This window comes from Streptomyces sp. NPDC015532 (assembly GCF_043078065.1).
Taxonomy (GTDB): Bacteria; Actinomycetota; Actinomycetes; order Streptomycetales; family Streptomycetaceae; genus Streptomyces.
Window position 1 is genome coordinate 113,406 of the sequence record NZ_JBIBSY010000016.1, and the last position, 57,671, is coordinate 171,076.

Consider the following 57,671-nt stretch of genomic DNA (forward strand, 5'->3'; position numbering starts at 1 on the left):
ACCACACCACCCGCCCGGCCGCGCGCCCCCCCCCCGCCCCCCCCCCCCGGCCCCCCCCGCCCCCCCCCCGGCGCCCCCCCCCCCCCCCCCCCCCCCCACCTCTCCTCTTCTCGTACGTGCGCGGGGCTCACCGCCCCTTACGAGGTGTGGACGTCCGTCGTGCTGATCAGCGTAAATGCCCGTAGGGGAATGCCCCGCCGCGGCGATCCGGCTCGTACGGCAAGAGCGATAACCGGAATTCCGAGTTCCCTGCTCTCCCCTGTCGAGCCCCGGGAAATGACCTTGTCCCGGCCCGTACGCCTGTGCCTATGGTGGGTCTTGTGCACGGTGGACCCTGACCAGTCCACCACGCACTTCAGTTCGCGACCGGGGGAACAATGTCGCCACAGGGGGAACGTTTCGTCATGCCGTACATCCGGCTCTTCCCGCGCACCGTGCTGTCCGCGCGCGCTCCGTTCCGTCGTACCCGTCGCTCCTGACCCGTCTGTACGACTTCGACATCGCTGTGGAGCGCACATCGTGATACGCAAACCACTGACCACCGCCCTGCTGGCCGCCGCCGCGACCGGCGCGCTGCTGCTGACCACCGGGCCCGCGGCGTTCGCCGACGAGGCGACCCCGGACCCGTCGGCCACGGCCACGCAGGACCCCTCGACGCAGGACCCCACGACTCCCGCGGCGGAGCCGGCGAACCCGGTGATCGCCGACTACGACGGGCGGAAGATCAACCTTGCCGAGTCGTGGGAAGGCGCCGACAGCTGCACCGAGCTCCCCGGTGGGGAGGTCCACTGCTACGACACGACGCGGGAGGCGCAGACCGATCCCGCGCTGCCCGCCTCGGTCCGCAAGGAGACCCGCGCGGCCCTGGCCACTCAGGCCGCCGCCTCTCCGCCCGACCGGTGCATCGCCGACTACTGGTGCCTGTACGCGGACGCCGACTACAAGGGCAAGATCATCCGCCTGAGCAGCAGCGGCAAGCACGACCTGAGCGAGTGGGGCTTCCGTGACAAGGTCAGCTCCGTCTACTACTGGGTCCTGCGCTGGAGCCTCAACTACGGGACCGCCACGATCTGGGACTACCGCTCGGGCGTCCTTCACGACCGGGAGCGCGACCTGATCCCGCCGCACGGCTGGGCCAACTTCAAGAACATGGACTACCCGGGCGGCGGCAACTGGAACGACAAGGTCGACAACTTCCAGGTCAAGCGCGCCTGAATGGGCCGCCGGCCCGTTCTCGACGGTCTGACGGTCTGACGGTCTGACGGTCTGACGGTCTGACGGTCTGACGGCCGGGCCGGCCGGTCCTCCCATCCGAGGACCGGCCGGCCTGACGGCGCCTCACCCTCCGTCGACACTCCGCGCGATGCGGTCGCCGGTCTCCTTGTCCACGTTGCGCCAGTACTGGAAGGCGCGCTCCAGCACCGGGCGGGTGACACCGGCCTTGAGATGCCCGCTGACATTGCCCACCAGCCGGTCCCGGGCCGCGTCGTCCAGTACCTCGCGGACCATCGTGCCCGCCTGGCCCCAGTCGTCGTCCTCGCGGTGCGGCTCGGTCGCCTCGCGGACCAGCTCACCGGCGGTCTGCCAGCTCGCGGGGTCGCCGAACCGGCCTTCGTAGTCGGCCGCGGGGCCGCCGTAGGAGTTCGGCGCGTACGGGCGGGACGCCTTCGACGGCTCGTAGCGCATCGGGCCGTCCTTGGCGTACGAGTTCACCGGGGAACGCGGCCGGTTGGGCGGCAGCTGGCTGTAGTTGGGGCCGATCCGGTAGCGGTGGGTGTCCGGGTACGAGAACAGCCGGCCCAGCAGCATCTTGTCCGGCGAGGGCCCGATGCCGGGCACCATGTTCGAGGGCTCGAAGGCGGCCTGCTCGATGTGGACGAAGTAGTCCTCGGGATTGCGGTCCAGGACCATGCGGCCCACGTCGATGAGCGGATAGTCCCCGTGCGGCCAGACCTTCGTCAGGTCGAACGGGTTGAACCGGTAGTCCGCCGCGTCCTCGAACGGCATGATCTGGACCTTCAGCGTCCAGCTCGGCGCGTTCCCGGACTCGATCGACCCGTACAGGTCCTGGCGGTGCAGGTCCGGGTCCGTCCCCGCCAGCTCGTCGGCCTCCGCCTGGGTGAGGAACTCGACGCCCTGGTCAGTCTTGAAGTGGTACTTCACCCAGAACCGCTCACCCGCGCCGTTGATCCACATGTAGGTGTGGGAGCTGTACCCGTTCATGTGGCGGTACGTCTTCGGGATGCCCCGGTCGCCCATCAGCCAGGTCACCTGGTGCGCCGACTCGGGGGAGAGGGTCCAGAAGTCCCACTGCATGTCGTGGTCGCGCAGCCCCGTCGCCGGGTGGCGCTTCTGCGAGCGGATGAAGTCCTGGAACTTGATCGTGTCACGGACGAAGAAGACCGGGGTGTTGTTGCCCACCATGTCGTAATTGCCGTGCTCGGTGTAGAACTTCAGCGCGAAGCCGCGGGGGTCGCGCCAGGTGTCGGGCGAGCCCTGCTCGCCGGCGACGGTCGAGAACCGCGCCAGCATGTCCGTGCGCCTGCCCGGCTGGAACAGATCCGCCCTGGTGAACTGACTGACGTCGTTGGTCACTTCGAAGAATCCGTACGCGCCACTGCCCTTGGCGTGCACCACCCGCTCGGGCACCCGCTCCCGGTTGAACTGCGCCATCTTCTCGATGAGGTAGTGGTCCTGGAGCAGGATCGGGCCGTCTGGGCCGACGGTGAGCGAGTGTTCGTCGCTCTCCACCGGAATCCCGACGTTGTTCGTGGTGTACGGAGCCTTCCGGGATGCCTGCGTCACGAGCGTCCTCCCGTCGGAGATGAGGTCGTCAGGTCGCTTCGCTCACCCCAGCAGTCAACGCCGCCGACATCATGTCGGCAACACGGGACGGGTGCCGGCACCGGTACAGGACGACCGGCACCGAGCACCGGTACGGCCCGACCGGCACCGACGCCCGCACAGACACCTTCGGGCACCGGCACGGGCGGCGCGGCATCGGCACAGGCGCCCTCAGGCACCCGCGCAGCCACCGTCCGCCACCCGCACCGGCGCGAGTCTGCGCCGGCCCACCGGGGCGAGACCGGACGAGTACCCGGTCAGCTCCGGTTCAACTCGAACCAGACGACCTTTCCCGTACTCAGCCGGGTCGCCCCCCACCGCCGCGCCAGCCGGTTCACCAGGAACAGCCCGCGACCGCCCTCGTCCGTGGCCCGCGCCTGCCGCAGCCGCGGAAGCTGGGGCACGTCGTCACCGACCTCGCAGCGCAGGACGTCCGTCCGCAGCAGCCGCAGCGTCACCGGCCGTGAGGCGTACCGCACCGCGTTCGTCACGACCTCGCTGACCAGCAGCTCCACGGAGTCGGTCATGTCCTCCATGCCCCAGCGGGCCAGGGCCCGCCGGGCCAGACGGCGGGCCCGGCCGGGCGCCGCGTCCTCCGGCTCCAGGAACCAGTACGCGACGTCGCTCGGCGCGATCCCGTCGAACCGCGCGGCGAGCAGCGCGATGTCGTCGTCCCGGTCTCCCGGGCCGAGCATGTCGAGCACCTCGTCGCACAGCGCTTCCAGCGGCGGCGGATGATCCGGCCCGGTCAGCGCCGCGACGGCCGCGAGCTTCTCCCGCAGCTGCTCTATCCCGGTCCAGACGTCACGCAGCCGCGACTCGACCAGACCGTCCGTGTACAGCAGCAGCGTCGCCCCGGCAGGCGCGTCCAGCTCCACCGCCTCGAAATCGACCCCGCCCACACCGATCGGAGCGCCCGGCGGCACCCGCAGCACCTCGGCCCGCCCGCCCAGATGCAGCAGCACCGGCGGCGGATGGCCCGCGTTGGCGATGGTGATCCGGTGCGACACCGGGTCGTAGACGGCGTACAGACAGGTCGCCATGCGGTCGGTGCCGAGCCGCTGCGCCTGTTCGTCCAGGTGGTGCAGCACCTCCTGCGGCGGCAGATCGAGCCCCGCGAGGGTCTGCGCCGTCGTCCGCAGCTGGCCCATGATCGCCGCCGACGTCATGGAATGGCCCATCACGTCACCGACGACCAGCGCGACCCTGCTGCCCGGCAGCGGGATCGCGTCGTACCAGTCACCGCCCACCCGGGCCGTCTCGGCGGCCGGCAGATACCGGGACGCGAGCCGGACCCCCGTGGGCCGCGGCAGCGTCTCGGGCAGCATCGTGCGCTGGAGCTCGTCGGCGATGTACGCCTCACGGCCGTACAGCACCGCCTTGTCGATACCGAGCGCGCTGTGCGTGGCGAGCTGCGCCGCGACCAGCAGGTCGTCCGCCTCGAAGGCGAGCCGCTCGGGCCGGCGCAGGAACAGCGCCGCCCCGATCACCCGGCGCCGGCCGCGCAGCGGCGCGAGGATCGCGCGCTGCCCGCTCGGCACCGGCAGATCGTCGCCGAGCAGCTCGGGCAGCGCGGCCCGCGCGGCGGGCGCGTCCGCGAACACCGGCCGCACCCCGCGCAGCACCTCGGCGAGGGCACCGCCCGGGCGTACCTCGCACAGCTCCGCCGTCATCGCAGACAGCTCACTGGGCTCCGGACGCAGCGCGGGCAGGAAACCGCTCTCGGTGTCCCGCTCCTCGGGAATCCGGTCCGTGCGCCGCAGCCGCAGCACCAGAGGACCCGTCGGCCGCTCGTCACCGACCGGCAGCGGGTCCCGCAGATAGACCAGGATCGCGTCGGAGAAGGTCGGCACGGTCGCCCGGCACAGCCCCATCACGATCTCGTCGAGGTCGATGCCCCGGGCGATCCGCCGGGTCGCGGCGCCCACGAAGCGCAGCCGGTCCCCGTCCCGCCGCATCGGCATCGGTCCGCCCTGCGGCACACCCTGCCCGGTACGGCGCTCCTTGCCGCCGGAGGTCCGCGAGACCCGTCCCTGCTCGGCGTCCGGCTGGATCGGGATGCCCTCCGGCGCGGGCCGGGGGCGGTGGGTGTCGGGCTCGGTGGCCGAGGGCTGCGAGTGCTCGGAGCCGGGACCGGAGGAGACCGGCGAGGACGACGGCACGTCCGTGCCCGAGGACGCGGACGCGCCGACGTCGGCGGACACCTGGCCGCCGGCCTTCCCGCGCTTGCCGCGAGGCTTCGACGCACCCGAACCACGCGGCGCGTCGCCCGTGCGGGCCTGTACCGGTAACGCGCCGGAACCCGGCAGCGGGGACGGCGGCTCGGAGGTACGCAGGAGCGCCCCGCGAGGGTCCGCGGGGGCGGGCGGCCGGCCGGCGCCGCTCTGCCGGCGCTCGTGCGAGGTGGGATGCTCCGTCACGCGTGTCGAGTCCATCCGTCCGGGGCTGCGCGCCGTGCGCACAGTTCTTCCCGCAGCCCCGATACCCGGAATGTGTGCCCCAGGAACGGATTCTGCGTGTCGTCAGGGCCGGGACCGACGGCGCGAACAGCCGTCGCCCGGCACGGTACGGCTCGCCGACGGCCGAAAACGGTCCGTGCCGACAGTGGGGCGACGGCCGAAGCCCTGGCCCCTGCGGTCGTCGTGGCGAGTCCGCGCGGTGCGACCGGTCCCTGGCCGGCCACGCCGCCGTACGCCTCGTACCCCTCGCTCACGTCCTGCCGCCCCTCGGTGACATATGGTCAAGCCCGGCTCATCCTGCGGGAGTTGTTGCTGCCGTGTGCCCTTGCGGAAGACGATCCTACGGTTGTACCACGGGGGCGCATCAAGGGTCTCATGAGGACACGTGCGCGGGCGTACGGTCCCAGTCATCCGGCAGAGCGGGAACCGGCCAGCCCGGATCCGGTCTCCAGTGTTGCCAGCCGTCCGAGAACGGCGCGCCCCAGGAACGGATCACGTCCACCGCCGACCACCCCGCTTCCCGCACCCGTGCCGCCAGTTGAGCATCCATCAGACCGGCCCGTTGCGCCATGGCGAATTCGTCCTCGTCGAGCCAGCGCCAACTGCGGTCCGGGTGGACCGAGATGTCGAGGAAGTGATCCACCGAGTCCACCCCGTCCGCCCAGCGGGTCAGCGGAGCCTCCAGGTTCACGTACCAGTTCTTGAAACGCCAGCCCTGTTCCCAGAACAGCCACACCGACCAGGCCTCGCCCGGCCGCGCCAGCTTCAGGACACCCGTGCCGAACCAGCGGTCGCGGCGCACCGCGCGAGGCTTCGTGTAGCGCGATTCCAGCGGTTCTCCATGCACCGGCGAACCGTCGGCGAGCACCGGCTTCACACATTCGGTACCCGGCGCCATCCACACCGCGAGCAGGTCGGCCTCGTCGCGTACGACCGTCACGGGACGGCAGATGTGGACCCGGTCACCCGCGTTCTCCCGGTACCGCCACAGGATCTGGCTCCCGGGCTCCCAGTGGGCCGCCGGCCCGCCCGCTTCCGCTCGTCTCACCGCTCCACCCTCTGCCATGACCAGATATTAGGTGCCCCGGGCATACGACGCTGCGGTTCGCGTCACGGTTCGGGCCCACGACGACCTGCTGTTACGGAGCTGTCATCAGGCGTTTCCTCCCGGACGCGGACCGTTACGGACGCGTCATCCGCAGGACATCCAAGGCCTCGTCCAACTGCTCCTCGGTCAGGTCCCCGCGTTCCACGTACCCCGACTCCAGCACCACCCGGCGAATCGTCTTGCGCTCCGCCAGCGCCTTCTTCGCGACCTTCGCGGCCTCCTCGTACCCGATGTACTTGTTCAGCGGTGTCACCACGGACGGCGAGGACTCCGCGTACTCACGGGCCCGCTCGCGGTGCGCGACGATCCCGTCGACCGTGCGGTCGGCGAGCAGCCGCGAGACGTTCGCGAGCAGCCGGACCGACTCCAGGACGTTCTTCGCGATCACCGGCAGCATCACGTTCAGCTCGAAGTTCCCGGCCGCGCCCGCGACGGCGACGGTCGTGTCGTTCCCCGTCACCTGCGCGGCGACCATCAGCACCGCCTCGGGAATCACCGGGTTCACCTTGCCCGGCATGATCGAGGACCCGGGCTGGAGGTCAGGGAGGCTGATCTCGGCCAGTCCGGTGCGCGGCCCGGAGGCCATCCACCGCAGATCGTTCGCGATCTTCGTCAGTCCGACGGCGATGGTCCGGAGCTGACCGCTCGCCTCCACGATCCCGTCGCGCGCCCCCTGCGCCTCGAAGTGGTCGCGGGCCTCGGTCAGCGGCAGCCCGGTCGCCCGCGCCACCTCCGCGATCACCGCGGCGGAGAACCCGGGCGGCGTGTTGATCCCCGTCCCCACGGCCGTGCCGCCGAGCGGCAGTTCGGCCAGCCGCGGCAGCGAGGCCTCCAGCCGCTCGACCCCGTACCGCACCTGGGCCGCGTAGCCCCCGAACTCCTGGCCGAGCGTCACCGGCGTCGCGTCCATGAGATGGGTGCGCCCCGACTTCACCACGTCGGCGAACTCCTCCGCCTTGCGGCCGAGGGCGGCGGCGAGGTGTTCCAGCGCGGGCACCAGATCGCGGGTCACGGCGGCCGTCGCGGCGATGTGGATCGAGGAGGGGAACACGTCGTTGCTCGACTGCGACGCGTTCACGTGGTCGTTGGGGTGGACGTCCCGGCCCAGCCGCTCGCCGGCTAGCGTGGCGATGACCTCGTTGGCGTTCATGTTGGAGGAGGTGCCCGAACCCGTCTGGAAGACGTCGACCGGGAAGTGCGCGTCCCAGCGCCCCTCGGCGACCTCCGCGGCCGCCTCCTGGATCGCCTCCGCGACATCCTTGGCGATCACGCCGAGCTCGCCGTTCACCTTCGCTGCGGCCCCCTTGATCCGGGCCAGGGCCTCGATGTGCGCGCGTTCCAGGCGCTGCCCGGAGACGGGGAAGTTCTCCACGGCGCGCTGCGTCTGCGCCCGCCACTTCGCCTCCGCGGGCACCCGCACCTCGCCCATGGAGTCGTGCTCGATCCGGTACGCGCCTTCGCCCTGGCCATCCGCCATTGGTGACACCTCCATGGGAGACAGCATCCCGGAGCCTGCCCGTGTTCCCGCCCGGCGCCGCGCGAAACGCCGCGACGCGCGAACGGCCGCCCTGTCGGCGGCCGTTCCCCGGCCCGTACGGCGTCACGCGCGCGGCACCCGTACGGGGTCACCCGCGGGGGTGACGCCGTACGGGTGGCCCGTACTAGGCCAGTCCCGGGCCCCGCACCGGGATCGTGGTGAACGTCGGGGCGGGGGCGGGGTTCTGGAAGAAGTCGTTGCCCTTGTCGTCGACGACGACGAAGGCCGGGAAGTCCTCGACCTCGATCTTCCAGACCGCCTCCATGCCGAGCTCCTCGTACTCGACGACCTCGACCTTCTTGATGCAGTCCTGGGCGAGCCGGGCGGCCGGTCCGCCGATGGAGCCGAGGTAGAAGCCGCCGTGCGCGTCACAGGCGTCCGTGACCTGCTTGCTGCGGTTGCCCTTGGCGAGCATCACCTTGGAGCCGCCCGCCGCCTGGAACTGCTCGACGTAGGAGTCCATGCGGCCCGCGGTCGTCGGGCCGAAGGAGCCGGACGCGTAGCCCTCGGGGGTCTTGGCCGGGCCCGCGTAGTACACCGGGTGGTCCTTCAGGTACTGCGGCATCTCCTCGCCCGCGTCCAGCCGCTCCTTGATCTTGGCGTGCGCGATGTCACGCGCCACGACGAGCGGGCCGGAGAGCGAGAGACGGGTCTTGACCGGGTACTTCGTCAGCTCGGCGAGGATGTCGTCCATCGGCTGGTTGAGGTCGATCTTCACGACGTCGCCGGCCTCGTCCAGATGCTCGTCCGTGGTCTCCGGCAGGAAGCGCGCGGGGTCGGTCTCCAGCTGCTCAAGGAAGACGCCCTCGGCGGTGATCTTCGCGACGGCCTGGCGGTCGGCCGAGCACGAGACCGCGATCGCGACCGGGCAGGACGCGCCGTGGCGGGGCAGGCGCACCACACGTACGTCGTGGCAGAAGTACTTGCCGCCGAACTGCGCGCCGATGCCGATCTTCTGGGTGAGCTCGAAGACCTTCTCCTCCAGCTCCTTGTCCCGGAAGCCGTGGCCGAGCTCGGAGCCCTCCGAGGGGATCTCGTCCAGGTAGTGCGCGGAGGCGTACTTCGCGGTCTTCAGCGCGTACTCGGCGCTCGTGCCGCCGACGACGATCGCCAGGTGGTACGGCGGGCACGCGGCCGTCCCGAGGGAGCGGATCTTCTCCTCCAGGAACTTCATCATGGAGCCCTCGTTGAGGACCGCCTTCGTCTCCTGGTAGAGGAACGACTTGTTCGCGGAGCCGCCGCCCTTGGCCATGAACAGGAACTTGTAGGCGCCGCCGTCGGTGGCGTACAGCTCGATCTGCGCCGGCAGGTTGGAGCCCGTGTTCTTCTCGTCCCACATGGTCAGCGGGGCCATCTGCGAGTAGCGCAGGTTCAGGTTCAGGTAGGCGTCGTAGATGCCGCGCGAGAGGGCCGCCTCGTCGCCGCCCTCGGTGAGCACGTTCTGGCCGCGCTTGCCCATGACGATCGCGGTGCCGGTGTCCTGGCACATGGGGAGGACGCCGGCCGCCGCGATGTTCGCGTTCTTCAGGAGATCCAGGGCGACGAACTTGTCGTTCGCCGAGGCCTCCGGGTCGTCGATGATGCGGCGCAGCTGGGCGAGGTGCGCCGGGCGCAGGTAGTGCTGGATGTCGTGGATGGCCTCCGTGGCGAGCTGGCGCAGCGCCTCCGGCTCCACCTTGAGGAACGTGCGCCCGTCGGCCTCGAAGGTGGAGACACCCTCGGAGGTCACCAGCCGGTACGGGGTGGTGTCCTCTCCCTGGGGGAGCAGATCGGTGTACGCAAACTCAGGCATCTCGCCTATTCCTCACTCGACAGTCAGCTTTTTCGGGGCTCGGTCGCCTCGGGCGCACCCCTTCGGCTCACTCGCCGGAGGCCGGCCGTCATCGGCAGCGTCCACCAGCGTAGAACCTGGCACGGACACCGAGGCTGTGAGGTAAGGCTCAGTTCGGACATCGGACCCCCGGTCCCGGGGGAGGGCGGGTTTCCGGCGGGTGGCGTTCCAGGGGTAGTCGCGATCTATCGCGTTTGGGTACGCTGTTGCCGTGGACCTTCAAAAAAGCCCCGACGCGAGTGCAGCCACGGCGGCGAAGCCGGCCGAGCTGCGTGCCTCCGACGCCGACCGCGACCGGATCACCGACATCCTGCGCGAGGCCGTCGCCGAGGGGCGCCTGACCGCGGAGGAGCATGCCGAGCGGGTCGAGGGCGTACTGGCCACCAAGACGGTCGGCGAGCTCGACCAGTTCGTCCGCGACCTGCCCGCCGCCCACACGGGCCGCGCGGCCTCCGCCTACGTCTCCGCGTCCAACCGCCCCACCCAGGGCGCGATCCCCGCGGAGGCCGACGACAACGTGGTGGCGGTCTTCAGCTCCGCCGTCCGCAAGGGCCGCTGGCGTGCGGGCCGGCGCATTCACGCGTACTCGGTCTTCGGCAACGTCGAGATCGACCTGAGCGAGGCGATCTTCGAGTACCAGCAGGTCGTGATCAAGGCGATCTCGGTGTTCGGCAACGTCGAGATCTTCGTTCCGGAGAACGTCTCGCTGCGCGGCAGCGGCGGCGGGGTGCTCGGCAACTTCGAGGTCGACACGCTGGACTCGGGCGACCCCGACGCGCCCGTGGTCTACATCGACGGCCTCGCCGTCCTGGGGAACGTCGAGGCGAGGCCCAAGCGCGGCAAGCTCATCGCGGACATCCTCGACCGGGTCACGAGCCGGGTGAACGAGCGGGTGGCGGACCGGCTGGACCGGAGTTTGCGCAAGCACCTCGACCGTTGACGCTTGTGAATATGCGGTTGGCGGATGCGGGCAGGTCCGGGGGCGGACGATCGATCACGCGTGAGAACGGCCGGGCTTCGGTACGCAGTGCATAGGCGCGCGCACAACGGGTAGGGCTTGCTGCATCGTCTCTTGGAGGGCGCTGCGGGACTTCCCCGGTGCCCGGCACGCTCGCGAAGCCGTCGTCAGGAGTAGACCGTGCTGCAACCGCCGCATCAGTCCCTGCAGGTAGCTGCCGTTCCGGCCCAGCGGGCGCCCGTGCGGGACAGGGATCAGGAAGCGCCATGGCACACGGAGGCGGTGTGCAGGCGCGACGAAGCCGGCCTGTTCTTCGCCCCCTCCAAGGAGCCGACCGCTTCACGGCTCTCCCGGGAGGAAGCGGCCAAGCGCGTCTGCGCCCGCTGTCCGGTCATGGTCGAGTGCCGCGAACACGCGTTGCTGCAACCCGAGCCGTACGGCGTCTGGGGCGGCCTGACCGCCGCCGAGCGCCGTGTCGTGCTCGCCCGGCGCCGCCGTCGCGACCTGGAACTCAACAAGGCCTCCCGCGGCCCGATAGCCGCGGCCGGCTGACCGCCCCTGCGCCGCCCGCCCCCGTCCCGCACACACGGGACCCGAGGGAGGCCGGGCCGGGACCGTCGCGTACCTACGGGGGCGGACGGGGAGCCGGGCCGGACCGTCCCGCACACACAGGGGCGGACGGGAAGCCGGGCCGGGACCGTCGCGTACCCACGGGAGCGGACGGGGAGCCGGGCAGGGCTGTCCCGTCCGCCCGGGAGCCGGTCCGTGCGCCCGGCTCGAAGCGGTGCCCGCGCGGCTGCCCGGAAGTCGGCCGGTGCCGGCGCCGGGAGGTGTCATCCGGTGTCGGCGTGGGGCCTCGATCGGGGTCGGCACAGGAGAAAGGGGCGCCCCTCCGCACAAGGGGCGCCCCTTTCGCGCCATGTCGGCGCCCGGCCCCGAGGGCCGGTGGTGTCCTACTTGGCGCGGTCGAAGTCGATCGCGCTGTACGCACGCAGCTTGCTCAGCCGGTGCTCCGACCGGATCTGGCGGACCGTGCCCGACTTGGACCGCATCACGATCGACTCGGTCGTCGCGGTCTCGGAGCGGTAGCGCACTCCGCGCAGCAGCTCACCGTCGGTGATGCCGGTCGCGACGAAGAAGACGTTCTCGCCGGAGACCAGGTCGTTCGTGGTCAGGACGCGGTCGAGGTCGTGCCCGGCGTCGATGGCCCGCTGCCGCTCCTCGTCGTCCTTCGGCCACAGCTTGCCCTGGATCGTGCCGCCGAGGCACTTGACGGCACAGGCCGAGATGATGCCCTCGGGCGTGCCGCCGATGCCGAGCAGCAGATCGATGCCGGTGCCCTCGCGCAGCGCGAGGATGGAGCCCGCGACATCGCCGTCGGAGATCAGCTTGATGCGGGCGCCGGTGTCCCGGATCTCCTTGATGATCCCGTCGTGGCGCGGCCGGTCGAGGATGACGACGGTGACGTCCTCGGGCGTGACCCGCTTGGCCTTGGCGACCCGGCGGATGTTCACCGACACGGGGGCGTTGATGTCGACGAAGTCGGCCGCTTCCGGGCCGGTGACCAGCTTGTCCATGTAGAAGACCGCGGACGGGTCGAACATGGTGCCGCGGTCGGCGGCGGCGAGCACGGCGATCGCGTTCGTCATGCCCTTGGCGGTGAGCGTCGTCCCGTCGATCGGGTCGACGGCGATGTCGCACTCGGGGCCGGTCCCGTCGCCCACGCGCTCCCCGTTGAAGAGCATCGGGGCCTCGTCCTTCTCCCCCTCGCCGATGACGACGACGCCGTTCATCGAGACGGTGGAGACGAGGGTGCGCATGGCCCGGACGGCGGCACCGTCGGCACCGTTCTTGTCGCCGCGGCCGACCCAGCGGCCCGCGGCCATCGCGGCGGCCTCGGTGACGCGGACGAGTTCGAGGGCGAGGTTGCGGTCGGGGGCTTCCGACGGGACTTCGAGTTCGGAGGGCAGATGATGCTCGGTCATCGACACGCACCTTTCTGATACGACGACGGCCGGATGAGGGTGATGTCCCGACTCTATCGTCAGGCTTACAAAATGAGCAGGGGGCCCCACGGATGAGCACGCCAGGGCACCTGCGACGATAGGGGCGTGGCAGGTACGAAAGGCAAGCAGTCGGTCCGGGACATGATTCTTTCCCTGGGCCTCATCGGGCTCATGGCGGGCGTCATCTACATCTTCATTCCGCATGACGACTCCAAGCCGGATCTCAAGCGTGTCGACTACCAGGTCGAGCTGCTGACGGCTCGCCGCGCGGCGAGTTATCCCGTGGCGGCGCCCGAAGGGCTGCCCTCGGCGTGGAAGGCGACCTCGGTGCGCTACGACGGCAGCGAGTTCGACGCCTGGCATCTGGGCTTCCAGGCCCCCGACGGTCAGTACGTGGCGGTCGAGCAGTCCACTCAGCGGCCGGCGGTGTTCATCGACACGGCGAGCCAGGGCGCCCGGCAGACGAAGGCGACCCAGCGCATCGGCGCGCGGACCTGGCAGCGCTACGAGGGCGACCACTACGACGCCCTCGTCCTGGAGGACAAGGGCGCCACGACGGTGGTGACCGGCACCGGGTCGTACGGCACGTTGGTGAAGATGGCGGAGGCCCTGAAGACCTCGTAGCACCCGTGAGGCATGCAGGAAGGGCCCCCGGCGGCAGCGCCGGGGGCCCTTCTTGTCGGGTGCGGGGGCGAACGGCGGTGCCGGCCGCCCCCGGGGTGCCGTCGGTCAGACGGTCGTGATGACCTGGTCGGCCTCCAGGCGCGGGGAGCGCGGGAACCACGCGTCCTCGCCCGGCTTGCCGATGTTCACGATCATCAGCGGGGTGTGGTCGTCGTCCAGGAACTCCTTCTGGACACCGGCGAGGTCGGCGCCGGTCATCGGGCCCGCGGCGAGGCCGGCGGCACGGACGCCGATGATGAAGTACGCGGCCTGGAGCGCGGCGTTCATCGCGGCGGCGCTCTCACGGACCGGGCGCTCGGAGAAGAAGAGGTCCTTGGCGGCGGGGAAGTGGGGGAGGAGCGCCGGCAGTTCCTCGTGGAACTCGTTGTCCGCGGAGAGGATCGCGACCAGCGGGGCGGCGGCGGTCTTCGCCTGGTTGCCCTCGGCCAGGTGCTGGACCAGACGCTCACGGGCCTCGGGGGAGCGGACCAGGGTGATGCGCAGCGGCGACTGGTTGAAGGCGGTCGGGCCGTACTTGACCAGGTCGTAGATCGCCTGCACCTGCTCGTCGGTCACCGGCTCGTCGGTGAACGTGTTGGCCGTGCGAGCTTCGCGGAACAGCAGGTCCTGAGCGGTGGGGTCAAGGACGAGAGACATGAAGAACCTTCTCGGTATGTGCGGTGGATCCCGGGGGATCTGTTGGCGAGTACGACAGTACGCCGAAGAGGTTTAAAATTCAATCAAAAGCGGGGCGTGGTGATCCGCTTCACAGGTGCGGAGATCGAAAAGATGGTCCCGCCGGCTCGGTCAGGTCCCGCCACCGGGTCTTGGCCGGTCCCGCCACACGACCGGTCCCCCCACGTGCCTGTGGCCGACCCCGTCGGGGCCGGCCACAGGTAGGTGCCGCTCGGTGTCGCTCAGCGCCGCCCGAGCCGCTCGGAGCCGTTCGTCACGCGGAGCCGTCGGTCACTCGGACGCGGAGCCGGTGCCCTGTTCCTGGGCCTGGGACTCCTCGGCCAGGGCCGCGTCCAGACGGGCCCGCGCGCCCTCCAGCCAGCGCCGGCACACCTTGGCCAGTTCTTCGCCGCGCTCCCAGAGCGCCAGGGACTCCTCCAGGGTCGTACCACCCGCCTCCAGGCGGCGTACGACCTCGATCAGCTCGTCCCGTGCCTGCTCGTAGCCGAGCGCCTCGTCCACCTTGCTGGTCATGTGCCCACCCTATGCATCGACTCGAACCGTGAATTCACCCTCGGCGACCCGCGCCCGCAGTGTCTCGTCCGCCGCCACCTCGGCCGGGTCCCGGACCACATGGCCGTCGGCCCGTTGCAGCACGGCGTACCCCCGCTGGAGGGTCGCCGCGGGGGAGAGGGCCACCACGCGCGCGTGGGTGTGCGTCAGCTCCGAGTCCGCGCGGTCCAGCAGATGCCCGAGGGTGCGCCGGCCCCGGTCGAGCAGGGCGGAGACCTGGTCCGCGCGCTCGTCGATCATCCGGTGCGGATCCTCCATCGAGGGCCGGGCCAGTGTGTGCGCGAGGCCGCGCTCCTCGCGCTCGATGAACGACCCCACGCAGCGCCGCGCGCGGTTCCGCAGCAACCGCACCCGTTCGTACTCCTCTCCGACGTCCGGCACGACCTTCTTGGCGGCGTCGGTCGGGGTGGAGGCCCTCAGGTCGGCCACGAGGTCGAGCAGCGGGCTGTCCGGCTCGTGCCCGATCGCCGACACCACCGGTGTGCGGCAGGCCGCGACCGCGCGGATGAGCTGCTCGTCGGAGAACGGCAGCAGGTCCTCCACGCTGCCGCCGCCGCGCGCCACCACGATCACGTCGACCTCGTCGAGCGCGTCCAGCTCCTTCACCGCCTGCACCACCTGCGGTACGGCGTGGACGCCCTGCACGGCGACATTGCGGACCTCGAAGCGGACGGCGGGCCAGCGGTGCCGCGCGTTCTCCAGCACGTCACGTTCGGCCGCCGACGCGCGCCCGCACACCAGCCCGATGAGCTGCGGAAGGAACGGCAGCGCCTTCTTGCGGTCGGCTGCGAACAGCCCCTCGGCCGCCAGCGACTTCTTCAGCTGTTCGAGGCGGGCGAGGAGTTCCCCCACGCCCACCGGCTTGATCTCGGTGGCCCGCAGGGAGAGCTGCCCGCGCGGCGCGTACCACTCCGGCTTCGCGTGGACGACCACCCGGGCGCCCTCGCTCACCACGTCGGCGACCGCGTCGAAGACCTGCCGGTAGCAGGTCACGCCCACCGAGATGTCGTGCGAAGGGTCGCGCAGTGTCAGGAAGACGACGCCCGCGCCGGGGCGCCGCGACAACTGGGTGATCTGCCCCTCGACCCACACCGCGCCGAGCCGGTCGATCCATCCCCCGATGAGCCGTGACACCTCGCCGACGGGCAGCGGAGCGTCCGCGGACGTGTTGAGAGCCATGCGCCCGAGCGTAGTGGCCACCACCGACAACGCCCCCGCGCCCGGCCCGAGCCGGCCCACCCCACCCGTACCCCGGACCGCCGGGCCCGTCCGTCCCGTACCCCGGACCACGGGCCCGTCCGTCCCGACCCGTACCCCGGCCGCCGGGACCGTCCCGACCGGGACACCGGAACGCGGTGGACGACCGTCGCGGGGCAGGGCGCGTCATCCGACCGTGGACCCGGCTCGCCCCCGCTGGGCGAGCAGCGTCACCAGGCCCGCCGCCAGCCACACGAGCCCCGCCACCTGAGCCGTTCCCGACGCCTCGGCGATCACCGCGACGGTGATCGCGGCCCCCAGGACGGGCAGCAGGACGTGCCGCCACCACACCACCGGCCCGCCCCGGCGCCGTACGGCGAACCAGCCCACCACCGACGCGTGCAGCAGCGTGAACGCCGTCAGCGCGCCGATGTCGACCACCGAGACCAGGTGGTCGAGGCCGTCGTCGCGGCGCGCCGCCCAGACCGCGGCGACCGTCGTGATCACCGCAGCGCACAACAGCGCCGCGCGCGGGGCCCCGGCGCCGGTCCGCGCGAGCGCCCTCGGCAGTCGCCGGTCGCGGGCCATCGCGAAGACGATCCGCCCGGCCGCGGCCTGCCCGGCCAGCGCCGCGAACGCCGCGCCGATCGCCTTGCCGACCGCCACCAGGTTGTGCAGCCACGAGCCGACGGACGCGTCCACGGCGTCGTAGAAGGCCGGACCCTGAAGGGCCGGGTCGGCCGCGAGCCGAGCCGACGGCAGCGGCTCCAGGAGGGCCGCCAGATAGGTCTGCGCGATGAACAGCACACCCGCCAGCGCCAGACAGAACAGCACCGCCCGAGCGACCTTCTCCGAACCGCCCGTGACCTCCTCGGCGAAGGAGGCGATCGCGTCGAAGCCCAGGAAGGACAGGACGGCGACCGAGACGGCGCCGACGACCGCCGACAGCGCGAACGCGCCCTGGGTGCCGTCACCCGACAGCGGGGACAGCCAGCCGCGCTGCGCGCCGTGGCGCGCGAGCACCACGGCCGCCGCCACGACGAAGACGACGAGGACCACGATCTCCATCGCGAGCACCAGAAGGCCGACCCGCGCCGCCGTGCGGACCCCCCGGAGGTTGAGGAACGTCGTGACGACGACGGCGAGCGTGGTCCACACCCACCGGGACACCTCCGGGACCAGCGCGTTCATGGCGATCCCGGAGAACAGATAGGCCACCGCCGGGATGAGCAGATAGTCCAGCATCACCATCCACCCCGCGATGAACCCGGCCTCCGGGCCGAGCCCCGCGCGCGCGTAGGCGAACACCGAACCCGCCTGGGGGACCACCCGGACCATCTGGGCGTAACTGAAGGCGGTGAACGCCATCGCCGCCGTCGCGACGAGATAGACCAGCGCCACCGCCCCGTGCGACCGCGCGTCCAGCGTTCCGAAGACCCCCACCGGCGCCATCGGGGCGATGAACAGCAGCCCGTAGACGACCAGGTCCCGGAAGCCGAGGCTGCGCCGCAGCCCCTGCTCCGACGGGTCCGCGCCGGCGGTGGTCCGCGCCTCGGACATCGTGCCTCCCGGGAATCGCCTGGTCCCACCCCCCAGCGGCTGCCCACAGTCTCTCCGAGGAGGCGATCCTCGACCCGCCGGGCGCGGCCTTACGATGGGGGCATGACCGCTTCGCCTGGCCGCCGTGTCCTGCTCGCCGCCCCCCGTGGCTACTGCGCGGGCGTGGACCGCGCCGTGATCGCCGTCGAGAAGGCCCTTGAGCAGTACGGGGCTCCGATCTACGTCCGTCACGAGATCGTCCACAACAAGTACGTCGTGCAGACCCTGGAGAAGAAGGGCGCGATCTTCGTCGAGCGGACGGCGGAGGTCCCCGAGGGGTCCATCGTCATGTTCTCGGCGCACGGCGTCTCCCCCGTCGTCCACGACGAGGCCGCCGCCGGCAAGCTCGCCACCATCGACGCGACGTGCCCGCTGGTCACCAAGGTCCACAAGGAAGCCGTCCGCTTCGCGAACGACGACTTCGACATCCTCCTCATCGGGCACGAGGGCCACGAAGAGGTCATCGGCACCTCCGGAGAGGCACCCGACCACATCACCCTGGTCGACGGCCCCGACGACGTCGCCAAGGTCGAGGTCCGCGACCCCTCCAGGGTCGTCTGGCTCTCCCAGACCACCCTCTCGGTCGACGAGACGATGGAGACGGTCGACGCCCTGAAGGAGAAGTTCCCCCTCCTCATCTCTCCGCCGAGCGACGACATCTGCTACGCCACGCAGAACCGTCAGCTCGCCGTGAAGCAGATGGGCGCGGAGGCCGAACTGGTCATCGTGGTCGGATCGCGCAACTCCTCCAATTCGGTCCGGCTGGTCGAGGTCGCCAAGCTCGCCGGCGCCCGCGCCGCGTACCTGGTGGACTTCGCCGAGGAGATCGACGAGGCCTGGCTGGAGGGCGTGACCACGGTCGGTGTCACCTCCGGCGCCTCCGTCCCCGAGGTCCTGGTCGAGCAGGTCCTGGAACGGCTGTCCGGACACGGCTTCGAGGACGTGGAGATCGTCAAGGCCGCCGAGGAGTCCATCACCTTCTCGCTCCCCAAGGAGCTGCGCCGCGACCTGCGCGCCGAGGCGGCCGCACTGGTGGAGGCGCGTACCGGTGGGCCGTCCGGGAAGTGACGGTCAGCCGTACGTCGTAACGTAGGGCCATGAAGATCTTCGGTGTGGACATTGGCGGATCCGGGATCAAGGGTGCCCCTGTGGACCTTGATCGCGGGGACCTCGCGGAGGAGCGCCACAAGGTGCTCACCCCGCATCCGGCGACGCCCGACGCGGTGGCCGACGGCGTCAAGGACGTCATCGACCACTTCGGGTGGACGGGCCCGGTGGGCATCACGTTCCCCGGTGTGGTGACCGGTGGTTCCACGATCCGTACAGCGGCCAACGTCGACAAGTCCTGGATCGACACCGACGCGGGCGCCTTGCTCGGCGAGCGGCTGGGCGGCCTGCCGGTGACCGTGCTGAACGACGCGGACGCGGCGGGTGTCGCCGAGATGGAGTTCGGCGCGGGGAAGGCCCGCCGGGGCACGGTCATCCTGCTCACCTTCGGCACCGGCATCGGCAGCGCCCTCTTCACCGACGGCGAGCTGGTCCCGAACACCGAGCTGGGCCACCTTGAACTGAACGGTCACGACGCCGAGAAGCGGGCCTCCACCAAGGCCAAGGACGACCACGAACTGACCTGGGAACACTGGTCGCGCCGCGTCACCAAGTACCTCGCCCATGTCGAGATGCTCTTCTCCCCCGAACTCTTCATCATCGGCGGAGGCGTCAGCCGCAAGGCCGACAAGTTCCTGCCCCTGATCGAGGGCATCAAGGCGGAGATCGTCCCCGCGCAGCTCCAGAACAACGCCGGGATCGTGGGCGCGGCGATGCGGGCGGCGCAGATCGGCCGGTAGCCGCGAGGCCGCCGGGCAACGCAGGCCGGGCGGCGACGCGGCCCCCGACCCCACGAGGGCCGGCGGGCCGGATCGCCGGGCCCGGTCAGCGGGCCTGTCTGCCGGGTGGCACGCCGTGCGCCCGGTCGCGCCGCTGGGCGGCCCGGCGGCGGGCCATCAGGCGGACCCGGCGGACGGTCACGACGAGGACCGCGGCCAGCGTTCCCCCGTACAGCCAGCCCGCCTGGAGGGCGAGGGCGGTGACCAGGCCCATGAGGTGGCCGCCGAAGCCGCCTCCGCCCTCGTCGGTGATCGGCGGCAGCCCGAAGGCGAAGGCGATCGGGACGACCACGGGGGCGGTCACCAGGTCGCCGGGCCGCACCCACAGCGCGGTCAGCACGCACACGGGCAGGAACAGCACCCCGTACACCGTCGCCGACCCGCCGAACAGCAGGTGGTCGAGGCAGGCCAGCGCGAACATCGTCGCGCCGCAGAACAGGCCGCCGCCGAGCCCGGTCAGCCTGGGAGGTGACGTCCGGCGCGGCGGCCGGACAGCCGCGGGCGCGGGCCGCCGCGCCAACGGGCCGTCCCGTCGGACACCGCCGCCCGCGGCCCGCCCGGACTGTGCCGGAACAGGTGCCCCGCGTCGCGGTCTGTACTGAGGGGGACGCGTCCTGTGTTGCTCCACTGGACCAACTTAGGTCGTTTTATGTGTGGAATGGCTCATCGGACACGCCGGGGACCAGCCGAAGGCGCGGCCGTGGAAAGTGCTTGGCCATGCGTTCGACACCTCGCGGGTGGGGGCCGGGCCACGCCGTAGACTGGTGGATCGGCCCGCTCTTCTGGAGGGCCCTTCGCCCATCCTCTCGTACGGGAAGTCGCCACGTGTCGCTCACGATCGGAATCGTCGGTCTGCCCAATGTCGGCAAGTCGACCATGTTCAACGCCCTGACCAAGAACGACGTGCTCGCGGCCAACTACCCGTTCGCCACGATCGAGCCGAACGTCGGTGTGGTCGGCGTCCCGGACGCCCGTCTCACCAAGCTGGCCGAGATCTTCTCCTCGCAGAAGATCCTCCCGGCGACCGTCGACTTCGTCGACATCGCGGGCATCGTGAAGGGTGCCTCGGAGGGCGAGGGCCTCGGCAACAAGTTCCTCGCGAACATCCGCGAGTCGGACGCGATCTGCCAGGTCATCCGCGCCTTCAAGGACGAGAACGTCGTGCACGTCGACGGCAAGGTCTCGCCCAAGGACGACATCGAGACGATCAACACCGAGCTGATCCTCGCGGACCTCCAGACGATCGAGAAGGTCCTGCCGCGCCTCCAGCGGGAGTCGCGCATCAAGAAGGACATCGGCCCGAAGGTCGCGGCGGTCGAGGCGGCGCAGGCGATCCTGGAGAAGGGCGACACCCTGTTCTCCGCGGGCATCGTCCAGGGCTCCGGCAACGAGGAGCTGCTGCACGACCTGCACCTGCTCACCACCAAGCCGTTCCTGTACGTCTTCAACGTCGACGAGGACGAGCTGGTCGACGACGACTTCAAGGCCGAGCAGCGCGCCCTGGTCGCTCCCGCCGAGGCGATCTTCCTCAACGCCAAGCTCGAGGCGGACCTCGCCGAGCTCGACGAGGAGGACGCGAAGGAACTCCTGGAGTCGGTCGGCGTCCAGGAGCCCGGCATGGCGACCCTCGCCCGCGTCGGCTTCAACACCCTGGGCCTTCAGACCTATCTGACGGCAGGCCCCAAGGAATCCCGCGCCTGGACCATCAAGAAGGGCGCCACCGCCCCCGAGGCCGCCGGTGTCATCCACACCGACTTCCAGAAGGGCTTCATCAAGGCCGAGGTCATCTCCTTCGCCGACCTGGTCGAGACCGGCTCGGTCGCCGAGGCCCGCGCCAAGGGCAAGGCCCGTATGGAGGGCAAGGACTACGTCATGCAGGACGGGGACGTGGTGGAGTTCCGCTTCAACGTCTGATTGGACGTGGACAAACGGCCTGACCTGCGAGAAAGCAGGTCAGGCCGTTGTGTGGTCCGCAGCTGTCCGCAGAACCTGGAGCAGCTACGTGTCGTAGACCTTGGAGCGGTGTCCGACGTGTACGACCCACACCACCAGCTCCCCGTTGTCGATCGTGTAGACGACACGGTAGTCGCCGACCCGAAGGCGGCGGCGCTCAGGCTGGGATACGAGTGGTGTGGTGTTGAAGCCGAAGGGATCGCTCTCCAGCTCTGTCAGTTTGGCCAGGATGCGAAGCGCCATGTCACGCGGGACCTTGCGCAGCTCGGCCTGGGCCTCGGGCCGGAACACCGTGCGGTAGTCACTCACTGCGTGCCAGCGTCTCCCTCATCACGTCCTCGATCGGGACGCCGACGGCCGGGCCCGCCATGCGCTCGTCGATGATGCGGTTGATCTCGCGCTCCTCCCACTCCTGGTACTTGCGCAGCACGTCGATCGAGACCACGGCGGCGACCTGCTTGCCGCGACGGGTGATGACAGTGGGCACGTCGTCACGGTCGGCCCGTTCGACGACTTCGGCCAAGTGAGCGCGTACGTCGCGGATGGACTCTATGGGCAGCGGCTGAGTCATGCTTCAAGGGTACCGAGTGTGCCATGTGTACACAATGTCGGCGGGCCCCGGCCGGTGCCGGGGGCAGCGGTGGCAGTATGCGGGGACATGGCGAGAGGGGTCGGGACCTCGACTACGTCGAGGCTGCGGGTTTCGCCAGGTACAGCCTCGTAACCGCAGATCCAGAATGCGAGCCACCGTTACCGCCGGCTGGCGTCCAGGCGCTGGAGGACCTCCTGGGCGCGGACCGGCGACAGGTCATCGCTCGGTACTGACGTCAAGCGGTGGCTTCACTATGCAGGGCCGCTCGGAAACAGTGGCGGCGTCCTCGATCAGGTGGCGGGCGAAGCGTTTGGCGTGCGGCCACCCCGGCCGCAGGACGCGCGCGCTGTTCAGTTCGAGGTAGCGCGGATGGTCGGAGTCCTCCTCGTCACATAGCGCTCGATTACGTAGCCGTAGCCGATCTCCTCGGGGTGCTGGAACGGCATCGGTCACCTCTCCGGGTATAGGTCGGTACGGTCGATCCAGGTGGGGGCGACGAAGATGTTGTCGCCAGCGGGGGCTTCGGAGGCTTCCAGCAGGGACCAGGTGCGGGATTCTTCGACCAGGTGCTCCCAGGGCGCGGTCCAGTCGAGTTCCCAGTCCAGGCCGGTGCCGGAGACGCCGTATGTGCCGTCGGCGCCCACCCGCCAGAACTGGGAGCAGAGGATCACCTGGGCGTGGTCGGCCAGGTCGTTGATGATCTCGGTGACATGGGTCGAGGGCCAGCCGGGGGCGTCGTCCTCAGCGGTGGCTCGTAGGCGCGCGGTGAGCGGCGGGACGACAGGGCTGCGTGCGCCGAGTTCGGTCAGGGCCCAGCGGATGCCGTCGGGCTCGCTCCAGTCCGGTGGCGTCGCCCGTTCCAGGCAGGCGCGATAGGCGCGGCGCAGGGGCTCGACTGCACCGTCGACATCCAGGCTTGCCAAGGCCATGGCCGCCCATTCCCGGACGGTCGGGTTGTCGCTTTTCAGCAGCCCGATGAGGGCGGGACCGCAGTGTGGATCGCCCACCTCCTCGAAGACCTCGATGGCGGTCAACTGCCCGAAGCCGCCGAGGGAGGGCAGTCCGTCGATGATGGCGGGGATGGCGTCGGAGCCGATGCCGATCAGTTCTGCGCGGGCGTCGTACGACGGGCCGGTTGAGTCGTTGAGCTGCTGGATGAGTCTCTCGATGTGAGTGGTCATGGGTGGTCCCGGCGCCAGAAAGTGGGCAGCCACCAGCAGAGCACCGAGCGGTCATCGGGCCACGGGGTGCGGTCCTCGGCTGCCCAGTCCTCGAAGGAGTCGCGCGTCAGATCGATGGGGCGCCAGGCGGGGTCGAGCGGCTCGTCCGCGGCCGGCGGGCGGACGTACTGCCGGCCGTGTCGGTCGCAGGCCCCGAAGTCCTGGTAGTTGCGCTGGGCCTCGATCAGGGAGACCTTGTTCGCGCCGCCGCCCATGGTCGGCCAGCGGAACTGGACCCCGTCGTCCTCCCAGAAGCAGACGGGGCAGATCTCGTACGAGCCGGGCATCGCGTCCAGCACGCGGTGCCCGCAGCAGGGACAGGGGTAGGAGTCGCTCACCCGCGCAGTCTCGTTGCAGTTCCCGCCGGTGTGCCATGGATTTCTCTGCCTCGGCGTACTCAGCCAGTCCGCAGCCAGTCCGCTGGACACCCGTAAGCGGCTGTCGGGTGCCAACGCCTGCCAACGAGGAAGTCCCAGTTCAGGGCCCTGCGCGGAGCTCCGCCGCAGGTCAGGATCGGGCGTCAAGCATTCCGCTTCAACGTGTAGCCGTGCACCCGCTGCGCGCCGGCCGACAGGCCGAACGGGGCGGTGCGGAGGGGGCCGGACTTCGTCGAGTCCGGCCCCTTCGCCGTTCTCCGGGGGCGGGCCGGCATCCCGCGCTCGCCACCGGCGCGCGATGGGAGGATGCGGGCAGGGCGAGGAGGGGCGGAGACGTGGGGCGTGGCGAGAGGGACACGGTCGCCGGGGGCGCGCGGCTGTACGAGGCGGCGCAGGCCGTGGTCGATGACCACGCACGGGCGGTGGAGGCCGTACGGGCGGCGCTGAAGCCGATCCACGACGAGGCGGTCGAGCGGGAGCTCGACGCCATCCCCGTCGCCCGGCTGCAGGACGTCACCGAGGGGCGGCTCCGGCTGGGGAACGTCGAGAAGAACAGACTGCGCACGGTGGGCAGCGTTCTCAAGGCGGGCCCCTACAGGCTGCGCCAGATTCCCGGTGTGGGGCAGCGGACCGTCGATCAGATGCTCGCCGCCGCCGGCCGGCTCGCCGAGGCCGTGCGGGAGAGCGTGGCCGTCCACATCGACGTGGACCGGCCTGATCCGGGCACCACCGCGCTCGTGATGGCCTTGCACGTACTGGTGGAGGCCGGCCCGGACGCCCGCCGCGCGGTCGACCGGGCCACCGTCCTGTCGGAGCGGCTCGGCCCGTCACTCGCCGACGCCAGACCGGCCACCGGACGGTTCCGGATGCTTCTGACGGGCCGGGAGAAGAAGAGCCGCGCGCTGGCCGCGGTCACCGAGATCCGGTCGCTGGTGGACGAGGCGGAGCGGGCGGGCCTGCCCGGGCTGCTCGCCCAGGCATCGGTGGACCTGCTCCGGGGGGCCTCGTCCGACCTGGCGGCCTGGGTGGACTTCGAGCTCCGCTCCGCCGAGTACTACAGCCTGCTGGCCGAGATCTCCCACCGGCTGCCGGACTCGGCCGCCGCCGAAGGGTTCCTGCCGGACGAGATCGCCGAGCGGGTACGGACCCAGCAGCTGGACGACGCGCACCGGCGCGTCTCCCTGCGCGGCTACCAGGCGTTCGGGGCGCGGTTCGCCCTCGCGCAGCGCAAGGTGATACTCGGCGACGAGATGGGCCTCGGGAAGACCGTCCAGGCGATCGCCGTGCTGGCGCACCTGGCCGCCCAGGGGCAGAACCACTTCATGGTCGTCTGTCCGGCGAGTGTCCTCGTGAACTGGACACGGGAGATCGAGGCCCGCAGCGCGCTCAGGGTCGCGGTGCTCCACGGCCCCGACCGGCACTACGCGCTGGCCGACTGGAAGGAACGGGGCGGGGTCGCGGTGACCACGTTCGACGCCCTGCGCGGCTTTCCCGCGCCGGGCGGCGGAGAGGTCGGGCTGCTCGTGGTCGACGAGGCGCACTTCGTGAAGAACCCGAAGGCCAAACGGTCCCAGGCGGTCGCCCTGTGGGCGGAGCGTTGCGGGCGTGCCCTGTTCATGACCGGAACCCCGATGGAGAACAGGGTCGCGGAGTTCCGCGACCTGGTCCGGATGCTCGACGGCGATGTCGCGGACTCCCTGGGCGAACGGCACGCGCTGGCCGGATCGGTCGCCTTCCGCAAGGCCGTGGCCCCGGTCTACCTGCGACGCAACCAGGAGGACGTGCTGACGGAACTCCCCAGTCTTCAGCAGACCGACGAGTGGGAGGAACTGAGCGCGTCGGACGAGGAGGCCTACCGGGAAGCCGTGCGCGCGGGCAACTTCATGGCGATGCGCAGGGCCGCGTACTCGCGCCCCGAGAAGTCGGCCAAGCTGGACCGGCTCCGGCAGATTGTCCAGGAGGCCGCCGAGAACGGGCAGAAGACGGTGGTCTTCTCCAACTTCAAGGACGTACTGAGCGTGGTGAAGGACGAGCTCACCGCGGGAGCCGCCGGCCGCACACCTCTGTTCGGTCCGCTCACGGGAAGCGTCCCGGCCGGGCGGCGGCAGCAGATCGTGGACGACTTCGCCGCCGTCCAGGGCCCCGCGGTGCTCCTGGCACAGATCCAGGCGGCGGGTATCGGCCTCAACATGCAGGCCGCCTCCGTCGTCGTCATCTGCGAACCCCAGATCAAGCCGACCATCGAACACCAGGCGGTGGCCCGGGCACACCGTATGGGCCAGGTCAGGCCGGTGCGTGTGCACCGTCTCCTCGCCACCGGGGGCGTGGACGAACGCATGGTCAAGATGCTGGAGAGCAAGACCCGCCTCTTCGACGCCTACGCCCGCCGCAGCGCCGTCGCGGAAGCCACACCGGACGCGGTCGACGTGTCGGACACCGAGCTGGCGCGCCGGATCGTCGAGGAGGAGCAGGCCCGTCTGGGCGTCGCCGTGTGAGGCCGCGCGGAGCCGCCCCCGCCGGGTCGCCGGCACGGGACGCCGGCGGGCGCGCGGCCCGGGATCAGGCGTGCGCCATGCCCGTCTTCGCGCCGGCACCGCACAGCGGCACGACGGCCTCCCGTCGGCCGAGGGCGCCCTCACGGACCGCCGCCCAGCAGGCCACGCCCGTCGACTCCACGTACAGCCCGCGCCCGGCGAGATCCGACTGCGCGTGGCGGATCTGGTCCTCCGTCACGGTCAGGAAGGCGCCCCCGGAGGCGCGGACCGCGCTCAGGATCTGGCGGGCCCGCAGCGGGTGCGGGATCGCGATGCCCTCGGCGAACGTGGGCGCCGTCGGCGTGACGCCGACGAGGTCGTCGGCCCCCTCGGACCACGCCCGGGCCAGCGGGGCGACCGCGGCGGCCTGGACGGCGTACAGGGCGGGCCTCCTGTCGATCAGCCCGGCCGCGTGCAGTTCGGCCACCGCGAGGGCGGCGCCCAGGAGCAGCGTGCCGTTGCCGACGGGCAGCACGAGGACGTCCGGCAGACGTCCGCCGAGGTCCTCCCAGAGTTCGTGGACGTACGTCTTCGTGCCGTGCAGGAAGTACGGGTTGAAGACGTGCGAGGCATAGAACACGCCGTCCTCGTCGGCCGCCTCGCGCGCCGCGCGTGCCGTCGCCTCGCGGTCGCCCTCGACCACCCGCAGCCGTGCCCCGTGGGCCTCGATCTGCTCCAGCTTCTTGGCGGAGGTGCCCTCGGGGACGTACACGGTGCACGGCAGTCCGGCCCGGGCGCAGTACGCGGCGACGGCCGTGCCCGCGTTGCCGCTGCTGTCCGCGAGCACCTGCCGGGGTCCGAGTCGCAGCGCCAGCTCGGCCAGCAGCACGGCCCCGCGGTCCTTGAACGACAGCGTCGGCATCAGGAAGTCGAGCTTGGCGAGGACGCCTTCGCCCAGGGGGACCAGGGGAGTGCGGCCCTCGCCGAGGCTGACCGTGGGCGCGGCCAGCGGCAGGCACTCCGCGTACCGCCACATCGAGTTCACCCGGCCGGTGAGGGACGCGAGGGGAGCCGGCGTCGGCGCGAAGTCCAGGTCGAGCGGACCCCGGCAGACCGGGCAGCACCAGGCGAGCGAGCCGGCGGGTACACGCGTGCCGTCCGTCGGGCAGAAGCAGTCCGGCAGTGCAGTCATGGGTGCAGGTTAGACGCGAGGCCGGGGGACTTGAGGCTCCGCGCCTTCCTGGGCGGGCGTGCCCCGGCGGCCGTCCGGGCAGCCCCCGTCCGGATTTCGTCCGTGCCGCGCTTACGATGCGCCCAGTCGTTCGACAGTCGTACGCGCGTTCCGTCGCGGATGGATGAGGAGCAAGGGAAACCGTGGCCATACCCCCGCCGCCCGGCCCGCAGCAGCCCGAGGGACCGTACCCGCCGCCGGGGACGCCTCCGTATCCGCACGCGCCGCTCCCCCAGGAACCCTTCCCGCAGGGGCCGTACCAGCAGGGGCCGTACCAGCAGGGACCGTACGCGGGCCCGTATCAGCCCTGGGGGCAGGGCTACTCGCCGTACAACCGGCCCGTTCCCTTCAACGGGCTCGCGATCGCGGCGCTGGTCCTCGGTGTCCTCTGCTTCCTGCCCGCCGTCGGGCTGGTCCTCGGGATCGTGGCGCTCGTCCAGATCAAGAAGCGCGGCGAGCGCGGCAAGGGCATGGCGGTGGCCGGAATGGTGCTGTCGTCGGTCGGTGTCGTGCTGCTCGCGCTCCTGGTCGCCACCGGGGGAGCGCGCGCCTTCTGGGAGGGCTTCAAGGAAGGGGCCCGCGACTCGGCGGACTCCGCGTTCTCGCTGGAGGTGGGCGAGTGCTTCGACACGCCGGGCGGATCGCTGAAGGGCCTGGCGACCGACGTCGACAAGGTGCCGTGTTCGGGCGGGCACGACGCCGAGGTGTTCGCCGACTTCACGATGGATGAGGGCGACTACCCCGGGGACGACACGCTCGCCGACGAGGCCGACGGGCGGTGCTACCTGCTCCGCAACACGTACGCGATGGACTCCTGGGCCGTCCCGGAGAACGTCGGCGTGTACTCCTTCACGCCGACGTCGCAGAGCTGGCGCCGCGGCGACCGCGAGGTGAGCTGCCTGTTCGGGGACGCCGACGAGAAGGGCGGCCTGACGGGCTCCCTGCGCAACGACCAGCTCACGCTCGGCCCCGACCAGTATTCCTATCTGAGCTCGGCGGCGGCCATCGACAACGCGCTGGCCGCGATGCCGGAAGCCGAGTACATCGAGGACGACCTGCCCGGCTACGAGGAGTGGGCGGACCACGTCTCGGAGGCGCTGGCGTGGGAGGCGGACGGGCTGCCCGCCCACCGGTTCGCGTCGGGCGCGGCCAAGCCGGTCGCCGCCCTGGCCAAGGACCTGGAGCGCTCGGCGAAGGAGTGGGCGAAGGCCGCGGACGCGCCGGACGCGGACACCTTCTCCGCGCACTACGAAAAGGCGCTGAAGCTCATCGACCCCAAGAAGGCGGTCACCACCCGCAAGGCTCTGGGGCTCGCCACCACCCCGCCGAAGTACGACGACGGCGGGGATACCGGTAGCGGTGGCGAAGACGGTGCCGGAATCGAGGTGTGACGACAGCCACAGTGGGGAGAAAGCGCCTGCGTAATGCCCTCAAGGGCTCACGTCATCACATCGAGTGATTCTCTGGCCTTTGCTTGCATGGCACAACCCACGGTTGCCACGCTGTTGCTGTCTGTACAACCTGATGGGAGCGGCTAAGTGACTTTCGGTGAGCAGCCGGCGTACCTGCGTGTCGCGGGTGATCTCCGCAAGAAGATCGTCGACGGCTCGCTGCCCCCGCACACCCGGCTTCCCTCGCAGGCCAGGATCCGCGAGGAGTACGGAGTCTCGGACACGGTCGCCCTGGAGGCGCGCAAGGTGCTCATGGCCGAGGGACTGGTCGAGGGCCGCTCCGGTTCGGGCACCTACGTCCGCGAGCGGCCGGTGCCGCGCCGCGTCGCCCGCACCGGATACCGGCCGGACAGCGGCGCCACCCCCTTCCGTCAGGAGCAGGCCGACTTCGCGGTGCGCGGCACCTGGGAGTCCCACAGCCGGCAGGTCGAGGCGAGCGGAGCGATCGCCGAGCGGCTGGCCATCCAGCCCGGCGACCGCGTGATGTGCACGAACTACGTCTACCGCGACGGCGGTGAGGCGATGATGCTCTCCACCTCCTGGGAGCCGCTCGCCGTGACCGGGCGAACGCCGGTGATGCTCCCCGAGGAGGGCCCGCTCGGCGGCATGGGCGTCGTCGAGCGCATGGCGGCCATCGACGTGATCGTGGACAACGTCACCGAGGAGGTGGGCGCGCGCCCCGGCCTCGCCGAGGAACTCCTGGCGCTGGGCGGCGTGCCCGGACATGTGGTCGTCGTCATCCAGCGCACGTTCTACGCCTCGGGCCGGCCGGTGGAGACGGCGGACGTGGTGGTCCCGGCGGACCGCTACCGGATCGCCTACCACCTGCCGGTGAAGTGACCGCGCGTCACTCCGGTACGGCATGTCGTCCGGCGTCGCGTCCGGCGTCGCTCGCGGGTCTGGTGCGGCCTGGTGGGCTCGCGTGTCGGCGTGAGGGCCCGCGCCTCAACGGGGGCGCCCGCGGACCCGGTTGGAATCTGGCCTTTCTCAACGGCCGGACCGGGGAACGACTTCGCCCTGTTCGAGGGCGCGCGAGGAGTCGTGAGCGGCGCGTTCGGTGACGTGCGCCCCCCGGGTCACCGTTCCTTACTGGCCGGTTGCGTACCTCTTTGTGTAAACCCGTGTTCGCTGCGTGAAGGTAAGGCGTACGCTCGGGCATATGCGTATTGCGGTTTCGATGGAATGCGGGGTTCGACGGGGGCCCGGGGCGGGAAGTGGAGGGGCTCTATGAACGACAGCACGATCACACTTCCCTGGCTCGTCATACGGCAGGACGACAACGGCAATCGCTATCGCGTGGGCAGGTACGCGACCCGCGCCGAGGCCGAGAAGATCGCGGACAGCCTCGACGACCGCGGGCACAAGCAGCTCTACTGGGTCGAGCGGATCGGGCCGAACGGAACCCGGTGATCGACCGGGAGCCCGGCCCCCTCGCGCTCCCGTAGGCTCCGGCGCATGACGGAACGGATCCTGGTGGTCGCGGGCGCCCTGGTGCGCGGCGGGCGCCTGCTCGCCGCCCGCCGCAGTGCGCCCCCCGACCTCGCCGGGCGCTGGGAGCTGCCGGGCGGCAAGGTCGAGCCCGGCGAGACCCCCGAGCACGCCCTCGTACGCGAACTGCGCGAGGAGCTCGGCGTGGACACGCTGGCGTTGGAGCGCGTCCCCGGCGAGTGGCCGCTGAAGCCGGGATACGTCCTGGTGGTGTGGGCCGTCCGGCTGCTGCCCGGTTCGGCCGAACCCGAGCCCCTCCAGGACCACGACGAACTGCGCTGGCTGACCCCAGAGGAGATCTGGGACGTGGACTGGCTGGACCAGGACGTGCCGGCGGTCAAGGGCGCACTGCCGTGGCTCGATCCGGACGTGTGACGACCGGGTGCCCGCTTGTGCGCCGTTCGCGCCATAGTGTGCCCTCGGCGCGGTAAAGCTCCACCGATACCGGGTATGTGCCCCTTAACCACCCGAAACCGGGCATGGGTGGGTTTCTGGTCTGGGAAGTGATCGGCTTGATCGACACTGACGGCTACTGCGCCGAGTGGACCTTTCCCGCGGAGCCCGGTGCCGTCCGCACAGCCCGCTCCGTCGTCCGGGGACAGCTCCGCGAATGGGATCTCGAATCCCTCGGCGACATCACCGCACTCCTGGTCAGCGAACTGGTGACGAACTCCCTCCGGCACGCCACGGGCCCGATCGGCGTCCGTCTCGTCCGTCCCGAGGACGTGCCGGGCGCTCTGCGCGTCGAGGTCTCCGACCCGCTGCCCGACCCGCCCCGCGAACGGGCCGCCGACACCTCCGACGAGAGCGGTCGCGGCCTCCAGCTCCTGGCCGGCTCGTGCAGACGCTGGGGCACCTGGCCCGCGGACACCGGCAAGACGGTCTGGTTCGAGCTGACCGTGCCGGACTGAGACACACGGGGCGGGACGCCCGCGCGGCATACGGCCGGATCATGCTCCCGACCGGTGTCGCGTTGTGTGGTTCGACGGGGGGCCACCTGGTTAGAAGACTGGGAGTATGTCGCGGCCGGTCCAAAAACCATCGGGACCGTGCTGTGATCGTGAACACCGTGTCGTGCGGCGCCGTAGTGCTGGATACTGCGGGCAGCCGCCCCCGGTGACCGGTGCCGGACGCGGTGAGCTGGAGGGGACGGTTCGCGTGAGCGAGATACCAGCGAAGGCCACGGAGTCCGAGGACCCGTCGGACGGCGCGAGGGCTGATGCGGCGGGCGATGGCGCGCGCACGGTTCCCGGCGAGGCCGCGGACGGCGCCACGGACCGCACCACGGGCGACGCGTCGGACGCCGCGGCGGCCGGTCCGTCCACGGACGGGAGCGGCGAGACCGGCGAGGTGCCGGGGGACGCGATGTGGCAGAGCAGTCCGCCCGGTTCGATCTACGACTACATCAAGGCCGCCTCCTTCTCCATCGGCGCGGACGGGCTCGTCGACCAGTGGAGTCTGCGCGCCGAGCAGCTCTTCGGCATCCCGGCGGAACGGGCTGTCGGCATGGATCCCATCGAGGCGTTCGTCAGCGCCGACCGCCGGGAGTTCGGTCAGCGGAAGATGGCGGAGATCCTGGACGGCCGCGAGTGGACCGGGCTGGTGCCCTTCCGCACGCCCCCCTCCGGGGAAACCGGCGACGGCGCCGAGGACTTCGGCGGCAGGGAGGGCCTCGCCGAGGTCTACGTGATGCCGACGACCACCGAGCACGGTGAGCGGGCCGCCGTATGCATCGTGGTGGACGTCCGTACCCTGCGGACGATCGAGACGGACCTCGCCGCCTCGCAGGCGATTTTCGGTCAATCTCCCTTCGGGTTCCTGCTGATCGACACGGACCTCCAGGTCCGCCGCGCCAACCAGCGCTTCGCCTCGATCTTCGGCGGCAGCGTCGACGACCACCGCGGCAAGGGCGTCCACGACTATCTTCCGCACGCGGAGGCGGAGCGGGTGACGGCGGTACTGCGCCGGGTGCTGGAGACCGGCGACTCCATCACGGACATGCACGTCACCGGGCAGGTCCCGGGCTCCGACGAGCGCCGCCACTGGTCCATCAACCTCTACCGGGTGCACAGCGGCAGCGGCCGGCCCATCGGCATCGCCTGGCTCGGAACCGACATCACCTCCCGCCGCGCCGCCGCCCGCGAAGCGGCCGCCGCCCGACGCAATCTCGCCCTGCTGAACGAGGCGGGCGCCCGCATAGGCAACTCCCTCGACCTGGAGACCACCGCACGCGAACTCCTCGACGTCGTGGTCCCCGGCTTCTGCGACCTCGCGACGGTCGACCTGTACCAGGGACTGCTGGCCGGCGACGAGGCCCCGCCTGGACTCGTGGACGGCAGCGCCGAACTCCGCCGGGTGGCCTTCGCCAGCGCCGTCTCCGACGCGCCCTTCGCCGGCGGCCCGGCGCCCGTCGCCGTCGGCGCGGTCCACCACTACCCGTTCAACTCGCCCTGCGCGGACGCCCTGCGCACCACGCGGCCGCAGCACGTGCCCGCCGAGGACGGCGGCCTCATCCATTCCACGCTCGCGGTCCCGATGGTCGCCCACGACACGGTCGTGGGACTCGCCCAGTTCTCCCGTACGAAGGGCAGCGAGCCGTTCGGGGAACGCGACCGCGCCCTGGCCGTGGAGCTGGCGGCCCGCGCGGCCGTCTGTATCGACAACGCGCGCCTGTACCGCCGCGAGCACGAACGCGCCCTCATCCTGCAACGGTCCCTGCTGCCTCCGGGGGACCCCGAGGCCTCCGGACTCGACATCGCGTGCCGCTATCTGCCGGGCAACGCGGCGACGGAGGTCGGCGGCGACTGGTTCGACGTCATCGAACTCCCGGGGCACCGCACGGCCCTCGTGGTGGGCGACGTGATGGGCCGCGGGCTGCGCGCCGCGGTGGCGATGGGTGAACTGCGCACCGCGGTACGCACCTTGGCCCTGCTCGACCTCGAACCCGCCGAGGTCCTCTCGGCGCTGGACGAGATCGCGCGCGGCCTCGGCACCCCCGGCGGGGTCCAGCAGGCCACCCGCACGGCCCGTCAGCCCCGCGACGCCGACCTCTCCGAGGTGTACCTCGCGACCTGCGTGTACGCCGTCTACGACTCCGTGACCCGCCGGTGCACCTTCGCCAACGCCGGCCATCTGCCCCCCGTGCTGGTCGAGCCCGGTGAGACCGCGCTGATGCTCGACGTGCCGCCCGGGATGCCGCTCGGGGTGGGCGGCGAGCCCTTCGAGGAGGTGGAGGTCGAACTACCCGAAGGCGCCCTGTTGGCGCTCTACACGGATGGACTGGTCGAATCGCGCGACCACCCCCTCGACGAGGGCCTCCAGGCGTTCGTCGGCGCCCTCACCGATCCCTCCAGGCCGCTGGAGGACGTCTGCGACCACGTCCTCAACACCCTCGACACCCACCACGGCGAGGACGACATCGCCCTGCTGATGGCACGTGTCCAGGGACTGCCCGCCGAGTCCGTCGGCGACTGGACCCTGCCGCGCGAGCCGCGCAGCGTGGGGCGGGCCCGTGAGTACACCCGCACCCAGCTGGTCGCCTGGGACCTGGAGCCGCTCGTCGACACGACGGAACTGCTGGTCAGTGAGCTGGTGACGAACGCCCTGCGCTACGGCGAGGGCGAGATCAGGCTGCGGCTGCTCCTCGACCGCACCCTCGTCTGCGAGGTCTGGGACGCCGGACTCGTCCAGCCGCGCCGCCGCCGTGCCCGCGACACCGACGAGGGCGGGCGGGGCCTGCAACTCGTCGGCCTCCTCTCCGCCGGGTGGGGCTCCCGCCGGACCCCGCGCGGGAAGACCGTGTGGTTCGAACTCCCCCTGCCGGACGGCCAGACGACCCTCACCGACCCGGCGGAAGCCCTGCTGAGCCTGTTCTGAGGGCTGAGGGCTGAGGGCTGAAGGCTGGGGGCACAGGGCTGAGTGCCCGGGAGCCGGGAGCCCGGGAGCCGTGAGGCTGCAAGCGGGGCGGCGCTGCTCTCGGCTCTGCCCCCTCTGTCCTCGGCTCAGGTGAAGAAGGCCCCCCGGCGGCCCCGTGTGCGCGGGCCGCCGTAGCTCATCGGGCCGCCCTCGCCGTCGCTCAGGAGGATCCCGCCGAGCACCGCGCCGCCCGCTCCGGCGCCCCCGCGGCCGCCCGAGGGATTGCCGTACGCCCGTACATCCCGCTCGGCGAGCCGTCGCGCCTCCCGGGCCAGACCGTCGGCCCGCAGCACCTCGGCGAGGGGAACGGACCCCGGACCGAGCAGCCGCCGCGCCTCTGCCAGCCGGGTCCGCGCCTCGCTGCCCACCGCCCCGCGGTGCGTACCGACGAAGCACGTGGCCCCGGCGAGCGCGCTGCGGGCGGGAACCAGGGCGTGGCCGGTCCCCTCGGGAACATCACCGCCCACCGCCCCCGCCAGGCTCGCGGCCGCCTCCGTCACCCGGCGCAGCGCGTCCAGTGGGTCGTGAGGCCCCGCCGCCGTCTCGTGACGCACCGCGGAGAGCAGCGCCTCGGCGTGCCCCAGGCGGCCGACGAGCCCGGCGCGGGCGTCCGGCGGCAGACTCCGGGCCGCGTTCCACTCGGACTGCGCCGCCGTGACGGCCGCGGGCAGCCCGGCCGCGGCCGAGTCCAGGTCCCGGGCCAGCCGGTCGACGCCGTCCGCCAGCGCGGAGGCCTGCGCCAACGCGCCTTCCGCCGCCCGCAGATGGGCCGCCGCCTTCGCGCCGTCGCCCCGGTCCGCGTACTGCCGTGCCTGGTTGAGGTGAGAGGTGGTGAACAGGATCCGGTCCTTGGCCTGTTCGGCGTCGCCGACGACGGACAGCGAGGCGGCGGGAGCGTATCGCTCGTGCAGATCGGTGATCGTCGCCTCGGCGGCGCGGATGCGCGCGGCGACGTCCCGGAAGCGGGTCTCCGCGGCCTCCAGGGCGGCCACCGCGTTGCGCTCCAGCGCCCGGATCTGGTCGAACCCCGGCGCCGCCGCGTCCAGCCGCTGCCCGGCGTCCTGACAGCGGGCGACGATCTCCTCCAGGACGTCCCGGCGCTCGTCCTGGCCCTCGGCCGGGTCCGCACCGGCCGTGTCCTCCTCGTCGAGGCGCTGCCGCAGCCGGAAGGCCGCGGCGAGTCCGGTTTCCGCGTGCCTGAGTTCGTACACGTACGGTTCCACCGCGTCGCCCCGGTCCGCGGCGAGGGCGAGCTCCTCGGCGGCGACGCGTACGCAGTCGTCGGTCTCGACGAGCAACCGCCGTGCCCGCAGGTCGAGTTCGGGCAGCGGGGTGACCTCGGGGGTGCCGCCGGGTGTCGTGCGGGTCGCCGCCCGCCGTCTGCGGCGCCCGTACCCGTACGCCGCCAGCGCGCCCGCGGCGCCGACCGCGACCAGGGGTGGTACGAGATCGCCGGTCGTCGTCCCGTCCTGCGCGGTCGCGGCCCGGGGAGCGGCGACACCCGCGTCCCGCGCCGGGACGGCCGGGACCGCCGGGGCCTCCGCTCCCGCCCGCGCCAGCGGCAGCACCAGCCAGCCCATCGCGACCAGCCCCCCGAGCACGGCATGCGCCACCCGCACGGCTATGTGCGACGGGACCCGGCGCGACCGGCTACGGCTCAGGGGCGACGTCACATTTGGGAGCGTATGGCCGTTCGAGCGCCTCCGCGACCGGTATACGAGGAGTTGGTGGCAGTTGGGGTACGGGAGGTAGCGGGGTGCACGGGAGGGGCGCGGGGGTCGTGATCGGCAGCTCGCGCGGCACGCGCGGACCGGTGGGACGGGGTATCGCGGAGGGCGTCGCGAGGGGGGTGACCACCGCCGTTCCGCGTGTCATGATCAGGCCGCGTGTCCCTGTCGGCACGCGAAGGAGTGGGTTCTGTGCACGGGTATTTCGTCGGGGGCGTCGTGCTGATCGTCGCGGCGCAGGCGGGGATAGGGACAGCGGCCCTCACGCGGTACTGGATCCCGCCGTGGGTGCGCCCCCGGGTCGTCCGCCCGAAGCTGTGGGGATGGGGTGCGCTGACGGGCGCCGTGGGCTGGTCCCTGTTCATGTTCCTCGGACCGCTCCGCGGACCCGACGCCGCGATGATGCCGTACGCCCTGGGCGGGATGGCCCTGTTCATCGCGAGTCTGGTGGTCCAGATGGTGGCGCAGCGCCCGGGCCGGGGTCCTGTGGTCCCGCCGGACCCCGGGCGCCGGTGGCGCCGGGGCACGCATGGACGGTGACGCGGGACCCCGGACGACGGTGCCGCCGGACCCCGGACGACGGTGACGCCGGGCAGGGACGGAGACGGCGCGCCGCCTCGCCCATGCCCGGCCCGCGCCCCCGTCTACGTCCGCCGTCGGCCGATCTTCGATCCCAGCCACACGAGCGGGTCGTACTTGCGGTCGACCGCCCGCTCCTTCAAGGGGATCAGCGCGTTGTCCGTGATCTTGATGCCCTCCGGGCAGACCTCGGTGCAGCACTTGGTGATGTTGCAGTAGCCGAGACCGTGCTCCTCCTGGGCCGTGCGCTTGCGGTCCAGGCCGGAGTCCGCGGCCGCGTCCAGCGGGTGCATGTCCAGCTCCGCCACCCGCATCAGGAAGCGCGGTCCGGCGAACGCGGGCTTGTTCTCCTCGTGGTCACGGACCACATGGCAGGTGTCCTGGCACAGAAAGCACTCGATGCACTTGCGGAACTCCTGCGACCGGTCGACGTCCTCCTGCATCATCCGGTACTCGCCGGGGCCGACACCGGCGGGCGGAACGAAGGCGGGGACCTCCCGCGCCTTGTCGTAGTTGAAGCCGACGTCGGTCACCAGATCCCGGACGACCGGGAAGGCGCGCAGCGGGGTGACGGTGATCGTCTCCTCCCGGGTGAACACCGACATCCGCGTCATGCACAGCAGCCGCGGCCGGCCGTTGATCTCCGCCGAGCACGAACCGCACTTGCCCGCCTTGCAGTTCCAGCGGACGGCGAGGTCGGGAACCTGGGTCGCCTGGAGCCGGTGGATGATGTCGAGCACCACCTCGCCCTCGTTGACCTCGACCCCGAAGTCCTCCAGGCCGCCGCCCTTCACGTCTCCGCGCCACACCTTGAAGCGGGCCTCGTAGCTGCTCACTCGTAGAGCTCCTCTTCGGCGAGGTACTTGACCAGCTCCTCCTTCTCGAAGAGGGCGAGCAGGTCGGAACGGATGGGCCGGCTGGTCTCGTTCACCAGCTCGATCTGTCCGGCCACAGGGTCGGTGGTGGCCGGCCCGCCGGTGGGGTCGGTCAGCCGGCACAGCAGGTTGATCCGGCGCCAGGAACGCTCCATCGCCGGGTGGTCCTCGCGGGTGTGGCCGCCACGCGACTCCACGCGCTCCAGCGCCGCCCGGGCGACACACTCGCTGACCAGGAGCATGTTCCGCAGATCGAGGGAGAGATGCCAGCCCGGGTTGAACTGACGGTGGCCCTCCACCCCGGCCCGGCGCGCCCGTACCCGCAGTTCGGCGAGCTTCTCCAGGGCCCGCTCCATCTCGGCCTCGCGGCGGATGATCCCCACCAGGTCGTTCATGGCCTGCTGGAGCTCCTGGTGCAGGGTGTACGGGTTCTCCGGCGGCCGCGAGGCGGCGGCCGGCGCGCCGCCGCCCGGCGCGGCGGGGACGGACTCGGGTCCCTCGGCGGAGAAGGGCCGCAGCGCCTCCGCGGCGGCCTCGTCCACCTGGGTGTCGTCCACGGGCGGGCGGGTGCCCTCCCCGGTGAGGCCGGTCGCGTACTCGGCCGCGTGCCATCCGGCCCGCCGCCCGAACACCAGCAGGTCGGAGAGGGAGTTGCCGCCGAGCCGGTTGGAGCCGTGCATGCCGCCCGCGACCTCGCCGGCCGCGAACAGCCCGGGAACCCCGCGTGCCGCCGCCGTGTCCGAGTCGACCGCGACGCCGCCCATGACGTAGTGGCAGGTGGGCCCGACCTCCATCGCCTCGGCGGTGATGTCGACGTCGGCCAGCTCCTTGAACTGGTGGTACATGGACGGCAGCCGGCGTTTGATCACCTCGGCGGGCATCCGGGTCGACACGTCGAGGAAGACGCCGCCGTGCGGTGATCCGCGGCCCGCCTTCACCTCGGAGTTGATGGCCCGCGCCACCTCGTCGCGCGGCAGCAGCTCCGGTGGACGCCGGTTGTGGTCCGGGTCCTCGTACCAGCGGTCGCCCTCCTCCTCCGACTGCGCGTACTTCTCCTTGAAGACGTCGGGGATGTAGTCGAACATGAACCGCTTGCCCTCGGAGTTGCGCAGCACCCCGCCGTCACCGCGTACCGACTCGGTGACGAGGATGCCCTTGACCGACGGCGGCCAGACCATGCCCGTGGGATGGAACTGCACGAACTCCATGTTCAGCAGCGGTGCCCCGGCGAGCAGCGCCAGCGCGTGCCCGTCGCCCGTGTACTCCCACGAGTTGGAGGTCACCTTGAAGGACTTGCCGATGCCGCCGGTGGCGATCACCACGGAGGGGGCCTCCAGGACGAAGAAGCGCCCTGACTCCCGCTCGTAGCAGAAGGTGCCGGAGACCCGCTGCCCGTCCTTCAGGATCCGTGTGACGGTGCACTCCTGATAGATCTTCAGGCGGGACTCGTAGTCGCCGGTCTCCCTCTTGTCCTCCTGCTGGAGGGACACGATCTTCTGCTGGAGCGTGCGGATCAGTTCGAGTCCGGTGCGGTCGCCCACGTGGGCGAGCCGCGGATACTCGTGGCCGCCGAAGTTGCGCTGCGAGATCCGCCCGTCCTTCGTCCGGTCGAAGAGGGCGCCCCAGGTCTCCAGTTCCCAGACCCGGTCCGGCGCTTCGCGGGCGTGCAGTTCGGCCATCCGCCACTGGTTGAGGAACTTGCCGCCGCGCATGGTGTCGCGGAAGTGCACCTGCCAGTTGTCGCCGGAGTTCACGTTGCCCATGGCGGCGGCGATGCCGCCCTCGGCCATCACCGTGTGGGCCTTGCCGAACAACGACTTGCAGATCACCGCCGTACGGGCGCCACGCTCGCGTGCCTCGATCGCGGCACGCAGTCCGGCGCCACCGGCACCGACCACGACGACGTCCCACTCCTGTCGGTCGACCACGGACATCAGGGGGCTCCACCCAATCTAGAAGAAGCGCGGATCGTCGAAGGCGCCGGAAGCGACGAGGTACACGTAGAAGTCGGCCACCGCCACGCTGATCAACGAGGCCCAGGCCAGCAGCATGTGACGGGCGTTCAGTTTTCCGACCCACTGCCACATCCGGTAGCGCACGGGATGCTTGGAGAAGTGCTTCAGCTTCCCGCCGACGATGTGCCGGCAGGAGTGGCAGGACAGGGTGTACGCCCAGATCAGCGTGATGTTCACCAGGAACACCAGCGTGCCGAGGCCCATGTGCCCCCAGGCGTAGTGCTCGTCGCGGAAGGAGAGCACGGTGTCGTACGTGAGGATGCCGGCGACGACGAGGGCCGCGTAGAAGAAGTACCGGTGGATGTTCTGGAGGATCAGCGGGAAACGGGTCTCGCCGGTGTACTTCTTGTGCGGCTCGGCGACCGCGCAGGCCGGGGGGCTCGCCCAGAAGCCCCGGTAGTAGGCCTTGCGGTAGTAGTAGCAGGTCAGCCGGAAGCCGAGCGGGAAGATCAGGATGATGATCGCCGGGGAGATGGCCCACCAGCTCCCGAACAGATCCGCGTTCGGCCCGGCGCGCATGGTCCCGCACCGCTCGGCCAGACACGGCGAGTAGAACGGTGAGACGTAGGGCGCCGCGTAGTAGTGCGCGTCCGAGAAGGCCCGCCAGGTCGAGTACACGACGAAGGCCAGCAACCCGGCCGCGGTGGCGGCGGGCGCCAGCCACCAGCGGTCGGTCCGCAGATGCGGGGCGGCGATCGCGGCGCGCGTACCGGTTCGTACTCCGCCGCTGTTCAGATGAGGTTCCGTACCAGTGGCCAACTTCGCACTCCGGTCGGGTTCGGGGGCGCGCCGGTGTCGAGGGCGCTAGTGGGAGGGACCGTGGTGCGCGCCGAGACCCTCGTCGTCGGAATCGGTCCACAAGGAGCTGTCGTACGGGGTGTCGGGGACGGGCACCAGGTCGGGCAGCCGGCCGGACACGGCTCCCGCCGGTCCCGGCACGGCCGGGAGCCCGGGGGCGCGGCCCGCGGCGGACTCACGCAGCAGCGCGAGACTCTCGCGCAGGTGGTCGGCGTCGGCGCGCACACGGCGCATCTCCAGACCGGTGCCCATCTGCTGTTCCAGGCGCCGCACCGACCGCTGGAGATCGTCGAGGCAGCGCTGGACTGACGTCAGGTCGTCGTGCACGGACATGACTTGCCCTCACTTCCGTGGGCCCCGGGGCCTTCAGGCGGCAACGTTCATGCGCCTGCGAGTGTTGCGCGTCACCAGTACCTGTGTGAAGGCGTGTGCACGGATTGAAGGTCCTCGCGCTCCAGAACGAACCCCGTGCGCCGGGCTTTCGCCGCGCGCGCCGGTCGAGTTCTCCCCGCGTCCGGAAGTGAGCCCGAGGCCCGCGCGGCAGGCCGGACGGTGCGCGGGAGCGGGCGCAGGGGCCGCGCCCCCGTGTGCGCCGTGCCCGGGCGGGCGCCCGTGACGCGGCCCCGGGCGGGTTCCGGATTGGGCCGCACGAGTGGGTTCCGCGCGCCCGTCGCCGTGTCGCCGCCTCCCCTCCGCCGGACTGCTCTTCAGTTGGCCTGTAGATCAGATCAACTCCCTAATACCGCCGAACGGGATCAGAGCAGACCTGCCCCCGCGGCGGAGCGTCCCCCGGAGGTTGCAGTGATGTCCCACGAAGGCGTCGGACTGCGCGCGGTGATGCGCTCGGCCGCATTCCTCACCGCGGGCGTGCTCGCGGTACCCGCTCTCGCCGCGTGCAGCGCGGACGACGAGGCGGACAGGCCCGTGGCCGTGCAGGACATCGCGCCCGCGTCCCGTGACCTGATCGCCGACGGCGGCACCCTGCGCTGGGCCGTGGACGCCGTACCGGAGACGCTTAACGCGTTCCAGGCGGACGCCGACGCCGCGACCTCCCGTGTCGCCGGCGCCGTCCTGCCGTCCATGTACCGGCTCGACGCGAACGGGCGGCCGCAGATCAACTCCGACTACCTGGAGTCGGCGAAGGTCGTGGGCACGTCGCCCAAGCAGGTCGTGCTGTACAAGCTCAACCAGCAGGCCGTGTGGAGTGACGGACGCGAGATCGGCGCCGCCGACTTCGCCGCCCAGTGGCGCGCCCTGTCCGGCAAGGACTCCGCGTACTGGACGGCACGCAACGCCGGCTACGACCGTATCCAGAAGATCGAACGGGGCAAGAACAACCTGGAGGTCCGCGTCACCTTCAGCCGGCCCTACGCCGACTGGAAGGCGCTGTTCTCGCCGCTGTACCCGAAGGACGTCATGGGCACCGCGGATGCCTTCAACGACGGCGCCCGGCGCAAGCTCAAGGTCAGTGCGGGGCCCTTCGCCCTGAAGACCGTCGACCGCAAGGCCGGGAAGGTCCGCCTCACGCGCAACGCGCGCTGGTGGGGCCGCCCCAGCAAGCTCGACGAGATCGATCTGGTGGCCGTCGCCCGTGACAAGCGGGCCGAGGCGCTCGCCGACGACAGGCTCGACCTGGCCGAGATCGACCCCGCCGAGGCCGAGCGCGTCACGCTCGCGGCCCGGCACAAGGACGGCGCGCCGTTGCAGGGGGCCTCCGCGACGAGCGAGAAGGACCCGTCCGCGGAGAAGAGCGAGAAGAGCGAGAAGAGCAAGAAGAGCGACAAGAGCGACAAGAGCGAGAAGGAAACGTCCGGGAAGAAGGGCGAGAAGAGCGAGTCCGAGGAGGAGGAGGACGGCAAGAACGCGGCGGACGAGAGGAGCGACAAGGACGAGCGGAGCGACAAGGACGAGAGCGAGAAGGACGAGAGCGCCAAGCACGAGAAGAGCCAGAAAAGCCGGAAGAGCGAGAAGGACGAGGAGAGCGACAAGAGCGACAAGGAAGAGAGCGGCGGGAAGAGCGCCAAGCACAAGAAGAGCGACGACAGCGAGAAGAGCGACGACAGCGACAGCGAGAGCGACGACGAGAGCGAGCGGGGGGAACCGGGGACGAAGGGAAGCAGGGCGAAGGCGGAGGCCACGCGGTCGGCGCTGAGCGGCTTCGTGGTCCGCAAGTCCCTCGAACCCGCCTACACCCAGCTCGCCCTCAACGGTTCCGAGGGCCCGCTCGCCGACGAGCGCGTGCGCCGCGCCGTGGCCCGCGCCCTGGACCGCAAGGAACTCGCCCGGGTCGTCCTCCGGCCGCTCGGTCTGCCCGCCGAGCCGGTCGGCAGCCATCTCGCCCTGTCCGGACAGGCCGCGTACGCCGACAACAGCGGCGCCCTCGGCAACCAGGACGCCGCCGAGGCGCGGGCGCTGCTCGCGGACGCCGGGTGGGTGCCGGGCGGGCCGGTCACGGAGCAGAAGAAGACGGAGAAGGCGGCCGGGTCCAAGGGCAAGAAGGGGGACGACGGCGAGGACGGCAGGCCGGGTGAGGGCGGAACGTATCCCCTCGGCGATGACGACAAGCCCTCCGGGGTGGGCCGGGAGCCGGTCCAGGACCCCAAGGACCACGCGAGCAAGCAGGAGCAGCAGTCCGGCGTGCGGCAGGGCGCCCACACCGATGATCAGGCCGCCCGGCACCTGGACGGCCGGCAGTACGCCGGGCAGGGCGGGCTTCCGGGGGCGTACGCGCCCAAGGGGACGGCCGCTCCGGCGGGCGCCGCGTCCAACGTCCTCGCCAAGGACGGCAAACCGCTCGCGCTGCGCTTCGTCGTTCCCTCCGGCGCGGGCTCGGAGTCCCTGCGCCTCGTGGCCGACCGGATCGCGCGGATGCTCCAGCGGGTCGGTGTCCGTACGGACATCACGAAGGTCTCCGACGAGAGCTACTTCAAGGACCACATCGCCGCGGGCGACTACGACCTGGCGCTCTACTCGTGGCCAGCCTCCGCCTTCCCGGCCACCGACGCCCGTCCGATCTACGCCAAGCCCGTTCCGGCGGCGGACGGCTCGCTGAGCGTCGAGCAGAACTACACGCGCGTCGGCACCGACCAGGTCGATCAGCTCTTCGACCAGGCCCTCTCCACCCTGAACGAGGACGAGGAACGCTCCCTGGTCCGCAAGGCGGACGCCCGGATCTGGGCCGCGGCCGGCTCCATCCCGCTCTACCAGCGCCCGCAGCTCGCCGCCGCCCGCGTCGGCCTGGCGAACACCGGAGCCTTTGGCTTCCAGACTCCGGTGTACGAGGACATGGGCTTCCTGAAGAAGGGCGCGAAGGGGCCGCAGCAGTCCCCGACAGCGAGTCGTACCGGCAAGTAGCGTGTCCCCCGTGTCCCGTGACCATCGCGGGACACGGGGCATGGGACACAGGGGACGATCATGAACCGGCGCGCGCTCACGAACCCCGCGGCGGGACTCGCCGCGGTGGTCCTGCTGCTCGGCACCGCCGCCTGCACCGGAGGCACCGGGGGGCGGGACGAGAAGGACCACGGGGCCGCCGCGTGCGCGCACGGAACGTACGCCTGGTCCGGTGTCGTGCGCGAGCAGATGCTCTCTCCTGCGCGGACCGCATGATCGACGAAGGCCCGTCGAAGCTGGGGGCCGCCGGGCGTACGGCCGCCCGCAGGCTCTGTCCCGCCGGTTCACCTGCGGCGAAGAGCGCCTGATCACGGGGCCGGGAGCGCTCCCGGCCGGTCGGGCCTCCGGGCCCGCGGAGGCCGTCTCCGCCCGGGCCCCGTACGATGGGGTAAGGCCGTGGCGTGTTCAGCCCGGCAGGCCCCGCGACGCGGAGGCCGTCCACTCACTCCGGGAGAAGCGCCTCACTATGGCCACGCGCCACGACATCCGCAACGTCGCCATCGTCGCCCACGTCGACCACGGCAAGACCACCCTGGTCGACGCCATGCTCAAGCAGGCCGGTGCCTTCGCCGCGCACGCCGCAGAGTCGCTGGACGACCGCATGATGGACTCGAACGACCTGGAACGTGAGAAGGGCATCACGATCCTGGCGAAGAACACGGCGGTCAAGTACCACCCGAAGGATGGCGGCGACGTCATCACGATCAACATCATCGACACCCCCGGCCACGCCGACTTCGGTGGTGAGGTCGAGCGCGGTCTGTCGATGGTGGACGCGGTCGTCCTGCTGGTCGACGCCTCAGAGGGCCCGCTGCCCCAGACCCGCTTCGTGCTGCGCAAGGCGCTGCAGGCCCGCCTGCCCGTCATCCTGTGCATCAACAAGACGGACCGCCCGGACTCGCGCATCGAAGAGGTCGTGAACGAGGCGTACGACCTCTTCCTCGACCTGGACGCCGACGAGGAGCAGATCGAGTTCCCGATCGTCTACGCGTGTGCGCGTGACGGCGTGGCCTCGCTGACCAAGCCGGAGGACGGCACCGTCCCGGCCGACAGCGACAGCCTGGAGCCGTTCTTCACCACGATCCTGGAGTCCGTCCCGGCCCCGTCCTTCGACGAGTCCGCGCCGCTCCAGGCCCACGTGACCAACCTGGACGCCGACAACTTCCTCGGCCGTATCGCGCTGCTCCGCGTCGAGCAGGGCGAGCTGCGCAAGGGCCAGACCGTCACGTGGATCAAGCGCGACGGCACGATGTCCAACGTGCGCATCACCGAGCTGCTGATGACCGAGGCGCTCACCCGCAAGCCCGCCGAGGTGGCCGGCCCCGGTGACATCTGCGCCGTCGCCGGTATCCCGGACATCATGATCGGCGAGACCCTGGCCGACCCGGAGAACCCGGTCGCGCTGCCGCTGATCACGGTCGACGAGCCGGCGATCTCCATGACCATCGGCACGAACACCTCGCCGCTGGTCGGCCGTGGCGGCACGGGCAAGGGCGCGGACGCCAAGGCCGCGGTCAAGGACAAGGACCGCAAGGTCACCGCCCGCCAGGTCAAGGACCGCCTCGACCGCGAGCTGGTCGGTAACGTCTCCCTCCGTGTGCTCGACACCGAGCGCCCGGACGCCTGGGAGGTCCAGGGCCGCGGTGAGCTCGCGCTCGCCATCCTGGTCGAGCAGATGCGCCGCGAGGGCTTCGAGCTGACCATCGGCAAGCCGCAGGTCGTCACCCAGGTCATCGACGGCAAGGTCCACGAGCCGGTCGAGCGCATGACGATCGACGTCCCCGAGGAGCACATGGGCGCGGTCACGCAGCTCATGGGCGTCCGCAAGGGCCGCATGGACAACATGTCGAACCACGGCTCCGGCTGGGTCCGCCTGGAGTTCGTCGTCCCGTCCCGTGGCCTCATCGGCTTCCGGACCGAGTTCCTGACCGGCACGCGCGGCACGGGCATCGCCCACTCCATCCACGAGGGCCACGAGCCGTGGTTCGGCACCCTGACGACCCGTAACAACGGTTCGCTGGTCGCCGACCGCGCGGGCGCCGTCACCGCGTTCGCGATGACGAACCTCCAGGAGCGCGGTGTGCTGTTCACCGACCCCGGCACCGAGGTGTACGAGGGCATGATCGTCGGCGAGAACTCGCGCGCCGACGACATGGACGTGAACATCACCAAGGAGAAGAAGCTCACGAACATGCGGTCCGCCGCCGCCGACTCGTTCGAGGCGATCGTCCCGCCGCGCAAGCTCTCCCTGGAGCAGTCGCTGGAGTTCTGCCGCGACGACGAGTGCGTCGAGGTGACCCCGGAGTCCGTTCGCATCCGCAAGGTCGTCCTCGACCAGAAGGAGCGCGGTCGCAGCGCCAGCCGCGCCAAGCACGGCTGATCCACCGGCCCGACCGGCTGATCTATCGGCCGACCGGCTGATCCACCGGCAGTAGGAGCCCGGGTGTCCCCGCAGGGGGGCACCCGGGCTCTTTTTCTGCCACCCGTTTTCCGCCCTCTCGTGTCCGAAATCCGGTACGTCCAGACCGATACGCATGTAACACGTCCGTTTCGGGGGCTTCTCCCGCAGATCATTTTGTCCAGATTTTGGAAGATGTACGCAGCAGCTGTGATGGAACCGAGACCAAAAGGCTGTGGTCGGTTATCTGGCTCATGTCACATAGTTAGCCGCGTAACGCTCGGGTCAATGGGTCATGCGCTGTGGGGACAGCGCCGACTCACGAGCACAGTGGGGTGCTTGATCCTCCGTCAGGGGTGTCGGAGGTCAGCCAGTACCCCTCCTGTCCGTGCACCGGTTGAGTCATGAGGAGGTACCCATGTGCGGTGTCATCAGCGCCCTGTGGGTCACATCGTCCCCCGCGGTCCGCGACGACGGCGCGGAGTTCCGATCTCTGATCCGCGCTCGCGCGTACTGACGCGGGGGCCGGCTCCTGCGCCCGGCCCGGCGGATCGTGACGTGGTCTCACCTACGCGCGTCCCGCTGGGACTTCCGGGCGACCGCCGGCGATCGACGTCTCTTCTGAACCGAACGGTGGCCGGGCACGCCAGGTGACGGCCGCCGGCTCGGCACGGCCCGATCCGCTCCGGCGGACCGGCGGCGCCGGGTACGGCACACCCACACTTGCGGAATGGGCGAATTGTGACGAGTCCTATCGAGACTGAGGACGGCGCGGAACCGGTCGTCGTGCACGGCGGGCAGGCGGCGACCGCGAAACCCGAGGCCGAGCAGCTCGTCGGCCGGTCTCCCGGCCAGTTGATGTGGACCCGCTTCAAGCGGGACCGCTCGGGGGTCATCTCCGCCTACGTCGTGGGGTTCTTCTTCCTGATCGGGCTGATCGCCCCGCTGATCGCCAAGCTGTACGGCAAGAATCCGTACACGGTGTACGCGGACGAACGTCCGGAGCTCTTCGACAGCGCCGGCGTGCCGCTCCAGCCCAACGGCGGTATCAGCGGCGAGTTCTGGTTCGGTCTGGAGCCGGGCAACGGCTATGACGTCTTCACCAAGCTGATCTTCGGTATCCGGACCTCGCTGATGATCTCCGTCGCGGTGACGGTCACGGTCGTCATCACCGGCATCCTGCTGGGAGTCACCGCGGGCTACGTCGGCGGGAAGGCCGACTACGCCATCAGCCGCGTCATCGACTTCCTGCTCGCCTTCCCCTCGCAGCTCTTCTTCATCGCGAGCATGCCGGTCGTGGTCTCGCTCTTCGTGAGTCCGCGTGACGAGACCCCTACCTATGTACGCGTGGTCGCGCTGATCGTCGTCCAGTGGTTCCTCGGCTGGATGAGCCTCGCCCGCATCCTGCGCGGAACCTCGCTCTCCCTGCGCGAGCGGGAGTTCATCGAGGCGGCCAAGGTGAGCGGGGCGTCCCCCTGGCGGATCATCCGCAAGGAGGTGCTGCCCAACGTGGTGACACCGCTCCTGGTGCAGTCCACCTACCTGCTCCCGAACTTCGTGACGATCGAGGCGGGGCTGTCGTTCCTCGGCGTCGGAATCGTCGAACCGACGCCCGACTGGGGACAGATGTTCTCCAAGGCCTCGACGGAACTCGTCCTGCAGAACGACATCACCTACATGTTCTTCCCGGGCGTCTCGATGATCATTTTCGTCGTCGCGTTCAACCTGCTCGGGGATTCGGTCAGGGACGCCTTCGATCCCAAGACGGCTCGCTGACCAAAGAGTTGTGGGCGCCTTCGCCCCGAATCGAACGGCAATTCCACAGCACCTCAATGTCAGATCACTGGTTCGAAGACCGCAGAGCACAACTCACCGGCACCACAGGTGCACTTGTTCGCACCGGTGACAACAGATGGGTAGGAATCTGAGTGATGAGTAGGGGCGGACGCCACGCATACGCCGCAATCTCCGTGCTCGCGGCGGGAGCTCTCGTGCTCACCGGTTGCAGCAAGGGCGGCAGCGACGACGGGAAGGGCGACAACAAGGACAAGGAGAACGCGCAGCGGCAGCAGGCGTCGATCAAGTTCGGCAACGCCGCCGACTCCACCGGTCCCGCGGCCGAGGTACCGGGCGCGAAGAGCGGTGGCACGATGGAGGTCCTCCAGCGTGACAGCTACGCGCACCTGGACCCGGGCCAGATCTACGTCTCCGACGAGGGTTCCCTCGCGACGCTGATCCACCGCGGTCTGACCGGATACAAGGCCACGAGCGACGACGGCTCCAAGCACGAGATCGTCGGCGACCTCGCCACCGACTCCGGTACCACGACGGACGGCGGCAAGACCTGGAAGTACACGCTCAAGGACGGCATCAAGTTCGAGGACGGCTCGGCGATCACGTCCAAGGACGTCCGCCGGACCATCGAGCGTCTCTTCGCCCCGTTCATCAACCAGGGTCCGCCCTACGTCCAGCAGTGGCTCGCCGACGCCCCGGGTGCCGACTACCGCAAACTGCTGAAGGACGGCCCGTACAAGGGCAAGCACCTGCCGGACAGCGTCCTGCAGACGCCGGACGACAAAACCATCGTCTTCAAGTTCAAGACCTCGCACCCCGACCTGCCGTACGCCCTGGCCATGGCCGGTTACGCGATCGTCTCCGAGAAGGGCGACACCAAGACGAAGTACGACCGGGCGCCCGTGACGACCGGACCGTACAAGATCCAGTCGTTCAAGTCCGGCAAGTCGATGGTCCTCGTGAAGAACACCAACTGGGACCCGAAGACGGACCCGATCCGTCACCAGTACGTGGACCAGTTCAACATCACGTTCAACCAGCAGTACGAGACGTCCACCAAGACGCTGCTGGCTGACACCGGAGCCGACCAGGCCGGCATCAGCTTCAACAACCAGGTCGACGCGGGCAACCTCTCCAAGGTCCTCGCCGACCCGAAGATGAAGTCCCGTACGGTCTCGGGCTTCCAGCCCTACGTCGGCCAGATGAACATCAACCTGACCCACGCTCCCCTCAAGGACAAGAAGGTCCGCGAGGCCATCGCCTACGCCCTGCCGATCACGCCGTTCGTGCGTGCCTACGGCGGCACCGCGGCGATGGAGGTCGCCGGCGGCCTCATCAGCCCGACCGTCAGCGGCTACGACGCCTCCTTCGACCCGTTCGGCAAGAAGAAGAAGCCGGCCGGTGACCCCGTCAAGGCCAAGGCCCTGCTGAAGGAAGCCGGCAAGGTGGGCATGAAGCTGACCTTCGGCTACATCAACACCCCCGAGGGCCAGCAGTACTCCACCGCCATGGCGGAGGGCCTGAAGAAGGCCGGGTTCGACGTCCAGCGCCAGGAGATCCCGGCCGAGACCTACTACGACCAGGTCAGCAAGCTGGACAACAACTACGACATCTTCCACACCGCGTGGGGTGCCGACTGGCCGTCCGCCTCGACCGTGATCCCGCCGCTGTACGACGGTCGCGGCATCGCCGACGGAGCGCAGAACTACTCGCAGGTCAACGACCCCAAGGTGAACGCGGACATCGACCGCATCAACAAGATCACCGACCCGGTCAAGGCCGCCGCCGAGTGGGAGAAGGTCGACCAGTACCTGGTCAAGGACGTCGTCAACGAGGTCCCGACCGGCTACTACAAGCAGACCCAGATCGCCGGCTCCAAGGTCGGCGGCCTGGTCTACGACGACGTGATCGGTGGCGTCGACCCGCGTCGCCTGTTCGTCAAGTAACCGTCGCCCTGACGGGGCCCGGCGCGCTCACCGCCCAGCGAGGCGGACGCGCCGGGCCCCGCCGGGCCCGCTGACGTCTGAGAGCTGCCCCTGCCATGCTGCGCTTCCTCATTCGCCGGACACTCGGCGCCGCCGTCATTCTCTTCCTGCTGAGTATCGTCGCGTTCCTGCTGTTCTTCGGTATGCCGAGGGACCCGGGGCTGCTGATGTGCGGCAAGACATGCACGCCTGCCAACCTCGCGAACATCCATCACGTGCTCGGCCTCGACAAGTCGATCCCCGAGCAGTACTGGATCTTCCTGCACAACCTCGTGCTGGGCAGCAACGGCTTCGACCAGGGTCCGTGCCCCGCGCCCTGCTTCGGGTACTCGTACCACACCAACGAAGAGGTCTGGGGCACGCTGATGGACCGCCTGCCCACGACGGTGTCCCTGACGCTGGGTGCCGCGGTCTGCTTCCTGATCGTGGGCCTGGGCACGGGCATGCTCGCCGCGTGGAAGCGCGGCACGCTCGTGGACAAGACGGTGACCGCCGGCGCGATGGTGCTCAGCTCGATGCAGATCTACTTCCTCGGCCCGCTGGCGCTGGCCGCACTTGTCTACCAGAGCCACCTTTTCGACAAGCCCGCCTACAACGACTTCACCGCGAACCCGGTCAGCTGGTTCACCGGGCTGATCATCCCCTGGGTGATCCTGTCCACGATCTTCGCCTCGCAGTACACCCGTATGGCGCGCTCGTCGATGATCGAGCAGCTCCAGGAGGAACACGTCCGCACCGCGCGGGCCAAGGGCATGTCACGCAAGTACGTCTTCTTCCGCTACGCCTGGCGCGGATCCCTGATCCCCATCGTCACCATCTTCGGTATCGACCTGGGCTCGCTGCTGGGCGGCGCGATCATCACCGAGTACACCTTCGGCCTCCCCGGCCTCGGCAAGCTCGCCGTCGAATCGGTCTTCTTCAGCGACCTTCCGCTGCTGCTGGGCGTGATGCTCTTCTCCGCCGCCATGATCCTGCTGTTCAACATCGTCGTGGATGCCTGCTACGCCTTCATCGACCCGCGCGTGCGGCTGTCCTAGGAGTTACCCGTGACCACTCTGACCAAGGAATCGGGCGCCGGTGCCCCGGCGGACTCGGCCGCGTTCCTCTCGGTGCGTGACCTGTACGTCCGGTTCAAGACCGAGGACGGCGTCGTCAAGGCCGTCGACGGGCTCTCCTTCGACCTCGAACGGGGCAAGACCCTGGGCATCGTGGGCGAGTCGGGCTCCGGCAAGTCGGTGACCAACCTGACGGTCCTCGGCCTGCACAACCCGATGTTCACGACCATCGAGGGCGAGATCGTGCTCGACGGCCAGGAGCTGATCACCGCCCGCGAGTCGGAGCTGGAGAAGGTACGCGGCAACAAGGCCGCGATGATCTTCCAGGACCCGCTGACGGCGCTGTCCCCGTACTACACGGTGGGCCGCCAGATCGCCGAGCCGTTCTGGAAGCACACCGGGGCCTCGAAGAAGGCCGCCTGGGAGCGGGCGGTGGAGATGCTCGGCAAGGTCGGCATCCCCAACCCCCGGGAGCGGGCGAAGGACTATCCGCACCAGTTCTCCGGCGGTATGCGCCAGCGCGCGATGATCGCGATGGCGCTGGTCTGCGACCCCGACCTGCTGATCGCGGACGAGCCGACCACCGCGCTCGACGTCACCGTGCAGGCCCAGATCCTCGACCTCCTGAAGAACCTCCAGCAGGAGTTCGGCTCGGCCATCATCTTCATCACGCACGACCTGGGCGTCATCGCGGACATGGCCGACGACATCATGGTGATGTACGCGGGCGGGGCGGTGGAACGCGGCACGGTGAACGAGGTGCTCCGCTCACCCCAGCATCCCTACACCTGGGGCCTGTTGAACTCGATGCCGCGCCTGGACTCGGACCTCGGTACGCCGCTGGCCCCCATCCCCGGCGCGCCGCCCTCCCTGCTGAGGCCGCCCTCGGGCTGCCGGTTCCACCCCCGCTGCACCTTCCAGGGCGAGGTCGGGGGAGCGCGGTGCGTGGACGAGCTCCCGCTGCTGCCGGCGGGCCGGGGAGGCGCGTGTCACCTCACGGCCGAGCAGAAGCAGACCATTTTCATCGAGCAGATCAAGCCCCGGCTGCGGTAGGGAGAACAGCGTCATGAAGGAAGACGTCGTGAACGACGTGACGGCGGGCCCCACCACGCTGCCCGCCCCGCGCACCGCCGCCGGTGACAGCTCCGCCGAGCCGCTGCTGGTGGTCGAGAACCTGGTCAAGCACTTCCCGGTCAAGGGCGGCTTCCCGGTCCGGCGCACCATCGGCGCGGTCCAGGCCGTGGACGGCATCGACCTGACGGTGAACGTGGGCGAGAGCTTCGGCCTGGTCGGCGAGTCCGGCTGTGGCAAGTCCACGACCGGACGCCTGATCACCCGCCTGCTGGAGCCCACCGGCGGCAGCATCAAGTACCGCGGCCAGGACATCACGCACGCCGACCGCAAGCAGCTCGCGCCGGTCCGCTCCGAGATCCAGATGATCTTCCAGGACCCGTACTCGTCACTGAACCCGCGGCAGACCGTCGGCCGGATCATCTCCGCGCCGATGGAGGTCAACGGGATCGCCCCGGAGGGCGGCCGCGAGAAGCGGGTACGTGAGCTGCTGGAGATCGTCGGCCTGAACCCCGAGCACTACAACCGCTTCCCGCACGAGTTCTCCGGCGGCCAGCGCCAGCGCATCGGGGTGGCCCGCGCGCTGGCGTCCGAGCCGAAGCTGATCGTCGCGGACGAGCCGGTCTCCGCGCTGGACGTCTCCATCCAGGCGCAGGTCGTCAACCTTCTTCAGGACGTGCAGAAGGAACTGGGCATCGCGTTCCTGTTCATCGCCCACGACCTGGCGGTGGTACGGCACTTCTCGCAGCGCGTCGCGGTCATGTACCTCGGCAAGGTGATCGAGGTCGGCGACCGGAACTCCATCTACACCCGGCCCCGGCACCCCTACACCCACGCCCTGCTCTCCGCGGTCCCCGAGGTCGAGCTGGAGGAGACCGGCAAACCCCCGCGGGAGCGCATCCGGCTCGCGGGCGATGTGCCCTCGCCCATCTCCCCGCCCTCCGGCTGCCGCTTCCGCACCCGCTGCTGGAAGGCGCAGGACAAGTGCGCGGCCGAGGAGCCGCCGCTGGTCCGGATCCCGGGCAACCGCGAGGGGCACCTGACGGCGTGCCACTTCCCGGAGGAGCCGACCACCGAGGCGCGTGACGAGGACATCGTGCTGGACCCGGCCCTGGCGGCCCTGGAGGACACCTCCGAGGGTCACTAGGACACCCGGACCCGCCGTGGTGCGAAGGGGGCCCGCCGCTGCCGCGTGCGGGCCCCTTTCCGTCGTGAAGGGCGCCCCGGGTTCCGGGTGTTCAGGTCCGGTCGGCGGGCGTCGAGGCCGGGGTGGCGGGGGGTCAGGCCCGGCCGGCGACCGTGATGATCTCGGGCGCGGTGGGGGAGACCGGCCGACGCCCCCAGTCCCCGTACTGCTCGTGCACGACGAGCCCGGCCTCGCGGAGGAACTCCCGCAGGGCGTCCGCCCCCAGGAACCGCAGGGTGCTGCGGCTGACCCGCGGCCACCCCCAGCGCGCGTGCTCGAACGTCTCGCGGAACGTCACCCGGTCCCCGAGCACCGGCGTCTCGACCTCGTGCCGGACCCGTACGGCGTCTCCGTGCGCGTCGCTCACCTCGCGTGCCCGCTCGGGCCGCCACGTCTCCCACGCCCGGACGGCGGGATTGCGGGTCTCGAAGACGAACCGCCCGCCGTCGCCGAGAGCCCGCCGTACGGTGGCCAGCGCGGAGCGCACCTCCTCGTCGCCGACGAGCACCTGGAACGCGTGCCCCGTCATCACGACGAGGTCGAACTCCCGCTCCCAGCGCACCGATCCGAGGTCCCCGAGCACCCACTCGACATCCGCCTGCCCGCGCGCCTGCACCAGCATGGCCGCGGCGGGATCGAGCCCGCACAACCGCCCCGCGTGACCCTCCTCCCGGGCCCGCGCCAGCAGGCGTCCCGTTCCGCATCCGACATCGAGCACGGACCGCGCGGCCATCACCAGATCCAGGTAGAAGTCGTCGCTCGGACCCCAGGGATTGAGCACGTCGTACAGGGCGGCGAGTGAGACGTCACTGAACGAACGGTCAGTCATCGAAGCAGTCTCTCAGCCCGCGCGGCCATCCGAAACCACTGATCGACAAGGAATCGGGTGAGCAAGCGGGCGGGAATAATGGCAGGTTGAACGGTCTGGACAGGGGAGCCGGACCACGACGGACTCCGACACCGCTCGCGAGAATCGGGACGAGATGCTGCACCACATCGAGCTGTGGGTACCGGACCTGGAGCGGGCCGTACGCTCCTGGGGCTGGCTCCTGGAGCGGCTCGGGTACACGCCGTACCAGGACTGGCCGGACGGCCGGAGCTGGCGGCTGGGGGAGACCTACCTCGTCTTCGAGCGGTCGCCCGCCCTGACCGCGGACCGCCACGACCGGCTGCGCCCGGGACTGAACCACCTCGCCTTTCACGTCAGAAGCCGCGCCGAGCTCGACACCCTCGTCGCCGAGGCGCCGGCGTACGGCTGGACACTCCTGTTCCCCGACCGCCACCCCTACGCGGGCGGTCCCGCCCACCGCGCCGCCTACCTGGAGAACGAGGACGGCTTCGAGGCCGAACTCGTGGTCCGACCGGACGACGGGGAATCCGGCGACGTCAGCGGATGATCCGGCCGCGCAGCACGACGCGCCGCGGGTGGCGCAGGACGCCCGGTTCCTCCCGGGGGTCCGCGTCGTAGACGGTGATGTCCGCCGGGGCGCCCTCGGCCGGCAGGGGCAGCCCCAGGAACGCGCGGGCGGTCCAGCTCGCCGCGCCGACGGCGGCCTCGGGAGGCAGCCCGGCGTCGATCAGATGCCCGACCTCCGCGGCGACGTTGCCGTGCGGCGCCGAGTCCGTTCCGGCGAGGACGGTGACACCGGCGTCGTACGCCTCCCGGACCCGGCGGATCATCGTGGTGTGCCCCTCGTGCCAGAGCCGGCCCCGGGCGGTGTCCTTGACCCGGGGCGCGCTGTGCGCGAAGGCGGTGAGGGTCGGGACGTACGCGGTGCCGTGCCCGGCCATCAGGGCGACGCACTCCTGCGGCATCCCCATGCCGTGCTCGATCGAGTCGACCCCTGCGCGGGCCGCGCCCAGCACACCCGCCGCGGACTGGCAGTGCGCCGCCACCCGGCCGCCCGCCGCGTGCACGCCGTCGACCACCGCGCGCAGCAGCTCGTACGGCACCGGGGGCGCCTCGTAGTCCCAGTCGCCCATGAGCTTGCACCAGCCGTCATGGGCCTTCGCCTCGGCGACCGCGACGGCGACCAGGTCGTCCGTCACCGTGTGGAACGCCGCGCTGCGGGAGAGCCCCGCCCAGGCGAGCCAGCGGCCCGCTGTGATCATGCGGGGCGAACCGGGGGCCTCGCGCAGTTCCTCGGGGATCTCGCCCAGCAGACCCGGAAAGCGCAGGGCCGTGACTCCGGCGTCCCGGTGCGCGGCGATCTGTTCGGCGAAGACCCCGGGATCGAAGGCCGTCTCGTCGTCGTCGGCGCCGCCCGGGTGCGTGTGGACGTCCACGAGGCCCGGCAGCAGGAATCCGCCGTCGGCGACGGTGTCCGCGGGGACGGACGGGCGCTCGAAGGTGATCCGGTCGCCGAGCGTCCAGAGGTCGCGTACGACGCCGTCGGGCAGGACGGTCCCGCGCAGGTGGAAGGCCATGGGACGACAGTCTGGCGGTGACCGCGGCGCACGGCAACGCCCGCTCGCCGCCGTCTTGTTGACGTCGCGGCCGGCGACCCGCCGACCGCGTTTAATCGCTCGACTTCGAACGGGCGGCCCGGGATGCTTCACCCCGATGACTTCACAGACACGCACGGACATGCCCGGTACCTGGGACGAGCGGACCCAGCTGACCACCTTCCTCGACTACGCCCGCGCCACCGCCCGCGCCAAGTGCGAGGACGCGTCCCCCGAGGACGCCCGCAAGGCCCCGCTGCCCGGCTCGCCGCTGATGACCCTGAGCGGGCTGATCAACCATCTCCGCTGGGTCGAGTACTACTGGTTCCAGGTGGTCTTCCTGGGCGAGGAGGACAAGGGGCCCTGGACGGACGAGGATCCCGACCGCGAGATGCGCATCGCCGTCGACTTCCCGCTGCCGCAGCTGCTCGACGAGTATGAGGAACAGAGCGCCCGCTACCGCGCGTTGGTGGCCGAGCACGACCTCGACACCAAGGCCGAGCGGGCCGGGCGCGACGGCACCCACGTCGACCTCCGCTGGATCATCCTCCACCTCGTGGAGGAGACGGCCCGTCACAACGGCCACCTCGACATCCTGCGCGAACTGGCCGACGGCCGGACGGGAGACTAGACCATGGGAGAAGCACGGTTGTCGCACCCCACCATCCGCACGATCACCTTCGACTGCTCCGGTGATCCCTACGAGGTCGGGCTGTTCTGGAGCAGGCTGCTCGGCCGGCCGCTCGCCGACGACGACAAGCCCGGTGACCCGGAAGCGGTCATCGAGGACCCGTCCGGCGGCCCGACGCTCCTGTTCGTGCGGGTCCCCGAGGGCAAGACGGTCAAGAACCGTGTCCATCTCGACCTGACCCCGCACGGCCGCACCCGCGACGACGAGGTCGAGCACGCCATCTCCCTCGGCGCCCGCCGCGTCGCGGACCACATCCGCCCCGACGGCAGCGGCTGGGTCCTCCTCGCGGACCCGGAGGGCAACGAATTCTGCATGGAACGCGGGGACTTGGAGCTGAGCTAGCCGGCTCGGCACGAGAGAAGGCCCGCACTGGGAAGTGCGGGCCTTCGTTCCCCTGGAACCGGCGTTCATGGGCTCGGGTCAATGGGCCGGGAAAGTCGGTTCCTGAAGGGGGCGGCTGACGGAAAAGGGGTGTGTCAGACCGCCGCCTCGGGGCTCTTGGCGAGACGCTGGGCCGGGATGGTCTCCGTCGTCTCCGGGTAGTGGCAGGCCGTCAGGTGGCCGTCGTTGCTGCCCGAGATCTGCACCAGCGGCGGAGCCTCGGTCGCGCACTTCTCCGTCGCCTTCCAGCAGCGGGTGCGGAAGCGGCAGCCCGACGGCGGGTTGAGCGGCGAGGGGACGTCACCCTTGAGCAGGATGCGCTCACGGGCCGGGACGTCGTCCGCGGTCGCCTCGGGCACGGCGGACATCAGCGCGCGCGTGTACGGGTGGCGCGGGTTGTCGTACAGGTCCTCGCGGTTGGCGATCTCGACGATCTTGCCGAGGTACATCACCGCGACGCGCTGCGAGAAGTGCCGCACGATCGCGAGGTCGTGCGCGATGAACAGGAACGCGATGCCCAGGTCCCGCTGGAGGTCCTGGAGCAGGTTGACGACCTGCGCCTGGATGGAGACGTCGAGCGCCGAGACCGGCTCGTCCGCGACGATCAGCTTCGGCTCCAGGGCCAGCGCGCGGGCCACGCCGATGCGCTGGCGCTGGCCGCCGGAGAACTCGTGCGGGAAGCGGTTGTAGTGCTCGGGGTTGAGGCCCACCGTCTCCAGCAGCTCACGGACGCGCTTCTCGTGGCCGCCGGGCGCCTTGATCCCGTTGATCTCCATCGGACCCGAGATGATCTTGCCGACCGTCTGCCGCGGGTTCAGCGAGGCGTACGGGTCCTGGAAGATCATCTGGATCTCGGAGCGGACCGGCGCGAGCTGCTTGCGGTTCGCGTGCGTGATGTCCTGGCCGCGGTACTTGATGTTGCCGCCCGTGGGCTCCAGCAGACGCGTGACCAGCCGGCCCGTCGTCGACTTGCCACAGCCGGACTCGCCGACCAGACCGAGGCTCTCGCCCTCGGCGACCTGGAAGTCGAGACCGTCCACGGCCTGGACCGCGCCGATCTTCCGCTTGAAGGGGAAGCCGCCCATCACCGGGAAGTGCTTGGTCAGTCCGGTGACGTCCAGGAGGGGGTTCGTGTTGCTCATGATCGTGAAGTCCCGTCTCAGTTACGTCAGTGCGACCGGGTCGCGGCGTAGTCGGCGAAGAAGTCGCGGCGCTGGTCCGCCGTGAGGTGGCAGGCGGCC

The 57,671-nt window shown here is 70.7% G+C and carries 51 protein-coding genes (1 of these 51 only partly in view); 26 read left to right on the forward strand and 25 right to left on the reverse strand.

The genetic code is table 11. The features are described from left to right. Positions 1-519 precede the first annotated feature (519 nt). Complete coding sequence (locus tag ACF07B_RS35145) at positions 520-1,215, forward strand: peptidase inhibitor family I36 protein (protein ID WP_392181899.1); 696 nt, start codon at positions 520-522, stop codon at positions 1,213-1,215. Between the two features lie 123 nt (positions 1,216-1,338). Here ACF07B_RS35145 and ACF07B_RS35150 read toward each other — a convergent pair whose 3' ends face one another. The 5 genes from ACF07B_RS35150 to ACF07B_RS35170 all read right to left on the reverse strand — a co-directional run bounded on the left by ACF07B_RS35150 (position 1,339) and on the right by ACF07B_RS35170 (position 9,740). Continuing rightward, complete coding sequence (locus ACF07B_RS35150; RefSeq protein ID WP_369484980.1) at positions 1,339-2,805, reverse strand: catalase; 1,467 nt, start codon at positions 2,803-2,805, stop codon at positions 1,339-1,341. A 296-nt stretch (positions 2,806-3,101) separates the two neighbouring features. Next, positions 3,102-5,279 carry a SpoIIE family protein phosphatase gene (locus ACF07B_RS35155; RefSeq protein ID WP_369484979.1) on the reverse strand — a complete coding sequence of 726 codons (2,178 nt, stop codon included), beginning with the start codon at positions 5,277-5,279 and terminating at the stop codon, positions 3,102-3,104. Positions 5,280-5,676: 397 nt separating this feature from the next. Then, positions 5,677-6,369: a DUF402 domain-containing protein gene (locus tag ACF07B_RS35160; protein ID WP_369484978.1), complete on the reverse strand. Its 693-nt coding sequence runs from the start codon at positions 6,367-6,369 to the stop codon at positions 5,677-5,679. Positions 6,370-6,484: 115 nt separating this feature from the next. Continuing rightward, positions 6,485-7,888: a class II fumarate hydratase gene (locus ACF07B_RS35165; RefSeq protein ID WP_392181900.1), complete on the reverse strand. Its 1,404-nt coding sequence runs from the start codon at positions 7,886-7,888 to the stop codon at positions 6,485-6,487. Positions 7,889-8,072: 184 nt separating this feature from the next. Further along, positions 8,073-9,740, reverse strand: a complete 1,668-nt coding sequence (locus ACF07B_RS35170; RefSeq protein WP_362397075.1) for a fumarate hydratase — start codon at positions 9,738-9,740, stop codon at positions 8,073-8,075. 250 nt (positions 9,741-9,990) lie between these two features. Here ACF07B_RS35170 and ACF07B_RS35175 point away from each other — a divergent pair, with 250 nt between their 5' ends. Together ACF07B_RS35175 and ACF07B_RS35180 are read left to right on the forward strand one after the other, a co-directional pair. After that, entirely contained in the window at positions 9,991-10,719 is a 729-nt protein-coding gene (locus ACF07B_RS35175; RefSeq protein ID WP_362397072.1) for a DUF1707 domain-containing protein, read from the forward strand. Between the two features lie 198 nt (positions 10,720-10,917). Further along, positions 10,918-11,289, forward strand: a complete 372-nt coding sequence (locus tag ACF07B_RS35180; protein WP_369484973.1) for a WhiB family transcriptional regulator — start codon at positions 10,918-10,920, stop codon at positions 11,287-11,289. Positions 11,290-11,690: 401 nt separating this feature from the next. Here the strand turns inward: ACF07B_RS35180 and glpX are convergent, their stop codons facing one another. Then, a complete protein-coding gene (gene glpX, locus ACF07B_RS35185) occupies positions 11,691-12,722 on the reverse strand; it encodes a class II fructose-bisphosphatase (protein WP_392181901.1) in 1,032 nt (343 codons plus the stop codon). Positions 12,723-12,848: 126 nt separating this feature from the next. On the opposite strand from glpX, the gene ACF07B_RS35190 reads away from it, so the two are divergent. Next, positions 12,849-13,367, forward strand: coding sequence for a DUF4245 domain-containing protein (locus tag ACF07B_RS35190; RefSeq protein WP_392181902.1), 519 nt, complete (start codon positions 12,849-12,851; stop codon positions 13,365-13,367). A gap of 105 nt (positions 13,368-13,472) precedes the next feature. On the opposite strand, the gene ACF07B_RS35195 is transcribed toward ACF07B_RS35190, so the two are convergent. The 4 genes from ACF07B_RS35195 to ACF07B_RS35210 all read right to left on the reverse strand — a co-directional run bounded on the left by ACF07B_RS35195 (position 13,473) and on the right by ACF07B_RS35210 (position 17,411). Then, complete coding sequence (locus ACF07B_RS35195; RefSeq protein ID WP_362397061.1) at positions 13,473-14,063, reverse strand: malonic semialdehyde reductase; 591 nt, start codon at positions 14,061-14,063, stop codon at positions 13,473-13,475. A 309-nt stretch (positions 14,064-14,372) separates the two neighbouring features. Next, positions 14,373-14,615, reverse strand: a complete 243-nt coding sequence (locus ACF07B_RS35200) for an exodeoxyribonuclease VII small subunit (protein ID WP_369482804.1) — start codon at positions 14,613-14,615, stop codon at positions 14,373-14,375. A 9-nt stretch (positions 14,616-14,624) separates the two neighbouring features. Next, on the reverse strand, positions 14,625-15,833 hold the full coding sequence (xseA, locus tag ACF07B_RS35205) for an exodeoxyribonuclease VII large subunit (RefSeq protein WP_392181903.1): 1,209 nt from the start codon (positions 15,831-15,833) through the stop codon (positions 14,625-14,627). A gap of 204 nt (positions 15,834-16,037) precedes the next feature. Then, complete coding sequence (locus ACF07B_RS35210) at positions 16,038-17,411, reverse strand: APC family permease (RefSeq protein ID WP_392181904.1); 1,374 nt, start codon at positions 17,409-17,411, stop codon at positions 16,038-16,040. Positions 17,412-17,513: 102 nt separating this feature from the next. Here ACF07B_RS35210 and ACF07B_RS35215 point away from each other — a divergent pair, with 102 nt between their 5' ends. Next, a complete protein-coding gene (locus ACF07B_RS35215; RefSeq protein WP_369482807.1) occupies positions 17,514-18,518 on the forward strand; it encodes a 4-hydroxy-3-methylbut-2-enyl diphosphate reductase in 1,005 nt (334 codons plus the stop codon). A gap of 29 nt (positions 18,519-18,547) precedes the next feature. Next, complete coding sequence (gene ppgK / locus ACF07B_RS35220; protein WP_369482808.1) at positions 18,548-19,297, forward strand: polyphosphate--glucose phosphotransferase; 750 nt, start codon at positions 18,548-18,550, stop codon at positions 19,295-19,297. 85 nt (positions 19,298-19,382) lie between these two features. Here ppgK and ACF07B_RS35225 read toward each other — a convergent pair whose 3' ends face one another. After that, positions 19,383-19,856, reverse strand: coding sequence for a DUF6542 domain-containing protein (locus ACF07B_RS35225; RefSeq protein ID WP_392181905.1), 474 nt, complete (start codon positions 19,854-19,856; stop codon positions 19,383-19,385). Between the two features lie 305 nt (positions 19,857-20,161). Between ACF07B_RS35225 and ychF the strand changes: the two genes are divergently transcribed. Then, positions 20,162-21,250, forward strand: a complete 1,089-nt coding sequence (gene ychF / locus ACF07B_RS35230; protein ID WP_362397040.1) for a redox-regulated ATPase YchF — start codon at positions 20,162-20,164, stop codon at positions 21,248-21,250. Between the two features lie 84 nt (positions 21,251-21,334). On the opposite strand, the gene ACF07B_RS35235 is transcribed toward ychF, so the two are convergent. The 4 genes from ACF07B_RS35235 to ACF07B_RS35250 form a co-directional block, all read right to left on the reverse strand. Further along, on the reverse strand, positions 21,335-21,598 hold the full coding sequence (locus tag ACF07B_RS35235) for a type II toxin-antitoxin system RelE/ParE family toxin (RefSeq protein ID WP_356781123.1): 264 nt from the start codon (positions 21,596-21,598) through the stop codon (positions 21,335-21,337). After that, on the reverse strand, positions 21,591-21,860 hold the full coding sequence (locus ACF07B_RS35240) for a type II toxin-antitoxin system Phd/YefM family antitoxin (protein WP_392181906.1): 270 nt from the start codon (positions 21,858-21,860) through the stop codon (positions 21,591-21,593). The genes ACF07B_RS35235 and ACF07B_RS35240 overlap by 8 nt, the downstream gene beginning before the upstream one ends. Positions 21,861-22,330: 470 nt before the next feature. Next, positions 22,331-23,062 (reverse strand): HEAT repeat domain-containing protein, encoded by a 732-nt coding sequence (locus ACF07B_RS35245; protein ID WP_369482811.1) that lies wholly within the window; start codon positions 23,060-23,062, stop codon positions 22,331-22,333. After that, positions 23,059-23,439, reverse strand: a complete 381-nt coding sequence (locus ACF07B_RS35250; RefSeq protein WP_369482812.1) for a CPCC family cysteine-rich protein — start codon at positions 23,437-23,439, stop codon at positions 23,059-23,061. Before ACF07B_RS35250 ends, ACF07B_RS35245 begins: the two co-directional genes overlap by 4 nt. Before the next feature lie 374 nt (positions 23,440-23,813). Between ACF07B_RS35250 and ACF07B_RS35255 the strand changes: the two genes are divergently transcribed. After that, the gene (locus ACF07B_RS35255; protein ID WP_392181907.1) at positions 23,814-25,973 is read left to right on the forward strand and encodes a DEAD/DEAH box helicase; all 2,160 of its coding nucleotides are present in this window, start codon (positions 23,814-23,816) and stop codon (positions 25,971-25,973) included. A gap of 64 nt (positions 25,974-26,037) precedes the next feature. Here ACF07B_RS35255 and ACF07B_RS35260 read toward each other — a convergent pair whose 3' ends face one another. Next, positions 26,038-27,144 (reverse strand): threonine synthase, encoded by a 1,107-nt coding sequence (locus tag ACF07B_RS35260; RefSeq protein ID WP_392181908.1) that lies wholly within the window; start codon positions 27,142-27,144, stop codon positions 26,038-26,040. Positions 27,145-27,326: 182 nt separating this feature from the next. Between ACF07B_RS35260 and ACF07B_RS35265 the strand changes: the two genes are divergently transcribed. The 6 genes from ACF07B_RS35265 to ACF07B_RS35290 all read left to right on the forward strand — a co-directional run bounded on the left by ACF07B_RS35265 (position 27,327) and on the right by ACF07B_RS35290 (position 33,998). Further along, positions 27,327-28,574 (forward strand): DUF4190 domain-containing protein, encoded by a 1,248-nt coding sequence (locus tag ACF07B_RS35265; RefSeq protein WP_369482815.1) that lies wholly within the window; start codon positions 27,327-27,329, stop codon positions 28,572-28,574. Between the two features lie 147 nt (positions 28,575-28,721). After that, positions 28,722-29,474, forward strand: a complete 753-nt coding sequence (locus ACF07B_RS35270; protein ID WP_362397030.1) for a GntR family transcriptional regulator — start codon at positions 28,722-28,724, stop codon at positions 29,472-29,474. 387 nt (positions 29,475-29,861) lie between these two features. Next, a complete protein-coding gene (locus tag ACF07B_RS35275) occupies positions 29,862-30,044 on the forward strand; it encodes an SPOR domain-containing protein (protein WP_362397027.1) in 183 nt (60 codons plus the stop codon). 45 nt (positions 30,045-30,089) lie between these two features. Then, entirely contained in the window at positions 30,090-30,497 is a 408-nt protein-coding gene (locus tag ACF07B_RS35280) for a (deoxy)nucleoside triphosphate pyrophosphohydrolase (protein ID WP_369482817.1), read from the forward strand. A 104-nt stretch (positions 30,498-30,601) separates the two neighbouring features. Beyond that, complete coding sequence (locus tag ACF07B_RS35285) at positions 30,602-31,033, forward strand: ATP-binding protein (RefSeq protein ID WP_351859016.1); 432 nt, start codon at positions 30,602-30,604, stop codon at positions 31,031-31,033. A gap of 247 nt (positions 31,034-31,280) precedes the next feature. Beyond that, positions 31,281-33,998: a SpoIIE family protein phosphatase gene (locus tag ACF07B_RS35290; RefSeq protein WP_392181909.1), complete on the forward strand. Its 2,718-nt coding sequence runs from the start codon at positions 31,281-31,283 to the stop codon at positions 33,996-33,998. Between the two features lie 125 nt (positions 33,999-34,123). Here ACF07B_RS35290 and ACF07B_RS35295 read toward each other — a convergent pair whose 3' ends face one another. Then, a complete protein-coding gene (locus tag ACF07B_RS35295) occupies positions 34,124-35,710 on the reverse strand; it encodes a hypothetical protein (RefSeq protein WP_392181910.1) in 1,587 nt (528 codons plus the stop codon). Between the two features lie 246 nt (positions 35,711-35,956). Here ACF07B_RS35295 and ACF07B_RS35300 point away from each other — a divergent pair, with 246 nt between their 5' ends. Continuing rightward, entirely contained in the window at positions 35,957-36,304 is a 348-nt protein-coding gene (locus ACF07B_RS35300) for a hypothetical protein (RefSeq protein WP_392181911.1), read from the forward strand. Positions 36,305-36,408: 104 nt separating this feature from the next. Here the strand turns inward: ACF07B_RS35300 and ACF07B_RS35305 are convergent, their stop codons facing one another. From ACF07B_RS35305 to ACF07B_RS35320, 4 genes are read right to left on the reverse strand one after another with little or no spacing between them, the layout of a single operon-like run. After that, the gene (locus ACF07B_RS35305; protein WP_369482821.1) at positions 36,409-37,179 is read right to left on the reverse strand and encodes a succinate dehydrogenase/fumarate reductase iron-sulfur subunit; all 771 of its coding nucleotides are present in this window, start codon (positions 37,177-37,179) and stop codon (positions 36,409-36,411) included. Continuing rightward, a complete protein-coding gene (locus ACF07B_RS35310) occupies positions 37,176-39,152 on the reverse strand; it encodes a fumarate reductase/succinate dehydrogenase flavoprotein subunit (RefSeq protein WP_392181912.1) in 1,977 nt (658 codons plus the stop codon). Before ACF07B_RS35310 ends, ACF07B_RS35305 begins: the two co-directional genes overlap by 4 nt. An 18-nt stretch (positions 39,153-39,170) precedes the next feature. After that, positions 39,171-39,992, reverse strand: coding sequence for a hypothetical protein (locus ACF07B_RS35315; protein WP_392181913.1), 822 nt, complete (start codon positions 39,990-39,992; stop codon positions 39,171-39,173). Between the two features lie 45 nt (positions 39,993-40,037). Beyond that, positions 40,038-40,364 carry a hypothetical protein gene (locus ACF07B_RS35320; RefSeq protein ID WP_362397007.1) on the reverse strand — a complete coding sequence of 109 codons (327 nt, stop codon included), beginning with the start codon at positions 40,362-40,364 and terminating at the stop codon, positions 40,038-40,040. A gap of 471 nt (positions 40,365-40,835) precedes the next feature. Between ACF07B_RS35320 and ACF07B_RS35325 the strand changes: the two genes are divergently transcribed. The 8 genes from ACF07B_RS35325 (at position 40,836) to ACF07B_RS35360 (ending at position 52,874) form a co-directional block, all read left to right on the forward strand. Further along, the gene (locus ACF07B_RS35325) at positions 40,836-43,385 is read left to right on the forward strand and encodes an ABC transporter family substrate-binding protein (RefSeq protein WP_392181914.1); all 2,550 of its coding nucleotides are present in this window, start codon (positions 40,836-40,838) and stop codon (positions 43,383-43,385) included. A 60-nt stretch (positions 43,386-43,445) separates the two neighbouring features. Beyond that, positions 43,446-43,640, forward strand: a complete 195-nt coding sequence (locus ACF07B_RS35330) for a hypothetical protein (RefSeq protein ID WP_392181915.1) — start codon at positions 43,446-43,448, stop codon at positions 43,638-43,640. 250 nt (positions 43,641-43,890) lie between these two features. Further along, positions 43,891-45,804, forward strand: coding sequence for a translational GTPase TypA (gene typA, locus ACF07B_RS35335; protein WP_369482826.1), 1,914 nt, complete (start codon positions 43,891-43,893; stop codon positions 45,802-45,804). Between the two features lie 759 nt (positions 45,805-46,563). Further along, positions 46,564-47,598 carry an ABC transporter permease gene (locus tag ACF07B_RS35340; RefSeq protein ID WP_392181916.1) on the forward strand — a complete coding sequence of 345 codons (1,035 nt, stop codon included), beginning with the start codon at positions 46,564-46,566 and terminating at the stop codon, positions 47,596-47,598. A 155-nt stretch (positions 47,599-47,753) separates the two neighbouring features. Beyond that, positions 47,754-49,562 (forward strand): ABC transporter substrate-binding protein, encoded by a 1,809-nt coding sequence (locus ACF07B_RS35345; protein WP_369482828.1) that lies wholly within the window; start codon positions 47,754-47,756, stop codon positions 49,560-49,562. 95 nt (positions 49,563-49,657) lie between these two features. Next, the gene (locus ACF07B_RS35350) at positions 49,658-50,638 is read left to right on the forward strand and encodes an ABC transporter permease (protein WP_369482829.1); all 981 of its coding nucleotides are present in this window, start codon (positions 49,658-49,660) and stop codon (positions 50,636-50,638) included. A 9-nt stretch (positions 50,639-50,647) separates the two neighbouring features. Continuing rightward, positions 50,648-51,709 (forward strand): ABC transporter ATP-binding protein, encoded by a 1,062-nt coding sequence (locus ACF07B_RS35355; RefSeq protein ID WP_362396992.1) that lies wholly within the window; start codon positions 50,648-50,650, stop codon positions 51,707-51,709. A 13-nt stretch (positions 51,710-51,722) separates the two neighbouring features. Beyond that, a complete protein-coding gene (locus tag ACF07B_RS35360) occupies positions 51,723-52,874 on the forward strand; it encodes an ABC transporter ATP-binding protein (RefSeq protein WP_392181917.1) in 1,152 nt (383 codons plus the stop codon). A 133-nt stretch (positions 52,875-53,007) separates the two neighbouring features. Here the strand turns inward: ACF07B_RS35360 and ACF07B_RS35365 are convergent, their stop codons facing one another. Further along, on the reverse strand, positions 53,008-53,742 hold the full coding sequence (locus ACF07B_RS35365) for a class I SAM-dependent methyltransferase (protein WP_392181918.1): 735 nt from the start codon (positions 53,740-53,742) through the stop codon (positions 53,008-53,010). Between the two features lie 154 nt (positions 53,743-53,896). Here ACF07B_RS35365 and ACF07B_RS35370 point away from each other — a divergent pair, with 154 nt between their 5' ends. Then, positions 53,897-54,310, forward strand: a complete 414-nt coding sequence (locus ACF07B_RS35370; RefSeq protein WP_392181919.1) for a VOC family protein — start codon at positions 53,897-53,899, stop codon at positions 54,308-54,310. Here the strand turns inward: ACF07B_RS35370 and ACF07B_RS35375 are convergent. Next, the gene (locus ACF07B_RS35375; RefSeq protein WP_392181920.1) at positions 54,300-55,340 is read right to left on the reverse strand and encodes an amidohydrolase family protein; all 1,041 of its coding nucleotides are present in this window, start codon (positions 55,338-55,340) and stop codon (positions 54,300-54,302) included. The genes ACF07B_RS35370 and ACF07B_RS35375 overlap by 11 nt on opposite strands. Before the next feature lie 136 nt (positions 55,341-55,476). Between ACF07B_RS35375 and ACF07B_RS35380 the strand changes: the two genes are divergently transcribed. After that, a complete protein-coding gene (locus ACF07B_RS35380; protein WP_369482834.1) occupies positions 55,477-55,989 on the forward strand; it encodes a DinB family protein in 513 nt (170 codons plus the stop codon). A 3-nt stretch (positions 55,990-55,992) separates the two neighbouring features. Then, positions 55,993-56,391 carry a VOC family protein gene (locus ACF07B_RS35385; protein ID WP_362396976.1) on the forward strand — a complete coding sequence of 133 codons (399 nt, stop codon included), beginning with the start codon at positions 55,993-55,995 and terminating at the stop codon, positions 56,389-56,391. Between the two features lie 134 nt (positions 56,392-56,525). Here the strand turns inward: ACF07B_RS35385 and ACF07B_RS35390 are convergent, their stop codons facing one another. Continuing rightward, positions 56,526-57,572 carry an ABC transporter ATP-binding protein gene (locus ACF07B_RS35390; RefSeq protein ID WP_392181921.1) on the reverse strand — a complete coding sequence of 349 codons (1,047 nt, stop codon included), beginning with the start codon at positions 57,570-57,572 and terminating at the stop codon, positions 56,526-56,528. Between the two features lie 26 nt (positions 57,573-57,598). Next, positions 57,599-57,671, reverse strand: the 3' portion of a protein-coding gene (locus ACF07B_RS35395) for an ABC transporter ATP-binding protein (protein ID WP_362396970.1). Its footprint extends 965 nt past the window's final position; the window shows 73 of its 1,038 coding nt (coding positions 966-1,038); the start codon falls outside the window, past its right edge — the gene reads right to left on this strand; the stop codon is at positions 57,599-57,601.

Bases quoted from the DNA above. Each gene is read 5' to 3' on its own strand.
- ACF07B_RS35155 (WP_369484979.1), bottom strand. From the start codon at position 5,279: ATGGACTCGACACGCGTGACGGAGCATCCCACCTCGCACGAGCGCCGG.
- ACF07B_RS35160 (WP_369484978.1), bottom strand. From the start codon at position 6,369: ATGGCAGAGGGTGGAGCGGTGAGACGAGCGGAAGCGGGCGGGCCGGCG.
- ACF07B_RS35165 (WP_392181900.1), bottom strand. From the start codon at position 7,888: ATGGCGGATGGCCAGGGCGAAGGCGCGTACCGGATCGAGCACGACTCC.
- ACF07B_RS35170 (WP_362397075.1), bottom strand. From the start codon at position 9,740: ATGCCTGAGTTTGCGTACACCGATCTGCTCCCCCAGGGAGAGGACACC.
- glpX (WP_392181901.1), bottom strand. From the start codon at position 12,722: ATGACCGAGCATCATCTGCCCTCCGAACTCGAAGTCCCGTCGGAAGCC.
- ACF07B_RS35195 (WP_362397061.1), bottom strand. From the start codon at position 14,063: ATGTCTCTCGTCCTTGACCCCACCGCTCAGGACCTGCTGTTCCGCGAA.
- ACF07B_RS35200 (WP_369482804.1), bottom strand. From the start codon at position 14,615: ATGACCAGCAAGGTGGACGAGGCGCTCGGCTACGAGCAGGCACGGGAC.
- xseA (WP_392181903.1), bottom strand. From the start codon at position 15,833: ATGGCTCTCAACACGTCCGCGGACGCTCCGCTGCCCGTCGGCGAGGTG.
- ACF07B_RS35210 (WP_392181904.1), bottom strand. From the start codon at position 17,411: ATGTCCGAGGCGCGGACCACCGCCGGCGCGGACCCGTCGGAGCAGGGG.
- ACF07B_RS35215 (WP_369482807.1), top strand. From the start codon at position 17,514: ATGACCGCTTCGCCTGGCCGCCGTGTCCTGCTCGCCGCCCCCCGTGGC.
- ppgK (WP_369482808.1), top strand. From the start codon at position 18,548: ATGAAGATCTTCGGTGTGGACATTGGCGGATCCGGGATCAAGGGTGCC.
- ACF07B_RS35240 (WP_392181906.1), bottom strand. From the start codon at position 21,860: ATGACTCAGCCGCTGCCCATAGAGTCCATCCGCGACGTACGCGCTCAC.
- ACF07B_RS35245 (WP_369482811.1), bottom strand. From the start codon at position 23,062: ATGACCACTCACATCGAGAGACTCATCCAGCAGCTCAACGACTCAACC.
- ACF07B_RS35260 (WP_392181908.1), bottom strand. From the start codon at position 27,144: ATGACTGCACTGCCGGACTGCTTCTGCCCGACGGACGGCACGCGTGTA.
- ACF07B_RS35275 (WP_362397027.1), top strand. From the start codon at position 29,862: ATGAACGACAGCACGATCACACTTCCCTGGCTCGTCATACGGCAGGAC.
- ACF07B_RS35280 (WP_369482817.1), top strand. From the start codon at position 30,090: ATGACGGAACGGATCCTGGTGGTCGCGGGCGCCCTGGTGCGCGGCGGG.
- ACF07B_RS35285 (WP_351859016.1), top strand. From the start codon at position 30,602: ATGGGTGGGTTTCTGGTCTGGGAAGTGATCGGCTTGATCGACACTGAC.
- ACF07B_RS35310 (WP_392181912.1), bottom strand. From the start codon at position 39,152: ATGTCCGTGGTCGACCGACAGGAGTGGGACGTCGTCGTGGTCGGTGCC.
- ACF07B_RS35320 (WP_362397007.1), bottom strand. From the start codon at position 40,364: ATGTCCGTGCACGACGACCTGACGTCAGTCCAGCGCTGCCTCGACGAT.
- ACF07B_RS35325 (WP_392181914.1), top strand. From the start codon at position 40,836: ATGTCCCACGAAGGCGTCGGACTGCGCGCGGTGATGCGCTCGGCCGCA.
- ACF07B_RS35330 (WP_392181915.1), top strand. From the start codon at position 43,446: ATGAACCGGCGCGCGCTCACGAACCCCGCGGCGGGACTCGCCGCGGTG.
- typA (WP_369482826.1), top strand. From the start codon at position 43,891: ATGGCCACGCGCCACGACATCCGCAACGTCGCCATCGTCGCCCACGTC.
- ACF07B_RS35345 (WP_369482828.1), top strand. From the start codon at position 47,754: ATGAGTAGGGGCGGACGCCACGCATACGCCGCAATCTCCGTGCTCGCG.
- ACF07B_RS35350 (WP_369482829.1), top strand. From the start codon at position 49,658: ATGCTGCGCTTCCTCATTCGCCGGACACTCGGCGCCGCCGTCATTCTC.
- ACF07B_RS35360 (WP_392181917.1), top strand. From the start codon at position 51,723: ATGAAGGAAGACGTCGTGAACGACGTGACGGCGGGCCCCACCACGCTG.
- ACF07B_RS35365 (WP_392181918.1), bottom strand. From the start codon at position 53,742: ATGACTGACCGTTCGTTCAGTGACGTCTCACTCGCCGCCCTGTACGAC.
- ACF07B_RS35370 (WP_392181919.1), top strand. From the start codon at position 53,897: ATGCTGCACCACATCGAGCTGTGGGTACCGGACCTGGAGCGGGCCGTA.
- ACF07B_RS35375 (WP_392181920.1), bottom strand. From the start codon at position 55,340: ATGGCCTTCCACCTGCGCGGGACCGTCCTGCCCGACGGCGTCGTACGC.
- ACF07B_RS35380 (WP_369482834.1), top strand. From the start codon at position 55,477: ATGACTTCACAGACACGCACGGACATGCCCGGTACCTGGGACGAGCGG.
- ACF07B_RS35385 (WP_362396976.1), top strand. From the start codon at position 55,993: ATGGGAGAAGCACGGTTGTCGCACCCCACCATCCGCACGATCACCTTC.
- ACF07B_RS35390 (WP_392181921.1), bottom strand. From the start codon at position 57,572: ATGAGCAACACGAACCCCCTCCTGGACGTCACCGGACTGACCAAGCAC.